Raw genomic sequence first — 56,548 nt, forward strand, 5'->3', positions numbered from 1 at the left:
GTCGTTGGTCAGGAAAGTCTAGAGATTGGACAATGATCAATGAAGTAAATTTGAATCCAGAGAAAAAAGAAGAAGTGCGGGCGGCATAAAATTTAACTTGATGCGACAACTAACTTGAAAAACTCCGATAACGTCCTATGAGGTGGAGGAGGTTTTAGCCGTTAGTTAGGCATTTTTTTATTATTTCAAAGTACCTTAACAGTATCTTCTATCCACCTCAATTTTCTCGAGTAAATAAATCTGTTTGGTATTAGGTAGACACTTGCTTATTAATCAAAACCCAAATTTAGTGCTTAGTTACGACTTTGAGTTACTTTTTTATCTAAGTTTTATGGATTTAGGTAATTGAAAATTTCACTCTCTTTTTAATCAAAATGGTGTGAGGGGTTTACAGCTGAGGTCAAAGGTTAAAGGAACAAGGTCAAAGATTTTTAGTTACGGTAAGTTGGGTAGAGTGTAACGAAACCCAACAAAGAAAGGCGGCTTTGCTCAATAGCAATGCGCTAAAGGCTCAACAGGTAATAAGTGAATCGTTTAATACTAAACATGGCTTGGAATTAGAGTCGTATTAAAAGAGTAGCATCCATGCCACTGCAAGTGCGATATTAATAAAAATTAAGAGCTTGGTTGCGAAGGTTGATACTTATTAACGAGAATGTGCTGCAAACTTTTAAGTGCCCGCTTTATCGCTTGCAGCATACTTCTTCCTTTTGTATTTACATTAATACTGGGTAGCCCAGGCAAAAGAATATTAATTTTGCATTGCTGCAAAGTGCCGTGGCGCTCACTCGAAAGATCATTTATTTGAATCTCTACTTTACGAATATTTAAAGCATGTTTTGCCAATTGGCTTTTTATCAACTTCAAAAGCGACATCTTTTCACTTGCGTTAATTATCTTATTTTTAACTGTAAGTTTTAGCTTCATGCAATTACACCTTTTAATAGTAACTATGTTGCAGGCATGACTGTAATCTACTAACTTAGTGGCAAAGGAAAAAGCTGATTATTTCTTACTTTAAAACAGGTATTTTCGAATGATTACCAACATTAACTACAATCACTTATATTATTTTTGGCAGGTAAGTAAGCACTGCAGTATTGCAGCGGCGAGTAAAATACTTAATTTAACGCCGCAAACGGTGAGCTCACAAATTACTAACCTAGAACAACGATTAGGAAAACCGCTATTTGTTCGCCAAGGCCGAGGCCTACAGTTAACGGAGTTTGGCCATGTAACTCAGCAGTACACCAATGATATGTTTGCCATAGCTCACGAATGGCTAGAAACTACGCAAGGCGATACCACGCAATACTCACGAACGTTAAAGGTGGGTATTTCAGATGTGTTGCCTAAATCACTGGTGTCGAAGTGGCTAGCGCCTTTAATTAATAACGACCGTATTACCAACTTACATTGTGTTGACGGCCAACAAGATGAACTGCTGGCGCAAATGGCGATTCATAAGCTCGACTTAGTGTTAGCTGATAAACCACTCGATACCACCTTGCCATTTAAGGCGTTTTGTCATGAAATAGGCAAAAGCCAAATCGCTCTTTTTGGTAACGAAACATGGCATTCGCAGTTACATAAGCAGTTTCTGCAGTCTTTAAACAACAAGCCTTTAGTGCTCCCCGCAAAAGAAAGCCCCGTCGCGCGTGCTATTTATTATTGGCTGCAAGAGCAAGATATTGAAATGACAATAGCTGGCCATGTTGACGACAGCGCATTAATGAAGTCGTTAGGTGAACAAGGGTTTGGGATATTCCCTGCGCCTATTTTGGTAAGAGCCGAAGTAGAGCGCCATTACGGCGTTAATTACATTGGTACAATTGATAATGTTTATCAGCATTATTATGCCTTTACACCCGACAGGCTCATTAAAGACAGTATTTATGATGAATTTATAAAGCATGCGCAAATGACGTAGATTTTAGTTAATCGCTTTAAGATTGACGGGCGTCGGGGTGCGGGTTACGGATCTAAAACCTTACAGTTCAAATAAATATATTAAAAATATCAACAAAGCGATAAAGAATACCGGAGTGAGCAAATAAAATATGATATTGGCTACTATTTTATTGTTATCTCTAAACTTTAATACTTTTTGGCGTGCGGCAATTAAGGCTGGGAATGTAATAAACCCTTGGATACCGATAGCTAAAGTAATAGTAAGTTGCATGATAATAATTTGCCAGTATTGCTCAGGGTCATCAATTAACGATGCTTGTTGATAGTCGCTGCCCGTCGTTCCAAGCTGATGAGCAGTTCCTGTAATTAACCCTATGATAGGTGATATCAAAAAGAACAAAGCAACACTTAAGATTGTTTTATCAACTTTATCCCTTAATTTAACTATTTTCATAGCATCCTTGCCTTAAAATTTTTTATTTCAAAATATATTCGCAAGCAAGCCTGCGAACTTTAACCTTATCGAGTAAACATATTGATTGCCATTACAATTAGCAATCCGGCAAATATTTTTTTAATGGTTGAGACCGGTAAATAATGGGTAGCTTTAGCGCCTAGTGGTGCGGTAAACCATGAGGTGCATACAATACCCAATAAAGCGGGCAAATACACAAAGCCCGCAAATCCTTCTTTTAGGCTAAATAGTTGGGTGCCTGAGCTGATATAACCCATTGAACCAAACAACGCTATCACAATGCCTGAGGCCGATGCGCAGCCTATGGCTTTTTTCATATCAACAGAAAAAAACGTCAGTAACGGCACTAATACTGCCCCGCCGCCAATACCTATCATGGCAGACAAGCCACCGGTTATGGTCGTATAAACACTGAGTAGCCCTTTGCTTGGCAACGGGCGCGCTATTGCTGAATCACTTTTACCTGAAAAAATCATTTTTAGTGCAATTAGCACCACACTTACTGCAAATACCAAACGCACTACATGCTCAGGTAACAGCGCAGCCATAAAGCCACTAATAAGCGCACCAAAGGCAACGCCTGCCATAACCCAAGGTGCAATATCCCAGGGTACATTGCCATTTTTATGATGCGCAATAGCCGACGAGGTCGAGGTAAATAAAATAGAGGCCAGCGAGGTCGCAATGGCAACCACCACTACTTGTTCAGGTGGCAAAGCATTAAAGTGCAGTAATATCATGCTGAGTATGGGTACAATAACCAGCCCGCCCCCTACTCCTAATAAGCCTGCTAAAAAACCAACACCGCTACCTAATATGGCGCAGTATATAATTAACACTATTAAATCACTCATTCCTTTTGTCTCTTCTTATGTTGTGGAAAGTTCTGCGACGGCGAGCTGCTTAATAAAGTGCTTAAGCTCACCCAAGTTTATTCGAGTATATCAACAACCGTTTATGCAAATTGGACTTTAAGTACTTATGAGCATTGAATAATACTCACGTTTTGTATGAATAAATCACAACAACCGTAAAGGCATCTAGAAATCTAGACTTCTAAATTGGGTTTTGTCTGAGTGGGAGCGTCTACTAGCCTAATTTATCCATTCAACTTTGTTAAAGAATGAATCTGGCTCATGTTTTACCTGAAATAATACCGTTTTTCTTCATGCCACATAGCGCGTATAAATTTATTAACTCTGCAAAGCACCATTACAGTTATCCCGTTAGTTTGGTTTTAACAGCAAGTAATGTGTCATTGATAAAAGCAGTAACAACTCAAATTGAAAGGATACGGCTATGAGCACTGATCTTACATTTACTATTAAAAGCACTAACTTGGATGAAAACTACCATCCATCAAATAACACACGTATTACGACCAATTTCGCTAATTTAGCAAGGGGTGAAAGCCGCCAACAAAACCTGCGTAATACCCTAAAAATGATCAACAATCGTTTTAATGCACTGGCCAGTTGGGATAACCCACAAGGGGATCGTTACGAGGTTGAGCTCAAGATCATTTCGGTTGATTTAGACATTGCAGGCAGTGGCCAGGCATTTCCGTCAATTGAGGTATTAAAAACCAATATTATTGACCGTCAAACCAACGAGCGAATTGAGGGCATGGTGGGTAATAACTTTTCATCGTATGTACGCGACTACGACTTTAGCGTGTTACTACTTGAGCATAACAAAAGCAAACCGCAATTTAGCATTCCCGATAACTTTGGTGACTTACACGGCAAGTTGTTTAAATGCTTTGTAAACTCAAATACCTATAAACAGCACTTTAAAAAGCCACCGGTTATTTGTTTAAGCGTGTCTGATAACAAAACCTATCAGCAAACCGAAAACTTACACCCCATTTTAGGCGTAGAGTATCAGCCTAATGCGTCGTCGTTAACAGAGCAATATTTTAAAAAAATGGGCTTACAAGTGCGCTACTTTATGCCACCAAACAGCGTTGCACCATTAGCGTTTTACTTTTTTGGTGACCTACTTAACGACTACAGCAACCTTGAACTAATTAGCACTATTAGCACCATGGAAACGTTTCAAAAAATTTATCGTCCAGAAATTTATAACGCCAACGCCGCCGCAGGTAGCCGTTATAAACCGAATTTAAAAAATGACGACCATTCGTTAACGCAAATTGTGTATGACCGCGCAGAACGAGGTCAATTAGCGGTTGAGCAAGGCAAATTTACTGAGCAGCACTTTATTAAGCCTTATCAGTCAGTGCTGCAGCAGTTCTCGGCAAGTATCGCTTAATCACACAACAAAATTAAAGGCAGCATTTATTATGAAAAAACTATTACTCACATCATCAGCAGGCAGCTTGCCAAAACCGTCATGGCTTGCTGAGCCCGAAACCTTATGGTCACCGTGGAAATTACAAGGCAGTGAGCTGGTAGATGGCAAACACGACGCCCTGCGTATTTCCCTACACGAGCAACAAACCGCAGGCGTAGATATAGTCAGCGACGGCGAACAAACCCGCCAACACTTTGTAACCACCTTTATTGAACATTTAAATGGCGTTGATTTTGAAAACCGTAAAACAGTTAAAATTCGCGACCGTTACGACGCCAGCGTACCCACAGTGGTTGGCCCTGTGTCTCGCACTAAATCGGTATTTGTTGAAGACGCCAAGTTTTTACGCCAGCAAACCAGCCAACCAATTAAATGGGCATTACCAGGGCCCATGACCATGATCGACACCCTGTATGACAATCATTATAAAAGCCGTGAAAAACTAGCATGGGAATTTGCTAAAATACTCAACCAAGAAGCCAAAGAGCTAGAAGCCGCAGGGGTCGACATAATTCAATTTGATGAACCCGCTTTTAACGTGTTTTTTGACGAGGTAAACGACTGGGGCATAGCCTGCCTAGAGCGAGCCATAGAAGGGTTAAAATGCGAAACTGCCGTGCATATTTGCTACGGCTACGGCATTAAAGCCAACACCGATTGGAAGAAAACCCTCGGCACCGAGTGGCGACAATACGAAGAAGTATTCCCTAAGCTGCAAAAATCGAATATTGATATTATTTCGCTCGAATGCCAAAACTCACATGTACCCATAGAGCTACTAGAACTGGTACGCGGTAAAAAAATAATGGTAGGCGCAATCGATGTAGCCACCAATACCATAGAAACCCCTGAAGAGGTGGCAAAAACCCTACGCGAAGCGCTTAAATATGTAGATGCCGACAAACTATACCCCTGCACCAACTGCGGCATGGCCCCCCTGCCGCGCGACATCGCAAACGGCAAACTCAACGCTCTTAGCAAAGGCGCAGAGCTAGTTCGTAACGAACTGTTAGCAGCGAATGTCGCTTAACTTTAATTACAGCTGCTGCAAAAAAGCCACACCTAAACATAAGTTAAAGTGTGGCTTTTTTAATCAAAATGTCATGGGGGTTTACAGTTAAATTATAAGGTTAAAGGCAAAAGGTGTTAGGTTAAAGGTTTTAAGTTAGTTGAAGGTAATCCTCCCTAAAAATAATAGATGCCAAATGTAGAATTTTCTCTTATTGTAAACACAGGAGAAAATTATGAAAAAAGCACATTTTACAGACAGTCAGATCCTTGCCATTTTAAAACAAGCAGAGGTTATGGACTTATAATAATGAACGCCCTAACATGGGCATAGGTGGGATAACACCCATACAAAAACTGGAAAAGTTAAACAACGGAAATTCTACAGATAGCCTCCATTAAAAATGGGGGGATTACCGAATATTGGTTGGGTAGAGTGCAACAAACCTAGTCAAAATAATTAAACCTAACTTAACCGCTTGGTATTATTGATTTGAAAGTACCACATTTACAGAGAACGGCAACGCCCCGCTCAGGGGCAATAACACGTGGGCTAATAAAGTTTGGAGCGAAGCGACTGATATTGTCCCAGGGAGCTTGCGACCGACTACAGCGGTTTGTTATAGCCCATTTTTTAATAGAGCTTTGATCTCTTTTGGGGTAAAAGGTTTTTCTCTTGTATGAGCAACCCTATGACATGTTGGACATAAACAAACTAAGTCTTTCAAAGTTACTATACCCTCACCTTTAATGTGAAGAGGTGTTTTATGATGACACTCGATTACGAATTTTTTTCCAACTTTTAATATGAAACCACAAGCTTGGCATGTATGTTTATCCCTTATTTTGCATTGCTCTATAATTTTTTTATTGCGAGACAACGACGCCCATTTTTTATCGATTCTATAGCCTTCAAAGGCTTCACTGTCATCAAAGTTGTAATCTGGTTTAAGCGACTTCCTCTTCCGTTTTTTATGACTAAGTGAACAATCCGGGTTTCGTGATAAATGTTCAAAATGAGCGGATTCGCCACCATGCGGGTTAACCGGCTCCTGGCATTCAATACAACCGAAAGACCAGTGATTTTGCGTGGCTTTAATCTTTAAAGCTTTCGCGACGGTGATTTTTTCACCTTCGAATAAGCATAAAATTGCAGTTGGCATTAATCAATTCCTTGTGTCCTTTGAATTGGCTTGTTAGCACTATTTAAAACGGTTCCTCAACAATCTCTTCGAGGTGCTCTTGCGTATATTCATTGTTATAAGGCTTATCACCAGCAACCTGTTTTAAGAAATTCACAATGCTTTTTTCCTCATCACTAATATCTAGAGTTTGGGCAAACTCATATGCTGACAAAGGTTTTCCCTTATCGGGATCGTGAGAATAATCATGACTATGCTCAAAATTTCTGACTGACACATAGCGCTTAACAGATGATCCATTTGATTTTGCTGCTTCCATAGCATCCCAAATCTTAGCATTTAATGTCCAAGCACTATTAGCTTTGGGATCTCCATCTTTTTTCAACCTCCGCTGTCCTTCGGTGTAAAGATACCTTTCATCAGAATCATGTATTACGTGTTGGTTTATTTTAAAATGGCTTAATACTTCTATGAAAAATGGAATGTTATTCTTTGTCCCTGTGTTTAGTACAAATAAATCACTATTTGGGTAATGCTCATATATTAATCCACGCAAAACTATTGCTTCTGTATCACCTTCAACCAAAATCACTTCATCAGAAAAAAATGTTTCACAGATGTGAGGGTTAAAACGATTAAGCATTAGAACTCGATCTTTCGTTTCCTCATCTTTTGAGAAAACATTATCGCCTGCTTGATAAATAATTGTTTCGCCATTCTCTTTCTTCACAAACCGAGCTAAAGAGGTATGCTCTCTGCTCATATCAATTAATTGAGGGTCATGAGACACACAAATTATTTGATAATCATCTTGTTCTGCTATTTGGTATAGAGTATTCCTGAACTTCCTTTTATTACTTGGATGCAAGTACAACTCTGGCTCTTCAAACAAAATAATGTGTTTTTCACCATCTTTGGTATCTTTAAACAAAGACAATATATTAATTATTGCCTGTCTAATTAACCCATGACCATGCAGATCAAATTTACGATCTATTTTAGAAACGTTTTCATCGCCACCTAATAGCTCTTCAGCGGCTTCAACAGCTTCGGCAAGTTTAATTTCTTCATCTTTCTTATCGCCGATAGTGACACTGAAATCTTTTTCAAAAGCCTTGCTTAAATCAGCTTCCTTATAAGGCGTTGATTGTATATTTAACTGAAGCTCGGGAAATGTTTCACTAAAGTAACGATTAGCTTTCTGGCTTATTTCTCCAAGATAACCTTCATTCTCAACCTTTTCTTGCAACGACTTGATAGCCGTAAGAGCACTACTATATTCAGCTTGATGATTATCTTTTAATTTTTTCAGTAACTTATTTTTTATTTCTTTTTCTAACCAATCAGTTAATGATTTGACACTCGGCATAGCCTCAATAAAAATGATATTCGGCGTAGCGTTTGTCAGAATAGGTTCTAATCCTCCAAACCCACCGGCAACAAAATCACTTTCCTCAATGCTATAAGTCATTTTAGTTGCAGCTTTATCAACTTCGCTCCACACTTTTCTAAACTTGACTAAACCATTAGCATCCACCCATTTATCCAAACCCTTTTCATTGAAATTATCAATATCACTATCTTCTTTAAGAAAAGTAGCTTCTATTACGATTCCCTTGGTTGTACCTTGTTCATAAAAATCTGTAATCAAGGCTTTTTGAGAAGGTGATGTAAAGTACTTGTAGGCATGTAAGACGCTAGATTTCCCAATATTATTTTTTCCGAAAAGAAAAACAATATTATTATCTTTGAATTCAATTACATTCCCTTCGCCATTAATGGCGCGAAAGTTATTCATTTTTAGAGATACAAGCTTCATTCATTATCCTTATGCCAGAAATTGACGAAAAATTTGAGAGAGTGCTAACGCTGTTTTAAGCGGCAAATTGCAGTTGGCTAAAATAAGTGAGGCACGAACAAAAAGCCAACTGTAATTTGTCCGACTTGAAAACCCTTGTTAGAGGCGACTCACTCCAAACATAACAACCAGAATTGTTGCAAAAATAGCCCCATGAAATAATAAAAGAGTTCTAGATAGACATGCAGCTGACATACAAGCTCTTTTACTTGTAAAATTATGCGGTTTTATCTCAAACTTTGAAATTAAACCTTGGCTAGCTTGGTTGTACATTTCTACGAACCTACGCTCCATACCAAGAAAGTATCCATCTAGTAGCCAAAACATAATAGAAGGGAAGTAAGCAACTAGAACAAATGCAGGATTTGTATCTTTAGCTGCTAGTGCAAAAATAGCAGATACTAAAGTCACCCCCCAACCTTTAATTAAAAATGAGGTTGTAGCAAGCCTCCCAATATTGGTTTGAATTAAGGTTAAATGAATTTCATTAACTTCTTGGAGATCTGCCATTTAACCAGTCCTTTATGTTACAAAAACCAGATTTAACATCGTTAACCCATATTGTTGAGCCAGCAACATCAATATAAGGATATAGCCCTAAATATTCCTGTCCTTTAAATGATTCTTCATCTGTCGTAGATATTGGTAATATTGCAATCTTTCCATTCATACCGTCAAAGTAACCACATTCCCAAGGCATCCATTTACTTGTAGATGAATTTGAGGATGTAGCAAACAATAAAGATTCGCATTGCTTCATTCTTGTTCTTAGAGTTTCGGCTGTTTCTTCATTCACGGAGTCTCGTTCTAGCTGACTATCATCGATCCAATCAATATAAACGGATAAACCATTCTCTTCTAAATAACCTTTCAGACCTAAAACAATATTTTGATCTAAGTAACTATGAGATAAAAATATATCAAACTTTTCACTACTGTAACTTTCACCACTATAACTTTCATTACTTGCTAAACTTTTAGCTTTGTATGTTCTAAGGTCTGACTCTTTCAATAATGCCATTACAACTCCTTGATGATAACTCTAAACTGGCACCGGTGACCCGAAGCCTCTAACAATTTAATAGTGCGCTCATCGCGCATATTTCTGCCGACGCCACGCTCATTTTTCTACTTTATATAGTTTTAGCAAATAACCTAAGGTATTACTATCATTAAGTTTTCTAAAAATTTAAAGTAAAGTTAAATAGAACAAGATGTGCTCTTTGCTCATTTTTAAAAATATGTGAGCAAAGAGCTGTTTGATGAATTGATTAGCTATTATATTTATCCAATCTCAATGATCGTTTTTTGTACACACCTGACTGCTCACAAGCCTACCCCGAAAAGATAGGCTAATAAACTCTACTTTTAGCTATTACTTAGTTAGATTTCTAAATTGCATTTATAAACTCAAAAATCTTCCGCCTACTCTAAAACAAAGCGAGTATTCTGTATTAGAAAGCGATACTGATTAATTACTTGAGCAAATACCATCTCGCCATGCGGTATTTTTAACCAAACCGTAACGGGGGTTTACAGTATTCAACTGAATGCAAAGCTGTTCGTTAGCAAAAGGTTACTATTGCCATTGCTTTGTGTAAAAGCATTGCGGTTAAGGATTATTTTTTGGTTTTTTAATTTATATTCAATGTGGTCGCTATATTGTTTTGAAGTGCTATTCTGATATATCAATTTGTAATTAATGCCGTTTTAATTAAGGATACTAGTCGTTGTTTTTTATTAAACCTAAGTTTATTTACAGCTCTTGTTCTATTTACAAACCTAAAATATCGTTTTCATTATTTTTTGTGCTGCTGTGTTTGCCATTTTTTGCAAATGCTCAATTTGTCATTGGCATAGTAGGAAAAACTAAAAACGATAGCTTTTATATTCAGGCGTACAAAGGGTGTACCGAGTTTGCAAAGTCAAAGCCTGACGTTACCTGTAAATATGATGGGCCTGATGATTATCAAGATATTCGAACCCAAGCTTTAATTATTAATGACATGATGAAAAGTGGGATTGATGGTTTATTAGTTTCAATATCAGATTCTGATTATTTGGTAGGAAAAGACCAAAGGGGTCAAAAAGACCAAAGGGGTCAAATCTAAAAGACCAAAGGGGTCAAAAGACCAAAGACCAAAGGGGTCAAGACCAAAGGACCAAAGGGGTCAGACCAAAGGGGTCAGACCAAAGGGGTCAGACCAAAGGGGTCAGACCAAAGGGGTCAGACCAAAGGGGTCGGTCAGACCAAAGCAGACCAAAGGGGTCAGACCAAAGCAGACCAAAGGACCAAAGGGGTCGGACCAAAGCAGACCAAAGGACCAAAGGACCAAAGGGGTCGGACCAAAGGGGTCAAATCTTGACTTCAGACATCAAATTTATTGACTGACCCGTTATCCTTATTTTGCCTATTAGATAAAGTCTAAAGCAATAAGATAAACCAGTAACCCCCTACTTCTAGCTATTACTTAATTAGATCTATTATTTATATATAGCCTTTCTGTGACCAACTTTTACCACTAATATGATCATTTCAGGGTCGTGTATCTCATAAATTATACGGTAATCAGCTACCCTTACCCTATACTCATTGAGCCTGCCTTTTAGTTTTTTAACACCAATAGGCATAGGGTTTGAAGCTTAACTCTTTAACAGCTTTTATTATTTTTTACTGATAAGGAGGAGATACTTTTTTTAATTCTTTTGTGCTTTATTTGCTATCTTTACTGTGAATGCCATTTGAAATTCCTTCTTTAAGTAAAAATTCGTCAAAATCCATGACGTTTTCATTATTAGTTATTTGTACTTTTGCATTAACAGCATCAGTAACATCCTGCATTTCTTCACTATTATTTGTATAATCAATATCGTGTTCATAATTAATAGGTATTATAAATCCTCATCCTTTAAGAAATCATCAAGAGTTTGAGCAGAATCCAACTCATTTTTACTATCAAAGTTATTTAAAAACTCTAAGTCTTCCTTATCTTCATCTTCTTCTACTTTTTTTAGAAAATAAGAATATGCTTTAGGAGTAATAACAACTTCTTTTAATTCTCCTTTTTCACCTAAGATACCTATATCTTCATATATAGGATTTTCTTCCGTTATTAATTTCACAACTTCATTAGGAAGTACATTCAATTGTATTTTTCTCATAGACAACTCCATGGTTAGAAGATTTATGCGACACGCAGTTTGTGTTGCATAATCGCTTATTGGACTGAGTCGCTTCCTGCTCGGTGTGTCAGAGTTGGTTATGCTATGGACTTTCATATAAAAGAAAGGCTTTTTAGAGGTTCTAGCTAAGTCCGCTAATTTAATAAGCTTACCTGCATTGCTCAGCGTTTATTATGTCCTTATTAAACCTAATTAATGTTTAACCGTTAAGCAAGGATGTTATTTGCTCGCACAGCAGCTATTAGCCTAAGTAATTAAGTGGGTTAAATTATTGATTTTATGAAAAAGCTAGGCGCTAACTCGTTCGGACTATTTCATTCGTCGCAATATCTGAGGTTATCACTCCGACACAAAGTGAAAAGGGTCTACAAAGGAGTCCAATCTTGACTTCAGATATCAATGTGCCGTTTTAGGAGTGTACCGAGCATGTGCTTAATTATGCCTGTTTGTTGCACTATACCCCCAAAACTTGGCAATATCTATTGAGAGTCGATATTGTTACGAGAGCACTATCATGCTGTTTGAAAGTCATAGTCGAATACACAATAAAGATACAGAGTATATACCCTATACCTTTGAGCGTTTATTCCCATCTTTTTAAGTCGTACTTACCCGCATCGTTCTCGTCTGCATATAAATTCTCTTCATATTCAAAGGTTAACGGGTCGGCATCGACAACCTTATACACTTCCCAATAAACATGCTTTGCATCTTTTGAGAAACGATCGGCTATTACTGTGAAAGTGTTTGGATCTGCACCCTCAACTACGGCATTATAATAAAAAATTTGAGAGCCTATACGGACAAACGTTTTTCCATCATCAAGAATAACCACATCTTCAGGTTTAACACCGAGCAGCTTATTATTTCTGCTATACACTTCGTTATTGTAAGCATAAAAATTATTTGTAATGTCTTTAACATCATCAGTAGGGACCAAAATCACCCGCGTTGGGCTTAAGTGAAGAGAGTTCCATTTCCACATCTTCTCAAGCTCGCTGGCATCAGATCGACTCACTTCTTCCACCGTTCTATTGTCAACAATATAACCTCTGTAATAAACATGCTTAATATCTTTGGCAACAGAATCATTTAATACTTTAAATGTAGATGGATCACTTTCTGGTATGGGTGTATTAAAGTAGTACGCTTGGTTTTTATCTTTTCTGTAGTAAGGCGTAATCACCGTAAAGCCATCGGCTACCATGCCTTCAACAATCTCACCATGTGAATAAACATGCTGTCCGTCTACGGCATACTCATCATTTATAATTTTAAAACGACTGGCTTCGTTACTAATTATTTTTCCCTGATAAATTACCTGCTCACCATGACGAAGATAACGCTCGTTCGCATTTTTAATCGCTTCTGGCATTGTTTTACGTGGAAATTTAACATCGATGTAGTAATATAAATATTCTTTATCCATGGCGTATGAGCCAAGCAAATAAGAAAACGAAGCGGCGTCTGCATCTTCTATCACTTGCCCATAACAAAAAACTTTGCCACCACTAATAAGATAGCCAGATTCATATTTACTCGTATTAATACCCGATGTTACCAACTGAATTGAGCTAGGATCTGCACCCTCAACTCGTCTTCCGTCGTAATAAACACTATTATTATCTTTAGCGTAAGACTGACTAATCACACTGAATGTATCAGGGTCAGCTCCTTCTATTGGGGAGCCTCCAATTTGGAAAAAATTGCCATCTAAAACATAAACAACTTTACCGTCTCGTAGGTAATATTGATTGCTAATTTTACTATCAAAAGCAGTCGCGTTATGTGTGCTAGGGCTATTAACATATAAGCCAATAATAAGAGCAATTAAGGCACCAACAAGGGGGATGGCTAAAAATATAATTCCAATCCATATGAGTATTTTCATTTATCTTTCCATAGCTATTAAATATATCAGCGGATAAAGTAACATATTTATAGCGCCATGTTTAACGGGCTGCTAATGATTACCATAAGATGAAGAGGGTGTTCAGAATTCTGTGCCACTGTAATAGCAGGCAAAAAAGATCATTTCGAAAGAATGAATAACCTCTAATTGCTTAGTGTGAATTTACATGAGATTACTTTATATTTTTATCATTTCTTTTTGTTATTACATCCCAGCCTATAATAAGAATAATAAGTTGAAAAAATAGTGCTGTATAAAGAAAAACCCTTCCTGCTGCATAAATATCATGATTATGCAATGATGCTAAAGCAACTAGTAATGATAAGGGGAGGTATATAACTTCCTGTTGTAATATAAATTTAAATTTATCTTTATTCGTCAATTTTAATCTCGTTATGAATTTTTAATATTTTATAGAAAAGTTAGCTGAAACTGAGTCTTATTTTATATTTAATAGCCATGACTTATGTAAACCGAATAACTTTTTTATATACATTACCCCGAAGCAAAGGGGATAATCGCCGAAATGAGTTAGCCAAGTCTAGGGCCAAATCTTGACTTCAGACATAAATGCTTTGGCTGACCAATTACCAATATTTTGCTTATCAGTAAAATCCAGACTCCCTGCTTTTTTAGCTATTACTTAGTTTGACTTGCAACTAGCATTTATTAATTCAACAACCTTCCTATCCATCAAAAACAAAGCGTGCATCTCGGAGTTAAAAGCGCTGCTGATTTGTTACTTGATCGAAAAACCAATTTACCATGCGTTATTTTTAACCAAACCGTAAAAGCGGTTTTTAGTTAAATTACAAAGTTGAAAGTGCTAGAAAAAGGCTTTAGGTTGGTTGAGTGTTATTTGGGATAATGAAACCCCAGCACTATTAGTTAAGTTTAATTGAGCCGCTTGGTATTATCGATTGAAAGGGAACTACCAAGAGGGAGTCGATGCAACATAATCTCTCGTTATATTTCATACGTTGCATCAATATCGATATTACAACCTAGTTCATAAGCCCCATTTTCATGGTACTTTTTCATAAGATGCATATCCATTACTTGTTGAATTTTCACAGGTCGAAGTTCAAGCTTTGGAGCATGTCCTCCAATGTTTGTATTCCAAGCATAAATAAGCCCCGTTTTGTTACTGCGCTTCAAACTAAACGAACTCATTCCACATTCAAGGGCTAATTCTACGAAAGGTGAATAGTCTAGTTGATATTCAGGCATATCGAGTAAGTTTTGATAACTCCCGTACCGACTCTTAGTATAGTCTCCTTTGAATGATTCATATGCTGGCTGAGACTCATCAAACAACAAAACTAGTTCATCATGGTTTGAAAAAATAAAACGATTTTCTTTCATAAGTAAATTTCACCTAGAATTCATAGAGAAATATAATGCCCCAATAATGGGCTAAAAGCAGCTGGCTGATATAAGCAACGAGAGGGTAATAATCTAGTGTTTTTACCCTCATTATATGCATTAAAGCTGATCAAAATAGTCGCCAGCTCTTTGTCTGAAAAATACATTGCAATACTTTAACTCAACTTGTAATGGATCTTTTTTTAAGACCTTAACATATGGATTCAGCTCCAATGTAACTGTAATAGTTTTGGACAGCAATAGCTCATTGTATAGGGCTCGTTTACGTTTTTCGGAGCCCGAGTGCGGCATACGAATTATGATATCCTTTTTGCAACTTGGAGCGGCGATTGGAAAGCGTTCCTTAGGAACAAATACTTCAAATTGACCACCTTTAGAAAATCCATATTCAGAGTTTACAGAATAATTGCCTGAAGTAAGTTCGTATTTCATGTGATAATAATCGGAATACTTTCCGGTATTAACTTTGATCTCTTGAGCATTAAGTTGAAATGAGATTAATAACACCAAGCTATTTAATAGGTACTTCATACTATCCTTATACACGTGGCAGTTTACAAAGCATCATTTTGGTGGTTTATAACGCAGCAAAATGGCGGTTAATATTGCCACTGGTTAAATTAGAAGCCAACTCATCACAACATAACTAAAAAGAGTTAGCCAAGCCATTATATGATTTAGGGTTACGATAATGAACAGATATTTTATGGGAAGTTTCTTATTTTTAGTTGCTGTTTTATTGGCCGTGGGGACGGAAGTTTACTTAACCCTCACATTTAGTGAGTTTATTTTAGCCGGTAAAGGTATTGGCGTTTATGGAGTATTATTAATTTTGTTGTGATGATAGTTAGTTTCTTTTTATGGCTACTGTCTTACCGTATTAGTAAAAGCCGAGCTCAAGCTGCTATATTTTGGCTTTTAGCATTAGCCCTCACTCCTGTCGTTATATTTCAGCCTACATGGTGGTCTGCTTCACTTATTAATTAGCTCTCAAATTTAGCTCGTAATACATAGGTTGTTTAGAGAAGTGCAATATCACACTCTCAACTGCGGTATTTTCAACCAAACCGTAATGGGGGTTTACAAAATTACAGTGTAATTATTGCAGGCTCTTTATATAAAAGCATACCACCTCTAAAATTCTAAACAGCTTGTATATTTTTTATGCCACAATCAGCATAGTTAAACTCACTTTAAGTTAGCCGCTCGCTTAGTCACTTTGTTAAGCCAAGCTTGTCTGTTGTCACTTTTAGAGTTAATAACCGGAGCAAAGTATGTTGAACACGTATTTTTAATTCCAGAGAAGTTTAAAATACAGTGCTTTAACTGTTTATGTATGGTATTACCTTGGATATATTTATACCAAAATACAGGAGTATCAAGGGTAAAAATGAGTTCAGAAGTGCGCCCTTTTAATAGCTTTTCAGGAATTGATTTACCCTTTACATATTTAAATGCAAACCCAGGTAAGAACGTTCTATCAATAACACCTTTGAATTTTGCTGGCATTGCTCCCCACCAAACAGGGCTTACAATAACTAGATGATCTGCCCATCGGATTTTATTTTGCAAGTCGACTAAATCAGCTTCTAAGTTAGTGACTCGATCATACCCTTCGTCTAAACTTATTTTGAAATTTAGCTCACTTATATTGATTTTCTCAACGTTATGTTTATTTTTAGCTGCTAATGCGTATTGTTCTGCTAAAGACCTACACAAACTTGTCGACTTAGGGTTTGCATTGATAATTAAAATTTTTTTCATAAACTTATATATCCTTGTTGAGTAGGATATGCAGTTTAAACTCTTACCTAAAGGTTAGAGTCAAGCTCCTGAATACAAATATCAATCGAAATTTTGTATTCTTTAATACGCTGCTTTTGTAATTCCAATTCTTTGATTTTTTCTTCAACCTGCCATTGTTTTTCAATCAAGTAGCTACTCACTAATTTCCAATCAAAATCTTCCTGACTACCTCTTAAAGTAACCATATCGGCAAGTGTAATACCTAGAACTTGGGCTTCTTTAATCATTTTGATTTGGCTTATATTATCTTGGTTATAAATACGGTATTTTCCTGTTCTAGAGACTTTCATTAACCCAAGCTCTTCATATAACCTAATTGCTCTTTGAGTTGCACCAGATAGTTTAGATGCCTGATTAATAAACATTACATTTCCTTATTTTGCAGATGAGATTATGTGACACAGGTATAAAATAGGCAGCCAACTTACTCCACGATTGAGATAGACAATTACACTTTTAAAAGCTAAATAGCCAGCATCAAAATAACTATACCGTAGCTATAGGTTGTAAAACTGACTAAATAAATAAAACTTACACAGAGGCAATATTACTTTATGGATGAAAATTCAACGATTTAAAAACACCATATAGTGTGCTAACTTCAAGAATCAATTGAATAAATGGACTAATTAGTATGAAGTGCAGGAATGTTTATCAGCTTATTGCGGCTTTTATTTTTGCGTCATTGTTTGCAGCTCCCGTTGTTGCTGTGCAAGTAACAAATACGAGTAATGGCTATGAGCAACATACCCAAGTATTAGCCTCTAAAGCACTTGCACAAGAGCGAACTGTAACGATTCAACTCCCTAAAAGTTACCATAAAAATCCTGATAAAAAATACCCCGTAATTTATCGACTCGATGGTAAAGAAAACCTTGCTTATATGACGCCAGTTTTAGCGCATTTACATACCGCTTTTACTAAGGCCGCGCCTGAAGTGATTATTGTGGCAATTGAAAATACGGATAGGTTAAGAGACTTGTACCCAACTAAAAATGAGGAACCAGCAGGCCCCGTTGGTTTGGGCGGCGGCGCGGCAAGGTTTCTTGAATTTATTGAAACTGAGCTTATTCCATTGGTTAATGAGAAGTACCGTACTCATGATTTTAAAGTAATTTCAGGTGCGTCTGCTGCTGGCGTATTTGTACTTTATGCCCTTCAAACGAACCCAGATTTATTTCAAGCTCACATAGCTTATAGCCCAGCAGTGTGGTGGAATTACGGCGCTACGGCAAAAAGCACCAAAGCATTTTTTGCTAATAGCAAAACATTGCCTAATTATTTGTATATGAATATAGGTCAAGAGAGCGGCATAATGCGAGAACGCTACGACGATATGAATATGTTTTTAAAGGCGAATACTCCAAAGGCGCTTACTTTTATTAGTGAATCGTTTGATAACGTGCCTCATGGCCTTACATTTGCAGCGGGAGCATTTGATGCCTATCAAAAGCTGTTTTTACCGCTACAAATGCCAGTTAGTGCATACACAGGCGAAACTCATTCAATTGCTACATATTATCAGCGTTTATCTGCTCAACATGGTGAGAAAATTGCCCCTCAGGAATCAATGATCAGAGAGCTCGGCTATCATTTTGTAAATATAGGTGAATTAGATCAAGCCATAAAGATTTTTAAGTATGGGATCTCTCTTTATCCAAATACAGCAGATGCTTACAATGGCTTAGCATATGGTTATGAAAGTAGCGGAATGTACCAAGAGTCTCTTGAGCAAGTAAAAAAAGCATTAGCTCTTGTTGATAAAAATTACCTTGGTTACGATGTTTACCTAGCTCGTAAAAACAGACTTATTGCGCTGTTACAACAATAAATGGTTGCTAATGGTATACCAGTATAGTTTATAAATGTTCGCTTTTTGATGACGTGAGCATTTATAAATATGATTAACTCACCTTATTTGAGCGTTTGTTCAAAATAAGTTAAGCTGCGGGTATATAAGCTAAATCTAACTTAATTTATTGCGGAGCAAACATGGCAACTACACTGGCATTTGACGTATACGGTACGCTAATAAATACTCATGGCGTACTTACGTTACTCGACGACATGATAGGCAACAACGCCCAAGTATTTTCAAATACGTGGCGCGAAAAGCAATTAGAGTATTCATTTAGACGTGGCTTAATGCAAAATTATATTCCCTTTTCGCTATGTACAAAACACGCCCTCGATTATGCCTGCCTAGCGCATAAAACTGAGCTGAGTGAGGAACAAAAAGTACAGCTACTAGAGCGTTATAAAACCCTCCCCGCATTCGACGATGTAAAAGCGGGCCTTGAGAGCTTAAAAGCACAAGGCTATCGCTTATTTGCGTTTTCTAATGGTGCTGCCAGTGCGGTTCATACTTTGTTAGAAACAGCCGATATTAGTGATCTTTTTGAAGGCGTTATCAGCGCCGATGATATTAAAACCTTTAAACCAAACCCTGGTGTGTATAGCCATTTTTTACGTGAAGCAAATTCAACGGGTGCTAATACTTGGCTTATATCAAGCAACCCGTTTGATGTAACTGGCGCAATATCGCATGGTATGCGCGCCGCGTGGATTAAGCGCTCTGACGGGGCTATTTTTGATCCATGGGAAATACAACCGACCACTATTGCAACCGACTTACTCGACTTAAAAGAAAAGCTAAAAAGCGTTAACTAACGGTAATTAGCATAAATATTTGAACTAATTTAACTCGTAAAATAAGCCCTCTGATTTAATAGATAAATAAGATTCTAGGGCGTGTTGACCTTTGTGGATTGAAATTTGTTCAATCTAGGGACGATTTAATCGCGGCGCGAGGTTTGTAACCTAGTGGGCTAAGTAAAAATCGAGCAACAAAGAGTTAATCGTCTCTAGAAAGAACCCAAAGGGCAGCGCATGTTTGGCATTTATGCTGCGTTATCGCCTATTTATGGGGAATAACCACACGACACAGGCTCTGCCTTGCCTAAATACCAAACAGTCTGCTGCAAAATAAATCACGAAAGGTCAACTCGCCCTAGTAATAACCTTTACACTTATTGTGCACGCACGATAGGTGTAAAGGGGGTTTACATACTAAACCTTCAGCAACCCCAAATAACCTCGTATATTTAATCCTAGAAAGCTATCAATGCCATTAAAATTTAAGTTTTAGTGGTTTTTTGACAGGATTCAGACTGTTTTTTATTTTAAATAAGAGCATCAAATCATTTAAAAATAATTTTTATTTTATTTAGTTATATTTTTCATCCTCTTTATTTTTTACAAGTCACTGTTAAAAATAGATTTTATTGAAAGAGTTTAATATTTTTTAGAATATAAAAATACAGTAACTCATCCATTTTAACTATTGCAAATGAAAATCGTTACCATTAAGATCGCCGCACCCAAAATGAGTACCTTTAAGGAGCGAACGTGTCCCAGTCACAAAGCTTGCAACTAAATGCAGTCGAGAACCAACCCCTTTTTGAGCAAAACGAATTACCCCCTCAGTTTAATTTAGAGCAGTTTATTAATTACCAAATAGCATCACTACAAGGGTTATCTGCAGTGCAGCAGGCTATGGCCAAAGCACAAAAGCCGTTTTCTGGAGTGTCGGTAAGTACATTGGCTAAAACACTTAACGATGTTGATTTGTCAAAACCACTTGCCGATTTTCCGGCAGTGCTTGACGAGCTAAAAAGTGTTTATTTAGATCATGCTGTGTACTTTCACCACCCTCGCTATATGGCACATTTAAATTGCCCTGTTACTTATCCTGCAGTTGTGGCTGAGCATATTATTGCTGCTATTAATACCTCGGTAGATACGTGGGATCAAAGTGCAGGGGCAACGCTGATAGAGCAAAAGCTAATAGATTGGACTTGTCAAAAAGCAGATTTTCCTAGTACCGCTGATGGTGTATTTACCAGTGGTGGCACACAATCGAATTTAATGGCAATGCTTGTTGCACGTGAGGTAGCCGTTGAACGCTATGCGCCAGGGCATGAAGTAAAGCTGCAAGGGTTACCAGCAATTGCATCTCGCTTTCGTATTTATTGCTCTGAGGTGGCGCACTTTAGTATTCAAAAAGCCGCTGCGTTATTAGGGCTCGGTTACGACGCGGTTGTACCCGTTGCAACCAACAGTAAAATGCAAATGGATTTAGATGCACTTAAAACAGCGGTTTCAACTAGCAAGGCGCAAGGTGAATTACCTATTGCAGTGGTGATCACCGCTGGTACTACTGATTTTGGCTCTATAGATCCCATAAACGACATTGCACTTTTGGCTAAGCAAGAGCAGCTATGGTGTCATGTAGATGGAGCGTATGGTGGCGGATTATTAGTTAGCGAAAACCACCGAAATGCTTTAAATGGCATTGAAAAGGTCGATTCAATCACAATCGATTATCATAAATCATTTATGCAGCCAGTTAGTTGCAGTGCATTTTTATTAAGCAATAAGCGCTACTTTAGCCATATTACATTATATGCCGATTACTTAAACCCGTTGGCTGAGGCTGGTAACGGCGTGCCTAATTTGGTTGATAAAAGCTTACAAACCACCCGCCGATTTGACGCATTAAAATTATGGCTTACGCTACGAACAATAGGCGAAGCGCCTCTTGGGTATGCGTTTGATAAAGTTATCGGGCTTGCGCGCCAAACGCATATTGTATTGAACGATCATCCCGATTTTGAAGTTATTAATTATCCTGAACTTAGCGCCTTGGTATTTCGCTTTGCCCCCGCTGATTTACAAACTGACCCAGACTTACTCGATGCGTTAAATTTACACGTACGCAGCACTTTTTTAAAAACCGGCGAAGCCATGATTGCTCGCACTAAAGTTGGCGGGCGTCACTACCTTAAATTTACGTTACTTAACGCTTTATGCCAGCTTAGTGATATACGTGCCGTTATTGATCAAATAAGTGATATTGCTTGGCAGGCTTATAAACAGGAGCAAGTGTAATGAATACTGAACCTTACGATTTTATTGCTATTGGCTTGGGTCCATTTAACTTATCGCTAGCTTGTTTAAGCGAACCTCTGGGTGAAGTTAAGAGTTTGTTTTTAGAACAACGCAGTCTATTTGATTGGCACCCAGGTATGATGCTTGAAGGGGTTACATTGCAAACGCCATTTATGTCGGATTTGGTGACGCTTGCCGATCCAACGAGCAAATATAGCTTTTTAAATTACGCTAAACTTAATAATCGCCTTTACCCGTTTTATATTCGTGAGAGCTTTTTTTTATTAAGACGTGAGTACAATTTATATTGCCAATGGGTGTGTTCTCAACTTTCAAATGTGGCTTTTGAACAAACGGTTACACAAGTACAATTTTGTGAGCAAAGTAAATGTTATACGGTAACTTGCAACACACTAAATGGCGTGCAAAGTTATGTTACTCGTCACTTGGTGCTAGGAACTGGCCCTGCGCCATATATTCCAGAGTGCGCAACGGCAAGTAACTCGGCTAATGTAATGCACAGTAGTGATTTTTGTCATCGCCTTGACGAATTAAAGCAAGCAAAGCGCGTAACAGTTGTGGGTGCAGGGCAAAGTGCCGCTGAAATTTATCAAACATTATTACAGCAAGCTGTACCCAATGGATTGCAGCTAGATTGGATTGCGCGTTCACCGCGTTACTTTCCGCTTGAATACACTAAACTGACGCTGGAAATGACCTCTCCTGAGTATGTAGATTATTTTTATAATTTAAAAACCGAGCAACGTGATTGGCTCAATCAAAGCCAAAAAAATCTGTTTAAGGGCATTAACGGCGATTTAATTAACAACATTTTTGACACGCTCTACGAGCAAAGCCTAGATGGCCCAATTACAACCACCTTTAAAACTAACAGCAAGCTCAGCGGCGTGAAAAAAATAGGTGAGCGATTACTTACAGATTTTTATCATCATGAGCTTGATCAACACTTTGAAATAGAAACCGATTATTTACTTTGTGCTACTGGGTTTAAATATTCTCGACCTGCGTTTTTAAATGGTATTTCTGAGCAGCTACCAAAAGATGCGCACGGGCGCTACATTGTGAGTCGTGAGTATGCGGTTGATAAAGCGCAAAAGCAGATTTTTGTACAAAACGCAGAGCAACATACGCATGGTTTTGTAACGCCAGACTTAGGCATGGCGTGTTATCGAAACAGCATTATTTTACGTGAGATTTTGGGTTATGCGCCATACCAAGTAGAACAAAAAATTGCGTTTCAGTGCTTTGATTTAAGTGATGTTGATACTATTGAACAGCAAAAGAGTAATGCCGCATGAGTTTACGCATTGCCCTTATTTTGCTGACGCTTATTTCGGTTGTATGCGATACCTTGCTACTGCCGTTTTACCCGCAATTTTTTGCCAGCGAATTTGCTATACAAGACCCTTCCCTGATTGGTTTATTTGTAGCTAACTGCTGCGTAACAGTCATGCTTGCTTTACCTCTTTGGGCTAAAGTAGCTAAAAAATACCATGAGCTGGCCTTATGGCTAGTAACACAAGTTATTGCTGCCCTGCTTGGCGTGCTTTGCTATTTTGCAAACACGGCTTGGGAGTTTTGGCTTTACTACCAGTTAATGCTTGTTTTTAAAGCCAGTTATTTACTCATTTACCCTTTTGCACTGCGACTAGCGCAGCAGCGTCAGCATTTATCGATTATAGGTTTGTTTTCGGTTCTTATGCACTTTGGCGCTATTGGTGGCGCGTTAATTGGCGGCTATTTTTTAGGGTTAGGTGAGCCACGTTATGCGTTATTGCTAAGTGGTGCAGGCGATTTAATACAAGTACTTTTATGTGCCTATTTAATGGTTTCGTTAAAAATAGGTATACACCAACAGGCAATCGAATCTGAAAAACCGCGTACACGTACTCCTTACTTTATTTGGCAGTTTTGCTTTTTAAGTGTGGTGGTTTACTTTAGCGCATTTTTAATTCGGCCATTTTTTACAACCCATTGGCAAACATTAAGCGTGCAAAGTAGCCCATTTGAAAGCGCACTTGTTTATGCCATTCCTGCTTTTGCTGCGCTTTCTATGCTTATTTTTAATCACTTTAGACACCGTTTGCTATGGCCGACAATGAGCCGCAATTCTACGCTGTTGTGTGCAATGGCATTTGCAGCGCTTGGGCTTTACTTTCAGGCTCAGCAACAAGTGATGTTAGTTATTTTGGCTCGGGTTTTATATGGCATTGCGTTATTTCAAGTCATGGTGCTTTTAGAAGTAATGCTGTTTGCAAAAAGTGAGCCCGCGCATTATGGCAGTGACTTTTCTAAAGTACACATAGCGCAAAATGTTGGGGTTATTTTTGCCTCATTACTTGTGGGTGTAAGCGTAGAGCAGTTTTCTAGCACAGTGCCCTTTTACCTTGCAGCCATTGGCTTTACTGGGCTTGCATTACTTTTATTGTGGCGAGTTAAGTTTGCAGGTCGCACTGCACGTATTGCGTCTTAATTTTTCGGAGATTTTATGTATTTTTCATCATTTTCAACCACGCTTGAGCATACCGGCAAGGTAACCATACGTTTATTACAGCCAACTGATATGTCAATTATTTGTACTTGGCTTAAGCAACCTTATGCGCACTTTTGGGGTATGAATAACCAAACAGAACAGCAAATGCGTAACGCCTATCAAGACATTATTAGTAATGCTCATCATCATGCATATGCTATAGAGCAAAATAATGAGTTATTAGCGCTTGTTGAGCTATACGATCCAGCGCAAGATAGTTTAATGACAGCGGCTTACAAAGCGCAAAAACACGATGTGGGTATGCATATTTTACTCTCGCCAAATACTTCACCAAAACGCCATTTTAGTTTTGAAATGATGCAGTGCGTGCTACAGAGTATTTTTGCTAACAACGCAGCAGCGCGAGTGGTCGTAGAACCCGATATAGCGAATAATAAAATTCATACCCTAAATAAACGCTTAGGATTTGTGCATACGCAGCACATTCAGCTTGGCAAAAAGCAAGCTTATTTAGGTTTTTGCGAGAAGGCTGCTTTTGACAGGCACACCCAGTTATTTTCGCAAATGCTAATACCGTTAAATACTGATTATGTTAAGCATTCACATTGGCAGTGGGCTAATCGGCATTTACAAAGCAAGGCATTAACAGAGCTTGTACACGAGCGCCTTTTAATAGCTGAGCAAATAAATCAAACGTGGCAAGTAAATGTTGAGGGAGGGTATTTTACCTTTAGTGGCCGCGCTATGGTGCTTAACCACATAGACATAGATGAACCAAGCTTATGTTTTTACAACTCAAGTAACGAGCAAAAGCCACTCGATGTACTTCGCTTTTTTAGTATGCAAGGGCCTTTACTTGGCTTAACGGGCGAGCGTTTGGCAACGTATCTTGAGGAATTGAATGCCACACTTGCCAGTGCATGCTTTAAACGTGAAAATAATACAACCAGTGCAGAGCAATTAGCGCAACAAGGTTTACAACAAATAGAATCAGCAATGAGCGAAGGGCACCCTGCTTTTATCGCTAATAATGGTCGTATTGGGTTTAGCAAAAGCGATTTTTTACGCTATGCACCAGAGGTTGGTAAGCACTTTAAAGTAATTTGGTTAGCAGCGCACAAAAGTGTGTGTACATTTGCGCATAGTAAATATTTTGCTGATTACGAGAGTCATATAAACGGTGAACTTGATTTAACTACTCGCGATCATTTTAGTGCCGCTTTAAAAAATAAAAACCTAAATTTAGACGACTATCTATTAATGCCTGCACACCCTTGGCAATGGCAAAATAAGCTAAGTGTTGTATTTGCCAACGAGTTGGCCAGTGAGCGATTAGTGTATTTAGGCCAAGGTGATGACTTGTATCAAGCGCAGCAATCTATTCGTACTTTATATAATAGCTCGCACCCGCACAAACCTTATTTAAAAGTGGCATTATCAATTTTAAATATGGGCTTTATGCGAGGGCTTTCTCGTGCGTACATGGCAGTAACGCCTCTTATTAACGATTGGGTGTTTGATAAAGTAAGTCAAGATACACAACTGAAGGCGACTAACTTTGTCGCCCTTAGAGAGTACGCTACGCTAGGCTACGCACACCACACGTTTGAGCAAAGCGCATTGGGTGATACCGCGTATCGAAAAATGTTTGCATGCCTTTGGCGTGAAAACCCAAATCATAACCTCAACAGTGATGAACAATTAACGACTATGGCAGCCTTATTACACTTAGATAATAACGGCCAAAGTATGGTCGGGGCATGGCTAGAACAAAGTGGTTTGAGTACAAACAATTGGTTACAAGCTTACTTTAATGTGTACCTTATTCCTTTAGTTCATTGTTTTTACGCACATAAATTAGTGTTTATGCCGCATGGCGAAAACCTTATATTAAAGCTTAAAAACTCAGTGCCGGTAGGTGCTTACATGAAAGACATTGGCGAAGAAGTAGCACTGCTCAACAGTGATGAACAACTTCCTGAAGGCGTAAAACGTATTCATATTACTATGCCTAAAGAGCATGAGTTATTGAGTATTTTTACTGATGTGTTTGGCTGCTTTTTTAGATATTTAGTGGCTATTTTAGTACGTGAAAAACGCATTACGGAGCATGAATTTTGGCAATGTGTATCGCAAAGTGTTAAAGCGTATCAGCATGCAACCCCTGCGCTAAATGAGCGATTTAAAGAGTATGACTTTTTTAGTGACGAGTTTGCTCATTCATGTTTAAACCGTTTACAGCTTGGCAATAACAAGCAAATGGTTGATTTAGCAGACCCTGCCGGTAGCTTGCAGTTTGCAGGAAGTTTAAATAACCCTGTGGCGTCTTCGCTTTATGGCTAAACACGGTACACTAGCGCACTTTTTGTTTAGTAGTAATGAGCCTGAAAATGGCCTTGTTCCTAGCTTAACATTGGTGCGTTTATTAGCTCAACGTTGTAAGGAGCACTACCCAAGTGCTCCTGATCAATTTGTAAGTCGACATTTATTTTTGCAGCTATGCTGGCAAAGTATTTACGCTTACACCTATTGGTTAACAAAAAAGCAAAGTCCCGTTATGCCCACACACACCTTAGTGCATTTACATGGCGCGTATTGTCGGGGTTTAAGTTTTAGCCATGCATCAACTGCGAATAAAAAGATGCAATTTGCTGCGCTTATCCGCTTTTTCACGCAGGTAGGGCAATGGATTAATACCGACCTAGCGCTTAGTCAAAAAGAGCAAGGGCGATTATTGCTCGACACATTAAATAACGCTATACAGCGCGCAAATAGCTTAGCTATAGCACACACCACACATATTACTTACTGCCATAAGCAATTACATTCACTTATTTGCCAAGGATTTGATCTCACTATTTTATTTGAGCCTTTACCTTTGCGTTTAACGTGTTGTCGTTATTATTTGGCTGGATATGACAAGTGCCAAACCTGTCCAAAAAAGGATTCTAGAAATAATGAACCAACGTCTTAAAACCATCGATCTTGCCCGTGGTGCGAGCGTTTTTATAATGATCATCGTGCATACCTTGTGGATGTTCGCAACACCAGATCTGCAAGGTAGCAGTCTATTTGGTACTGTTATTCACATATTAGGAAAAGGCACGGCGTCTTTTTTAGTCGCAATGGGGATCTCAATGGCGCTTTCGCGCAGACAAGCGCCATGGCTTTTAGCAAAGCGCGGCGTTCAATTATTGTTACTTGGGTATATTATGAACGCGGCTAAATTTTGGCTGCCTATTGAGGTGTTTAACACTATGCCTGAGTCATTTATTAATGCTTACGGATGGCAAAGCCCTTTAAATTCAGAGCAACTAAAATTTATGTTACTAACGGGTGATATTTTACAGCTTGCCGGTGTTAGTTTACTCCTGTTTGCAGTGCTTAATATTGCGCGCTGGAAAACACATTGGATTGCCACTTTAGCTGTTGCGATTGCATTAAGTAGTGAGTTTGTTAGAGGGTCTCAATTTGCGCTTTTACCCTATGTAAGTGATGTGTTTTTTGCTAATAATTATCAAGTATACTTTCCGGTATTTCCATGGATAAGCGCCATATTAACGGGCTATGTTCTAGGGCGAATATATCAGCAAAAGCAAAAGGATGAGCAATACTTATACAAAGTATGTACTTGGCTTGGTGGAGCTTTACTTATTGTTGGTGCTGCTTGGCTAGCCGTTGATTTTAAAGGTCAGTTTGGGAATTTCTTTCATTTAAACGGTGGGGGCATTAGTTATTTAATCGGTTTAAATTTATGTGCACTTGCGTTATTACAATACCTATTTGCCAATAAAAGTAGTGGACCTATTACACGTGCTCTTTTATATGCGAGCAAACATGTAACGGCTCTTTATGTTATTCAATGGGTACTTATTTGCTGGCTGATGGGAGTATTTGGTTACCATACTCTTACGCTTTGGCCAACGTTGTACTTAATGGTGCTTGTGAGTTTACTTACCTTTGCAGTACATAAACTCTATTTGCAAAGCAAACGCACTACTATAGGCGTTATGCAAAAAACTAAACGCACTGCTTAAAACTGTAAAGGGGCTTTACGGGCGCGACTTTAAGCGCCCTAGGGCGTGTTGACCTTTGTGGATTGAAATTTGTTCAATCTAGGGGCGATTTAATCGTGGCGCGAGGTTTGTAACCTAGTGGGCTAAGTAAAAACCGAGCAACAAAGAGTTAATCGTCCCTATAAAGAACCCAAAGGGCAGCGCATGTTTGGCATTTATGCTGCGTTATCGCCTATTTATGGGGAACAACCACACATCACAGGCTCTGCCTTGCTTAAATACCAAACACACTGCTGCAAATTCAACCACTAAAGGTCAACACGCCCTAGTTTGTTTTTATCGATTCGATAACTGTGTGCATGCGCTTTGCCATTGGCCTATTGCGATGATGGCACACATAAATATTCTCGCTAATTGGGTTGGCTAAATGGTGCGTTTTTATAAGCGCAGGTTTATTAAATGCACTAACTGCATGAGCAGGTAAAACGGTAAAGCCTAGCCCTAAACTTACAGGTTCCAATATTAAACTTATTTGGTTAGAAAACCCCGTCTGCTTTATTTGATCAACATGTTCAAATTCACTGTAGTTTTCGCTAAGTAAAAGCTGTGCATGGTGTTTTGCATCGGGGTGGCCAATAAAGCCAAGCTCGCATAAAACCTCCCACGTTGGGTTTTCAATATTTGCGGGGGTCACTAATAATAAAGCTTCTTCGCCTATTTTGTGGCTGGTAACTTCACTAAGCGTCGGCATTTGGGTTAAAAAACCTATATCGGCGCTATAGTTTGCCACGGCTTGCTCTACACTTGTGTTTGGTGCAAAGCGGTAATCAATAGTTAGCTTTGGGTGCGTAGCTTGTAGCGCTAATAACTGGCTGTAAAATTGTAGCCCACAACTCCCCGGTGATTGTATTTTTACCAGCCCGCTGTAAGGCAAATCATCTTTTAATTGTTGTTCTAAAAATTGCCATTCTTTTAATAACAAACTGCCTTGCTGATATAAGTTTTGTCCATGCACGGTGAGCGAAAACTGCTTACCGTGGCGCTCAAGTAAAGCGCAGTTAACTTGTTGCTCTAGCTTTTTAATATGCTGGCTTACGCCAGACTGCGTCATAAATAAGCGTTCAGCCGTTTGAGTAAAGTGATTTACCTCAACCAAGGTGCAAAATGTGTTTAACCATGTCGGATTTATCATTACAAAACGTACTCAAAATGATGATTAATGATAATTTTACTTAATGTTGTTCAGTTCGTAAACTAACTCCATCAACTAGTCACAAGATAAGTTAAAGAGGAAGCATTATGAGTCATACATACCCACGTAGTTTTTCGCACATTGGTATTTCGGTCCCCGACGTTGAAAAAGCCGTTGAGTTTTACACTAAGGTTATGGGTTGGTACACAATAATGGAACCCACTTTAATAACCGAAGACAAAAGCCCCATTGGCGAAATGTGTACCGAAGTATTTGGTGAAAAATGGGAAAAATTCAAAATAGCGCACCTTTCAACAGGCGATCGTATTGGTGTAGAAATTTTTGAATTTAAAAACCAAGAAAACCCAAAAGATAACTTTGAATACTGGAAAACAGGCATCTTCCATTTCTGTGTTCAAGACCCTGATGTAGAAGGCTTAGCTGAGCGTATTGTAGAAGCTGGCGGTAAAAAACGTATGCAAGCCCCGCGCTATTACTACCCTGGCGAAAAGCCATACCGCATGATCTACATGGAAGACCCGTTTGGCAACATCCTTGAAATTTACAGCCACAGCTACGAGCTTATATACAGCGCAGGCGCTTATTAAAAGCATTTAGCTAAAAACAAAGGCCGCCGTATTTATTACTGCGGCCTTTTTTTCAGTTATAGCGCTTTTATTTTTACTAATCGTGAGGGTATACGGTGCCGTTTTTATTTATGATCGCGCTCCACTGCTCTATTATTTCATTTGCACTGGCAAGTTCACTTTCGCTAAGTTGCGGATACTGTCGCTGCTCAAACCACGCATAGCGATTATAAATATCATTATTATTGGTGATTTCCATAATTAATCGGTTTAGCGCGTAAGACTTTGCAAAACTTTTTTCACCAAGTTGCTGTGAATAATACACATTAGATAAAGCGATTAATGCTTTTTCACTACCATGTTGAGCAGCGTATTCTAAAAATACTATTTTTTGTTTATTAAAATTATCCCTTTTTTGAATGAACTCAGCGCGTTTTAGTGTCGAAAAACCTTGCGACTTCATAAAAAACTCAGCCGTTAGATTAACAAATGACTCTTGTGCGGCGACAAACCCATTTTTCGCTGCATCTTCTAAATACGCATAAAATTGGTGACGCTCAATACTATTAATGCCCTTACAATAATCAAACTTTTCTATTTTACTATCAGCAGCTTCGCCGACATCACTGTACTGAGAGATTTGTTCTAACTCAGCTTGTAGAGCGTTGTCATCAATTGGTGCCGACAAACAATACCTTAAGTTTGTAGCGATGATATATTTTGCTTCGTTATCACCATCGTTTGCTGCCGCTTGTAAGCGTTTAAAGTGCTCCCTAAACTCCCCTTGAAGTTTCCATTGCGGTCTGGTCATAATAACTCGCTGATACTTACCTTCGCTTGATGAAAGGGCACTGTTAGTCACCTTTTTGTTGGTCAGTAAGTCAGTATTGACTGCTTTTTTAGGAGTTTTTTGAGGTAATACAGTTAAATAATTAGAGGTTTGCTCTGCTGAAGTCGGTGGATCCGACGCTTTATTGTAAAAATAACCGAGAGTACATAACAGTAGAGAGGCTATTAAAAATATAGATAGATAAACCCACCCTAGCTTATGCATGTTATTGTTTTTCAAACCACTTACCTTAGCAAGATGAATGTAATTCTGGTAATGAAGATGTGTGTCTTACTTATACTTTAATACTTCAAAAATTTAATTATATAAATAAAACTAGCTTAGGAAGAAAAGTAACTACGCCTGTATTAAACTCACGGTATTTAGGGGGCATTGATAAATTTTTTCGCTTTGAAAAGTAAGTGAGCACCGCTGTTAAAATTTGCGGTGGAAAGTGAGCTTTAGCGCTTGCTGTCCACCTCAGGGCGTGTTGTTATGCACTCCACCTCTATAAAAGGTCAGTCACCTAACTCATTTATTATTTGAATTTTAACGGATTTTAACTCCTCTGAAAGACTTCCCATTGGATACCCTTCTTTTTTCATCCTTATTACCTCAGTTATATTGTGATCAAAATAAGATACAGCATCTGAGTAACTAATATATCTATAATCAACGCTTTTCTTTTGTGATATAGGGTAGAGATTTTTCACATCTTTCAGTGGGATCTCACGGTAAATTATAACATTAATATCGTATTCTCTAGGTCTAGATTCTCCATGAGGAAGCCACTGAAACCACTCAACTCCTATGAGGGTCCCGCTCATTGTTGGTGGTCCAAAAGCAGAATATGGCAAAACTAATGATTGCTTTCGATCTTCGGCATAAGTAGAGCAGCCATTAAGAATGAATACTAAACTTAGACAAATATTAACTATATATTTCATCTTTAGGCACCTAAAGCACATTTTAATTTAGCCAGGTTAAGATTTGCGCCAATATCATTTGGTACAAATATGGCGCTTGAAAGCCAAGGGAAGTCTCTTAATGCTGTTTTCTCATACAAACCAGAGCCTATAGAGTCCCAGTGAACTTCATACACAAAACCTTCCACAAATATCCAACAATGCATCCCTCCCCGAGAAAGGCCAAAACCGAAAGGGATCTTCTCTAGTACTTTATAGTCAATTTCATTAAGCGTAGAAACTCCAAAATTAGGATACAAAGATTGAAATTTAGGATCGTTTTTAGACGTTGGTTTATAGTTTACTACTCGATGTTTTAAAGGAACTTTATCAGGGCTAAATGTACAGTTTCTTTTAGCCATAACTGCAGCAAATGTATGTTCTTTATCACCATCGGTTGGATGAATACTATCAGGAGAAACATATATTCCAGTCCAATTTTTATTATTAACTAAGCGTTTTGCTAGAATGGTTCCTTTAAAGTCGGCTTGCCTATTTTCTTTCCCCATAAACCAAATGTCTTTTGCCATTTGATTATTCCCAACTTCCTTATAGGCATACGAGAGGACATTTAGGACATAAGTAATACAATCTGTAGATTCATATTTTTCATATTGCTTTGGGTATTTTTTTTTAAGTTCAGAGCCAACCTCATTTTGATGATTGAGATATAAATCGAGTGCTTTTTTTCTTGCTACAATAGAAATGGTAGACATTACTAATCCTTTAGTTAATTTTAAGTAGTGGGTAGTCTGATTTAACTAGAGCCAAATTTAATTTAAAACGAGCTCTTTTAGTTAACTCTAAGCTTTTTAAAGCATTTAGTAATGCATTTGAAACCCATAAAACAAGCTGTTTGCCTTACAAAGAGAAATTCTACAGTCCTAACGAGTCTGCCGATTAACTCATTTTCATTAATGGTTTAACCATAACTGAGTTCCTATTCTGGTTCAATCGATTACTGTACTTTTACGCAGAATATAAAAAGAGTTTGATATTGTTTTAATTGATATCTTAGAAGGTATAATTACTAAACCAGACAACCACGCTAGTTGAAGGAACAGTACAGCCCCCTGATTAAAAAGTGCAAAATTTAGCATGGGTGTATTGTTTATTGGTCTTTCATTACAGGAGGCGAACCGCTCATTACACTTCCTGCTAATAAAAAGCGCATGACGGGTGTTATGTGGGCTGGAGGTTAGAGCCCTCCAGCTACTCGGTTAGCAGTAAATTTTCATGGGTATATCTTTAATACCTGATTTTTCTCTTACTTCACCGGTAGGTGTGAAACCTAACTTAAGATATACATTCTTAGCATTTAAGGCCGAATTAACAGTAAAAACACCTTCATTGCCATTTTGATGACAAATATTTTTTGCGTGCAACCAAAGCTTTTTAGATAATCCTCTGCCTTGGTGAGAGTCTGAAACAAATAAATGATAAAGGTGGCAATTATTCTTGATACCTATTACTCCGATGACTCTGCTATCATATTCAACAACATGGTATTGATAGCCATCATTAATATACTGTTTGATAGAATCCGGTGCCATTGAAGCAAGCAATAATTTACCACCTTCATTCGAACAACTAGGCAAAATATACTTTTCAGCTAGTGTTGAAATTAGTAAACTAATTTGACTTGCATCGTTCTGAATAGCCTCTCTAATGGTCATGTAATTCCCTATGCTGCTAACAATTTATCGCGTTCGTGCATATTTCTGCCGATGTAACGCTCACTTTTCTACTTTATATAGTTTTAATAAATCACCTAAGATATTGCTATTACTGAGTTTTTAATTATTTTTAGGCAAAGCTAAATGGAACAAGATGTGTCCCTTGCTCATTTCCCTAAATATGTAAGCACACAACCGTTTGTTTATCCAATTAATTATTGCATTTAGTTAGGAGCAATGTCGGCTTATCGCTTTAGCATGAAGACGTTATATAAATACCACCAAAAATCATAGTGCTGGGTAGCTCAACACGATCGTATTTTTTTTATTAAGTAACGATTACTCTAAAACATTTACGACGAGTTACTTTTGCCTGCGCTATGAGTTTAGCCACGACAAACTTAGGTTATTACTGAGTTCCCTTGTTGCGCGCCGCTATTATTAAACACGGCGAATTTGCTTTTAAAGGTTTTTATTGAGTGGTTTTTATACTAGCGGGCATGTTTACATCACGTTAGTATGGAGCTCTATTAAGTTACAAAACGATAATTACATGACTTTAAAAACAAACGCATTAATTTATTTTTTAGCCTTTTGCAGTGGTTTTTGCATTATGGGGATTGAGCTTTTAGGAGGGCGAATACTTGCGCCTTTTTTTGGGAGCAGTGTACATATTTGGGGCAGCATAATAACGGTGTTTATGCTCAGTTTATCATTTGGCTATTTACTTGGCGGTAAGTTAAGTACTAAAAATGCATCGCTTACTAAATATGGTTTAATATTTTTAGTCGCCAGTATTATGGTGGTGCCTATTACGTTATTTTCGCAGCCAATAATGGAGTTTATATTCACGCATATTGAAGATAGCCGCTATGGTTCGCTGTTAGCTTCAACGGCATTATTTTTTATTCCAACCGTTATTTTAGGCATGATTTCGCCCTACTCTGTACGCTTACTGGTAACCGATAGTGATAAAAGTGGTCAAGTAGCGGGCCGTTTATACTTTGTAAGTACGCTTGGCAGTGCGCTGGGTACTATTATCACTTCTTTTTACTTTGTACTCGCGTTTGACGTAAATACCATTATTGGCGCTTTTGCTTTGACACTAGGGTCGTTAGGTTTGGTGGCTATGGTTATTAATACCTTGGCGAGTAATAAGGAACTTGCCCATGCTTAAATATTTTTTACTGCCGTTAATCGTGTTTTCGGGATCGACGTTTAGCAAAGTTATTCATGAAGAGCGCTCGCTTTACCGTAATATTATTGTTGAAGAAACTCGGGACCTACGTTGTCTTAAATTTAATACTAAAAGCAGTCAAACAAGCCAAAGCTGCATGTACAAAAATGACCCCGACAAACTTGTTTTTAACTACACTAAACTTACTTTTTCCAGTCTTTTAGTAGCCGATAATCCTAAAAATGTACTTATTATAGGGTTAGGTGGCGGTACGCTTTCTAATGTTATTCATGAACTATATCCAGAGGCAAAAATTCATAATGTAGAAATAGACCCCGCAGTGACTAAAGTTGCCCGCGACTACTTTAACTTTATAGAAAATGATTTGGTGACATCAAGCGTTCAAGATGGTCGTATTTTTATAAAGCGCGCTGCAATAAAAAAACAACAATACGATTGGATTATTTTAGATGCCTTTAATGGCGACTATATTCCAGAGCATTTACTCACTAAAGAGTTTTTTGAAGAAGTACAAAGTGTATTGGCCGACGGCGGTATAATTGCTGCTAATACGTTTTCTAGCAGTAAACTATACGAGCATGAATCGGCAACTTACCACGCTGTATTTGGCGATTTTATAAATGTAAGCCGTGAAAATCGCAGTAATCGTATTATTTTAGCGGGACTTAAAGCGCCGCCTACTAACGAGCAAATAAAGGCACGGGTTAAAATACTTGAGCTTCGTTTGGCAAAATACGGCATTGATATAAAAGCAATTAGCGAATTTATGTATTTTACAAAAGACGGTCAAGATTGGCCTGCTGATACCAAAGTACTCACCGATCAATACTCGCCAGCCAACCTACTTAATTTTTAAGATGCTTTATAAAGCTGTAAATAATAAATTAGTTACTTGAGCGCGATGTAAAATAGCACCGACAAGTATGGCGTTTATTTTTATTTAGGTGAGGTTTTATACCTCGCTTATATTTCTTACTACACATCTTTAATTCATTTTTAACTAATATATTTACGTTGTTTATTAAGTAGTGATATTATAGTTAGCCTGCTAACTAATTAAGCGCGCTATGGTTAAAAACATTCCATTTTATGAAACTCTTGATTTAACACTTTGCGGCAATATGGGCCGTGTGCACCGCTTATGCCGTGAGGCGATAACTATTGCTGTTGAGCCTTTAGGGTTAACGCAGTCGCGCTGGACAGCCCTAATGCATATAAATATGCTCAAAGAAGGCATTACTCAGTTAGCACTGGCACAGAGTTTAGGCATAGAGATGCCGTCGCTTACCCGCACACTTAAACAGTTAGAAGAGCAATCGCTGATTGTGCGCCGTGTAGATGAGCACGATAAACGCAGTAAAAAACTTTATTTTACCGAGCAAGGTCGCAGTATTTTATACACCTTAAATGAGCGAATAACAGATATTAAAGCACAATTATATAGCGGTTTTAGCCATGCACAGTTAGATGCGATGGCATACGGTTTGGTAAAAATGGAAGAAAACGCTCTAAATTGCATTAACTCTCAAGCAAAGGCTAAAAATGACACCTGATCAAAAATTTGCCCGCTATGTAAGACTCTCCCTCATTGGGTTTGCTTTAGTGTTTATTTATTATTTAATGGCTGATATTTTTTTACCTGTAACACCTCAAGCGCGCGTATATCATCCTGTTGTGCAAATATCACCACAAATAAGTGGTCGAGTAACCAATGTGTTAGTAAGTAACAACCAACCTGTAAAGTCTGGTGATGTATTGTTTGACATTGACCCAGGTCCTTATAATTTAGCGTACGAACAGGCTCAGCTGGCGCTTGACGATGCTAAATTACAAAACAAGCGACTCGATACAAATGTTAAAGCACTTGAAGCGCAAATAAGTGCAGCAAAAGCTAAACAACATGAGCAAAAATTACTAAAAAGTCGAGGCGAAAGACTCTACAAACAAAACTCTATATCAGAGCAAAAGCTTGAAAGCATTCGTGCTAATTATCAAGCAAGCAAAGCCAATGTAGCAGCGTATGAGGCGCAATTAGCAGAAGCTATTTTAGCCCGTGGTGAGTTGGGTGAGCAAAATTTAGCAATGCGCCATGCTGCAAATCAGTTAGCACAAGCCGAGTTAAATTTATCGTATACGCAAGTGCGTGCCTTGAGTGATGGCATAGTTGCTAACTTACAATTGCTTGATGGTGCATATGCCGTTGCAGGTAAACCGTTATTAGCGATTGTGGCTAAAAAAGCGGACTTAGTTGCCGATTTTAGAGAAAAGTCACTTCTGCACATGAAGCGCGGTAGCCTAGCCAAAGTCGTTTTTGATAGTCGCCCAGGAGAGGTTTACGATGCAACACTTGAAACATTTGAGGCCGGTGTCAGTAATGGTCAATTAAGTGCCAATGGCTTATTAAGTACTACTGAGACTAGTAACCGTTGGGTGCGTGATGCGCAGCGTCAACGTATTCATCTAACATTAGTTAACAATCAAAGTTTAATTGAAAATATGCCAAGTGGTGCACGTGCTACAGTGCAATTACTGCCAGAGTCAGCTATTGGGCAGTGGTTTGGCGCAGCGCAAATTAGGTTTATTAGTTGGTTGCACTACATTTATTAATGGAGAAGGTATGACTCAAGTTGTTAGCCAAGGCCCACAATTAGATTCTAATGGCCTTCGCCAAGCACTGCGTATTGCCGGCGGATGCACTATTGGTTTTGCTATTAGTAAATTGATGAATTGGCCAAACGGTATATTTTTTACTGTTTATCCTATGTTGTTACTCGGCATGGTACCTACCTTAAGCCGTGACGTTATTAACCAATTTATAGCGTCGGCGGCTTTTAGTGCATTTATAGTGCTTATAATACAGGGGCTATTTTCTCACTTGCCTGTCGTTATGACGCTACTTGTATTTGGCATATTTTGTTTTTTATTTCATAAAATGAGTCGCGGTAGCGCCTTTTTATTTGGTGCTTTAGGCGTGGTTAGCCTTTCAATTCAACTGCATTTTTCGAGCTATGTTGATCAAGGTAGTAGTATCTACCCGCTGATTTTAAGTAACGGTTTGGCTATTATTTTAACCGTAATTATTGCCGCGATAATGCATGGGGTGTTTCCAGATGTAACCGCACGCCCTGGGCGAGTAATGCCAGCTAAACCTAAAGAAAGCATCCGCCACGAAGTATTACTATGCGCCAGTGTGGCAACGCTTTCGTTTGTAGTTTTTCAGGTGCTTGATTTACAAGATTCAATTTCAGCACAAGCGGCCTCAGTACTTATTTTATTTTCATTGTGTTGGAAAGCAGCAGGTATGGCAGGCTGGCAACGTGCGACTGGTACATTGATTGGTTGTAATGCCGCGATGTTATCGCAGTTGTTTTTGTACAATCACACCGATTTTTTACTATTTCCGGCGGCTATATTGTGGATTTTATCGTTTGTATTTGCACGGTTTCATATTTTAGGCGGCGGTATACCTGGTATAGGATTTGGTGTATTAACCACATTTGGTATTTTATTTGGTCAGTCATTAGGCCCAGGGCAAGACTTAATTTACAGTGCGTTGTATCGATTTAGTTCGGTATCGGTGGCGATTATTTTAAGTTTATGTGCTGTATATGTTATGCATCATTTGCTTAATCGTTTTAGTGCAACGCGCCATCATACCTTTGATTAAATAAATTTTAATTATTAGGCCATTTTAAAAACTGCGTTTTTACACGCCAGCAAGCTGTGCGTCTACCAGTCAAAAAGGTTGCAAATTTTGTAGACGTAGAGCTTGCTCGCGTGAGAAGCAAAGCTTCTAATTATTGAGTTATTTTAAAAACTGCGTTTTTACACGGCAATAGGCTGCGTGTCTATCAGTCAGTAAATATGCAAATTTTGTAGACGTAGAGCTTACTCACGTAAGAAGCAAAGCTTCTAATTATTGAGTTATTTTAAAAACTACGTTTTTACACGCCAGCAAGCTATGCGTCTACCAGTCAAAAAGGTTGCACATTTGTAGACGTAGAGCTTGCTCACGTAAGAAGCAAGGCTTCTAATTATTGAGTTATTTTAAAAACTGCGTTTTTACACGCCAGCAAGCTATGCGTCTACCAGTCAGTAAATATGCACATTTGTAGACGTAGAGCTTGTTCACGTAAGAAGCAAGGCTTCTAATTATTGAGTTATTTAAAGGCTTCGCGTTTACATGTCAGCAAGTTGCACGTCTACCAGTTAATAAGGTTGCAAATTTTGTAGACGTAGAGCTTGCTCACGTGAGAAGCAAGGCTTCTAATTATTGAGTTATTTAAAGGCTTCGCGTTTACATGTTAAATTTTCACACTGCCACGCAATGCTTTATTTTGGCCGTGTTTGGTTTTTTTATCCATGCGTTTACGTTGAGAGTTTCGACTTGGCTTGGTGGCTCTTCGAGCCTTGTTTACTACTGTCGCGCTTAAAATAAGGTCTTTTAAACGTTTAAGTGCATCGTCTCGATTAAGCTCTTGTGTACGATGACTTTGCGCTTTAATGATTAACACGCCATCTTTAGTTATTCTAGAATCTTTTAAAGCGAGTAAGCGTTCTTTGTAAAAGTCAGGTAATTTAGAGCGGTTAATGTCAAAACGTAAATGTATAGCACTTGCTACCTTGTTAACATTTTGACCACCGGCACCCTGAGAGCGAATAGCGGTTAGCTCTAGCTCCCACTCATCAATTGTGACTGTATTTGAAATTGTTAACATTGTATTTAGCTCTCGTTGTTAAAAATGCATTATATCACCTGCACATAGACTTAGGGTGAATCAACTAAAATCCTAGTACTTTCGTTAACTTCCATGAATTGTACTGTAAAATTCGCTAATGTATTGTTTTGTGTTGGCACATGCAGGTATTTAGTTTCTAATTGAACTGCCCTATTTATTTAGGGCTTTATAAAATAGCCCCCGATAATAGGAAATACCCATATGAAAAAAATACTCGTATCACTTAGTTTGTTAGCAATGAGCTTCTCTGGTTTTGCAAAAGACATCACCGAAGGTGATTTACAAAGCTACATGAAAGCACTACCAGCGGTAACAAGCTGGGCGAGCGCTCAAGATTCTTTAAAAGGTATTGATTTAGGAAGCATGTTAGGTGCATCTGCTGATCAAACAACATCAGAGCAAAGTTCGTTAGCTAACAGTGCACTAAGTATGATTAAAGAGTACGACTTGTATAAAAGTTTTGAAGGTGTGACGAGTCGTTACGGTTTTACACCAGAGCAGCTAATTACTGTTGGTTCAGAAGTGTCTATGGCTTACATTGAAAACCTTAAGTCGGGTTTATCTGACGAAAACAAAGAAACCGCTAATAAATTAATGGGTGGTTTTCAAAGTATGAAAAGCGTTAAAGATAAAGGCGCTAGTTCGTTAATGGGGTCACTAGGCAATGCATCAAGTGCCGCTAAATCGAGTGAGCCAGTCGTTAGCGAAAGTAATCTTGAGCTTGTGAGTGAATACATGCCGCAACTTAAAAAGCTTTTCGCTCTTTTATAAGCTGTATTGCTTTATATAAAAAGGTGGCATTTGCCGCCTTTTTGGTTTCTACCTATATAATATCTTTTAATAACAGCAAGTGATTACAAAGTTTATGCTTTGCCTTACACCAAACTGCATAAATCTTTGATCAATTTAACGAATTAAATTGCACTATAACGTCGTTAAAAATTTTTTATTTAGAAAAACTAGATACAAAAATTTTTGCCTAGTTCTAGCGTAATTTTCTTAACGTTAAATAGACCCCATATATAAGCAGATTGGTATTAAGCGTTCTGCTCAGCCTAATTTAGCGAGTGCGTATCAGCTAGAAAATTATTTATAAATTAACGAACTAACTTGTTTGCATCTACACTTGTAACATGCTTATTTTTTTGGGTAATAACATGAAGCGATGGTATGTATTTATTAGTATATTATTGGTGAGTATCACGTATATTTCTTTATCTGCTTATGCAAAATCCAGCCAGACATTTAGTGCGGGGGTTATTGCTCAAGAGCAAATTTTTCCAATTAAAGAGTTACAACTTGGTTACTATGCTCGCTGTATTTTAGTTTCCGCACAAAAAGAAGATGCTTTTTATTCGGCTTGTTACTTAAAAAAACAGCCTCAATCCAATTGGCTTGCTGAATCGGCGGGTGCGCGTTGCGAAATAAAGTGCACAACGTATCTCGACAAAAATGGTCACTCACAAACGACATACTTTACAGCTCAATAATACTAATCTTATTTAAAGTATGCTTATTTCAAGCGCTAAATAGCACGCTCATTTAAGGCAATTTGTATAAGTCGTTCCAATGTTTTTTTATTGGTTTAGAGCTTTCGTTTATTTGCCGACTAGTTAAAGTGCTACATGCGCTCTGTGACTGTTGTATGTGTGGGCCTGAGAGTAATAAAAAATACTTTTTACCATTAGGGCGTGTTGACCTTTGTGGATTGAAATTTGTTCAATCTAGGGGCGATTTAATCGCGGCGCGAGGTTTGTAACCTAGTGGGCTCGGTAACTGCTCCTGCGTTACTCTAATGGCTTACATCCCTGTAAGAATAAGTAAAAACCGAGCAACAAAGAGTAAATTGCCCCTAGAAAGAACCCAAAGGGCAGCGCATGTTTGGTATCTATGCTGCGTTATCGCCTATTTATGGGGAACAACCACACACCACAGGCTCTGCCTTGCCTAAATACCAAACGTACTGCTGCAAAATTAATCACGAAAGGTCAACACGCCCTAATATTTCTGTTGATAGTGAACAATGGAAAATCAGCTTTTATCAATTGAGGTTTTATTGCTTTTTTAGAGGTGTACGCGGCGTATTGGCAAAAGTACAGCCCTTGCGTGTCCTTTTTTGCTCTCCCCATGCGCCTATCAGTTGCCAATCAGTGGATGCATATCGTCTAGCATCGACCATAAAACTGCCATGTAATGCAGGCGTTGAGTAGACATGGTTAATCGTTTTTTGCGCGTCTTGGGCGTTTGCATAAGGGCCTGTCACCAAGTAGTAACTGTCTCGGCTTTGATGTTTATATAATTTTAAAGGATGCGCTTGCCAGTCAACCTCTTTTGCTACTATTACTGCCGATTCAAACTTTTTAAATACACCAAGCTGAACAAAGTAAGATTTTTCTGATGGCTTATCAGCTAACTCTATTGAGTTTATTGTATTGTTTTTAGGTTGTAGAACGATATCTTTTAAAATAATAGTATCACCCGTTTTAGAGGTAATAACGCGCTCGGGTAAGTTTTTAGCAACGAGATTTTTTATATTTAATGTATTTGCTTCAACTTCAATTTTGTAACTTCCGTGGCTTACATCAGAAAAATAATAATATCCGTCGTATTCGGTAGTTGTTGTGTATTCTTTGTCGCCATTGGTCTGCTTTAAAAAAACGGTTACGCCTGAAACAGGTTTGCTTTTATCATTATTTGCAAAATAAACAGTCCCTTCTACTTCATTAAAAATAACCATTGGTACATTAACTTTAGTCTGACCCCCTCGGTGAGCGTAGGTTTTTATTTTTCCAAGTACAGGCTGCAAATATGGATTTGGTAAAGTGCGTAAATCGACCTCTAAAACTTGCCCGCCGTGACTGCTTGGCAGTAGTGTTTTGCCTGTATTGTTTGTGAATTTATTTCGCCATAAATAATTACCGGTAAAGCGTACGTCTTCTAATGCTTCATCACCTTGATCAAATATTCGATTTTCGTTCCAGTCAATAAAAGCAGATGCTTCAAGTTGTCCGCCGCTAAGAGCTCTTGGAGTGTCAAATACCATATCTAACTCAAGATGATCAAAGCTAAATGTGCCGTTTAAACCTAATGACACGCGCCAGTCTCCACGACTATCGTATTGACCTGAAACTTGAACATTAAAAATATCATAGCGGTAAGTATATTGATGGCTTAATTGCGTGGTCGCTGATGAGTTGGGGTTATACGACAATTGGGTTTGATTGAAGGAATCTTGTGTTTGCGGCCAACGTAAATTACTGCGCAGACTAATTAGGTCTCCCCCATTTATAGGCAGCCAATCAAGTGTATTTGTCCATTTCCAAGAAGCAATATCGATAGATGAATAAAGCTGATTGGTTAGCTTATCCTCTTGGTCATCATAAAAAAGGCGTCCAGCCCATGTGCCACCAATATGATTTTTATTGATACCAAATGAAAATGTATTTTTGTTTGATTTACTTTCACGGGTTTCGTTAAGCCATTTCATATTCCAATTTAAAGAGTCAAACGAATCAGAACGGTCATTTAAACTAACCGACAATCTATTTTTAAGTGCATTACTTTGTGGCAAAAACAATGCACTCGAAAAATCATCTAAGGCGGTATATTCTAAATTGACGTTGACATCGTTATAAAAATCGCTAGAGAATAACCCCCTGAAGCCTGCATAATAAGCATTGCCAGCATTAAGCTGTTTGGTAGATAAGAGTCGATAGCTGCCATGCTCGGTAAGTATATTTAACCCTGATGATATATAGCGAGTGTGCTCATCAGTACCTAGTTGAGTGATTTGCGCATCATAGGTTAAATTTTCACTGATCCCATATGAAACACTGGCTTTAAACGTGTCACTAAATTTATTTTGAGTGCTTTGCTTGTTATTAAATACGCTTTTATCTGTTTCAAGTAACTCAACTTGGTAGCTTATTTTTCCTGGTGCTAGAGCATCTTGCCCTATTGTATATTTTTGAGTGCGTGTGATTTGCTCACCTTGTGGGCCAAAGAGCTTTATTTCAAAAATATTATTGCCGTAAAATGTTTCTATATCGATAAACTTAACTAAGTTATCGTCATTTGCTTGTGTGGTCGCTAAAAATTGCCCATTGCGGTATAGCTCAGCTTGCCAGCCGGGTAAAGCGGGTTCTTCAATGGTGATTGATGAAAAATTTTGTGCTGAGCGTGGATCGGCATTTGAGATATAAATGCCCCGACCTTGGCTTGAAGCTGTTGTGAGTTGATCTGATTGAGATTGAATATCACCTAATTGGTAATGAATGCGTGCTAATGAATGATCTTCATCGGTTAAGCTAAAGTCTTTGCTAATTTTAAAAAACGTATTATCGCTGTTTTCATTTTTATTAAACCGAACCTCTGCTCGATGGTGAAATAAATCAAAATAGCTGTTGAGCCTAATTAAACCCTTATAACGTGCTTGCTTAGATGTGGCACTTGATGAAACCGTGTACTCAGAAATTGGGTATGTTAGTAAACGGTATTGATCTTCAATAAAGTGATCATATTGCGGGGCTATAGCCTGCTTATGTGTGACTGTTGTGCTTTTTTTATCATTTGTGGTGCTTAATAAATCACTCATAAAGGTGACTTGCATGAGCGAGTAATCAAATATTGAGTCGGTTTGTAAAAGCGTATTAATAACGGATAAGTCTACGTAGTAGTCGTAATCATCTTTAGCCCAAAAAAATGCTGTTGGTGTTACCGGTAGTTTTGTTAGCAAAGTTGAACTTAGCGTTAGCTCAGTTGCGTCAACTGTTGCAGTTAAGCTATTTTCGGTAACGCTAAAGTTAATGCCCATCGTTGATTTAAGAACACTTATTGGTAGCAACAGCTTATTTGATGGCGTGTAGTAAGCTTCTAAGTCGGATACAACCGATCGGCCATTTACTTTTACATTTACGATCACGAATGCCTCTTCATCAATAGGCCATTGATGAAGAGGCATTTGCTCATTAGCGAATAATGTTTGAGGCATAACAACACAGAGCAACAAACTAATTAACGCGCTATAACGCAAGGCGTTTAGCTTAAACACGTGCTATTGAATATTAACGGGTATTGCTAACTCAATATTGCCACCATATTGGGGGTTTTCTGTGTATTTAAGTGTCAGCGGACCGACAATAGGCTGTTGCAACGATATATAGACTTTACGACGCGATAAAGGCGTATAAACAGCTACGTTTGTTACTTCTCCGACAGGTAAGTTATTGCTATCTGTCAGTTCAAAGTTGCCATATAGCGAACGATTACCTGTTAGTGTTTGCCAAAACATAATAGTCGGTCGACCATTTTGGCTAATTAGCTGTGGGTTTATTAATTGTGAGTCAGCTTCTAACTGACCATGGCGAACAATAACCGGTACGCTGTAAGAAATTTTAGGGCGTATAGTTATACCTACGGCATTAGGATCGGGAGCTTCAGATGCAACTATTTTAAGTACTGCTCTGTATTCTCCTGCGGGTAATTCTGCTTTTTTTCGCACCGTCATTCTTATCGCTTGCATACCTTTTGGTGCAATAGAACCACGGCGTGGAGAAAATCGTAACATGCCAGCTGCAGATCGCCCTTCTACTTGCTTAGGCGTTGCATCGATTAGTGAGCCTTCTTCGGTCATATCTTTGTGCGTGAGACTAAGTTTGAAATCGAGATTTTTATCAGAAGTGTTTCTAATCATTAATGAATTATTTTTAGTACGTCCATCAAAATATAAACGATATTCAGATAAAGAAAGGTTTGCACTGCAAATTTGAGGCAATAGGAGGGTTAGGCAAAACGTTGCCCAACGAAAAAATTTAAAACTCATGAGACAACTCAACAACATGATAAAAAAAATGTGGAGCGTTATGCTCCACACAATTTATATTATTAATAACCGAGGGCTATAACAATATAATAAATAATATTACTGGAAAGATACATCAACCGTGTAATCTACAGCATAAAGATCGCCCGCTGTAAGATCGGCTGCTACAGTCATAGCGCCATAAACACCAATTACGATATCTGTTGCGCTTGCATCAGTAGTAAATGGAGAAGCAACAGTATTTGCAGTTGTTACAGATGTAGTACCATCAGTGGCAGTCGTTACTGGAGCAAAAGTAAGGTTTGCACTTGTGCTACCAGATACAGTGATGTTCATTGCTGAATTTGGAGCCAAACCAGAAACGGTTACGCCACCCAATTGAATGTTTGCATCTGAAGCGTCACAATCGCCTGTTACTGCACCGGCATTATCCATTGTACAAGTTGAACCCGTTGCTAAACGAATTTTACCAAAATGAACAGCGTTATCTTCTACAAAAGTTGGTTCGCTCCAGCCATTTACACTTGCTTGTAATGTTTCGCTAGATGCTAGTAAAGAAGTAGACGTCATTGCTAGTAAAGCAGTTGCTGCAAAAATTTTTTTATTCATAATTTATCCGTTTTTTAAATAATTATTATACTTACTACTACTTCCTTGTATTCCATATGCGGACTTAATTAGATAAGCGGCTGTAATCCATTAATGCTAACTTAACTTTAATGAATACAATATTCAATTTATTTGTTAACTAATTGTACTTATAGATCAGTTATTAATAGTAAAGTATTAACAAACGAATGTAAAAATGTTTCGTATCTATTTATTGACTCTGTTTTACGGAGTAATTTAAGGTTAGAAAGGAACTATTATTTTAACATTCTCGTGAACACTAAATAATGAGCTGCAAAAAAACATGCTTTGAATGAGGCATTTTGATTACTCAATATTATGCAGAACAATGAAAATGCACCTGTACTCAGCTTTTATTTAACAGTTTGAAATGCCCTATAGTGTAAGTATTGAGCTCACTCTTTCACTAATTTCTGGCAGCACCTCTTGTGCGAACCACGGGTTCTTTTTAAGCCAAATATTGTTGCGCGGACTTGGATGGGGGAGTACTAAATAGCTTGGCCAATACTCACGCCACGATTTTACTAACTGCGTTAATGGCTGTTTTTTAGTATGGGGTAAATGGTATGCCTGAGCATGCTTGCCAAGTATTATTGTTAGTTCAATATTTGGCAGTTGAGCTAATAATTTTTCGCGCCATGCGGATGCGCATTCTTTACGGGGCGGCAAGTCCCCCGACCTTCCTTTCCCTGGGTAGCAAAACCCCATAGGTAAAATTGCAATATTGTTTTCATTATAAAATTCATCATTTGTGAGGCCAAGCCATTCTCGTAGGCGATTTCCGCTTGCGTCGTTAAATGGAACCCCTGTTTCGTGAACTTTTATCCCTGGGGCTTGGCCTGCAATTAAAATACGTGCATTTGGGTTAAATTGTATTACAGGGCGAGCGCCTAAAGGCAAGTGAGGAGCACAGATCACGCATTTACTAACTTGTTCTAATAATTGGCGGGTATTCATGTTTATTTGGCCTTAAATGCTCAATATTTGTTCTAAATAGCCGTTTAGAACAAATGAGTTGGTAAAAAATCGGTTTATTTTAATTTAAACGGGCTTTAGTTAGTAAAATCGTGATCTTTAACCGCTACCAAGCTGTAAGCCTTTAAAAATCTATTGCTTATCAGCCCATACAGCAAATTCGTTGCCACTTGGCTCTGTAAAGTGAAAGCGGCAACCACCAGGAAACTCAAAAATGGGTTTTAAAATTTTACCTCCATGTAACTCTACTTTTTGATATGTGGCGTGAATGTCGTTACTATAAAAAACCAATAGTGCAGCGCCATTTTGAGTGAGCGATTTAAGCGGTGCGTAAAAAAAACCACCATCAAGCCCTTGGCCGCTAAACGCCGTATATTCAGGGCCGTAATCGGTAAATTGCCAATTAAATACACGGCTAAAAAAAGATTTAGTGGCTAATAAATCGCATGCAGGAAACTCAACATAATTTAGTTTTTCATTATTGTTCATCGTTATTAAAGCATTTATAAATTAATGGTAAACCACCTTAAACCTTAGTGGGCTGCTAATCAAATATCCCCTTTATATTTTAGATCAGTATTTTACTAAGTTTGAATCGTGAAAGCTTAAATGCTTCAAATGAGAATAACTATCTTTTGTATTTATAAGCTATATAATAGCGCCTAAATTTTTACTCTCTGTATTTAAGGGACTAACTCATTATGCAGGCACAATCGCTTAGTGCGCAGTTTTCACAAATTTTCAAACGTTCTTCTAGCTTTAACTACCAGTTTTTAGTGCTATCACGCTTTTTTATTGCCATTGTAGGCGGCTATTTTTTTACAGCAGCGAGCACGTCTTTGTTAAGTTTTTTATTACCACTGGCTAAATCGGATGCGGTGTTGCTATGTGTATCGTTAAGTATTTTGATTTATGCACTCGTTTTTATTTATGCATTTTATGTAAAATCTTTAAAAACAGTTTGGATCAGTATTTTACTAAGCACGGGGACACAAGTTAGTTTATTAGCTGCATTGAAGGACTGGCTATGAAGGACAGTTTTTTTCGGTCAATGACTTGGTTGCATACGTGGGTAGGGTTATTGGTATGTTGGTTACTCTATTTAATATTTTTTTCTGGAACACTTAGTTTTTTTAGAGACGAGATAAGCTTATGGAACCAACCAGCTATTCATAATGTGCAAACTCAGGCACAACGTATTGAAGCGCAACAACAGCAAATAATTACAGGGTTTGATTACTTAGCTACTCAAGGGGCTAATTCACAAAGCTGGCGTATTACGCTTCCAGAGTCGCGTATTCCTTATCTAGTATATGGCTATGCAAAACCAAAAGAGCCAGGCCAGCGCCGCAGTAAATTTGAAAACACCCAGTTAAACCCTAATACAATGCAAAAGCTTGAGCCATTTATAGAGACCAAAGGCGGTAACTTTTTTTATCGTCTACATTTTGATTTACATTACATTGATGTAATAACCGCGCGATGGCTTGTGTGCTTTGCAAGCTTATTTATGCTAATTGCGATTATATCGGGTGTAGTTATTCATAAACGTATTTTTAAAGATATGTTTAGTTTTAGACGCAATAAAGGCAGCCGCACATGGCTGGATGCTCATAATTTAAGTTCTGTGCTTGCCCTGCCTTTTCATTTAATGATTACCTACACTGGTATGATTACACTTATATTTATGTTGTTCCCCTACCCTGCGCAAACGACGTATGATAACGGCATGCGCGATTTTTTTAATGATGTAACGCCTCGCAATACCATTACAGATAAAGCCAAAGGCGGATCGGCAATGGTACCAATACAGCGTATTTTGGATCAGGTTTATACTAAGTGGCCAAATGCTGATATTACCCGTGTACAAGTGAGCAATCCTAATATGGCGTCATCAACAATCACAGTATTGGTCAGTTCAGGTAAAACACTCCGAGATCAAGCCCCACGTTTAATATTTAGTGGGGCCTCGGGAGAGCTCGTTGCTAAAACTGATGATGACTTAACAGCCAGTAAAGCACTTTACGAATCGTTGAACTCGCTTCATACCGGTCGTTTGGCCGATCCACTATTGCGGTGGCTCTATTTTTTAGGCGGTGTTGCTGGCTGCGTAATGATTGGCTCCGGTTGTATAATGTGGGCAAAGCGCATACGCGATCGTATGAAAGCCGATGCAAAACCGTCACTTGGTTTAAAGCTGGTTGAAGGATTAAACTTGGCTACATTAATGGGGTTACCATTGGCGACCTGCGCATTCTTTTTAGCTAACAGAATACTAAACCCAGAAATTACAGCACGTGCAGATAAAGAAGTTCTCGCATTTTTCTTAACGTGGTTAGCAGTTGCTGTTATTGCGTTATTAAAGCGTGGTAAAGGTCAGTGGCAAATTATGGCGGTTATAAATGGTATAGCGTGTTTAAGCGTACCTGTTGTGAATGCGCTTACCACCAACGACAATATAGTTAGTTATTTACTGCACAAACAGTGGGCTTTATTTACTTTTGATGCACTATTTTTACTATTTAGTATATTGTTTTTTATACAAACCGAAAAATTACGTACTCATAAACAACCTACAAAGCGAAGCAATCACATTGTAAATAAAAAGCGAAAGGATCAAAATATATGATTGATTTATTACTTTTTAGCCTTTGTTTGTTTGCTTTTAACTGTTTTGCATTGGCTAAATTCAATCATTTTAAAGATGTATTTAAAAAACGCCCCACTGAGTTACAGAGTAAAAAGCTGTTACTCATCGCTTGGATCAGTATTTTACTAAGTTTAGTGTTTTGTGTAGTAACGCAAGGAAGCTACGGGGCTTTGTTGTTTTGTGGATTCATGAGCTTGAGTGTATTGATTATAATGGTTTTTTATAATTTTTTAGTAGGCTACGTAAAGTTGTTTAGTGTTTTAAATAGCGTATTAGTTGTACTAAGCGGGTTGTATTTAGCGTTAAACTAGCCTTAGTTAGTAAAAACGTGATCCGTTATTTTTCCACATATTAGGCAAAAAAAATGGCAAGCTATATAGCTTGCCAACAATAGGGGATATTTAGTGTTTCCAATACTTGCTGTCTCACGGCAAGTACACAATATAACCATAATATATTTAAGTTACTTTACAGTTAGGTAACTCTTTTATTAATACTTTAAAAGCGTCTACAACTCACTGTAAACTCCCTTTACATAGTAGGGTCTGTTGACCTTTCAGGATTGAAATTCGTTCTATCTAGGGGGCGATTTAATTGCGGCGCGAGGTTTGTAACCTAGTGGGCTCGGTAACTGCTCCTGCGTTACTCTAATGGCTTACATCCTTGTAAGAATAAATAAAAACCGAGCAACAAAGAGTAAATTCCCCCTAGGCAGAACCCTTCGGGCTGAGGGATCCCCACTTTATCCAGCGGCCTCTTTTTGATAATTAGAAATAAAGTTTTTTAAACTTTTTTCTATATAGCTTTGTGTAATACGTCTCTTACATAGCTTTATGACTTGCTTGGCTAATGCATGTTTAAAGTACTTATGGCAAACTGATGTGTCAGGCATAGCAGTTGTGACTTATGTGGGTTGTGGTGATTTACATAAGATCATAAATTGCTGTGCCTGTCACGTTTTGGGGATTCGTCAGCCCTTCGGGCAGCGCATGTTTGGCATTTATGCTGCGTTATCGCCTATTTATGGGGAATACCACACTATATAGGCTCTGCCTTGCCTAAATACCAAGCAGTCTGCTGCAAATTCAGCCTCGAAAGATAAACAGACCCTAATGATTTACCCAAATTATTTTATCGGTAGCAAACCCTAGCTCTTTAGCTTTAGTTAAAAAGTGCTTTTTAAGTTTTTTGCTAACCGTTGGTGTACGCGACAAAAACCACAAGTAATCTTTGTTGTAACTGGTTATAAATGCATATTGATAATCGGGTTGGTCAAGCTCAAAAATCACGTAAGCGCCATAAAATGGACCAAAAAACGAGACTTTAAAATGTCCAGTGTCAGTGCCCTCAACAAACTTGGCTAAGCCTTCAGCGTCATCCCATTTTTTATCATCCGTTAAATACCCTTTGTTAAGGACCTTTACTGTGCCGTCGTCGTTAATTGAATAAGTCGCGGTAACTTGCTCCATACCTTCTTCGAATGAGTGATTAAGACGCGCTATTTCAAACCATTTGCCTTTATATTTTTGTATATCAAAGTTTTTAACGGGTGTTATTCCCTCAGGAGGGCTGGTGCAGGCACTAAGAAAAAACAACCCCGTAATAAGTAAACCGTATTTTATAGCCTTCATGTAAGCTCCTTTTTTAATTACATAAATCGTACGTATTATCTAAATATAGATGGATATAAAGTTTGCTAGCCGATTAAAAAAATTTGCTATAGGATCATATTAATTCTAAAGCAATAAAAATGACCATAGCATGAAAATTTGGGTAGATGCAGACGCGTGTCCTGTTGTTATAAAAGAAATACTTTTTAGAGCTGCAGAGCGTATGAAAATCGAGACTATTTTAGTGGCTAATCACGCAATGCGTATTCCGCCGTCAAAATACATAAGCCGCGTTCAAGTATCGTCGGGATTTGATGTAGCCGACGACGAAATAGTAAAACGTGTTGAAAAAGGTGATTTAGTTATTACAGGCGATATTCCGCTAGCAAGTGAAGTAATTTATAACGGCGGGCAAGCGCTTAATCCACGTGGCGAGCTTTATACCACTGAGAATATCCGCTCAATACTTAACGTGCGCGACTTTATGGATACCATGCGCTCAAGTGGCGTAGAAATGAGTGGTGGGCCGCCGCCACTTAGCCAAACCGACCGTCAAAACTTTGCAAATAACCTCGACCGTATTTTAGCGCAAAACAAGGCTAACTAACTTGAACACACAATTAGTTGGCTTAGGTGATACGCAATTTAGCGTGGCTGTATACATAGCAAAAGCGCCGCCAATGCCGTTTTTTGAAACCCTTAAATGCCTTGAGCCGGTCCAAAATGAACAAATAGATACCATAAACCAGCACTGTGGTAATGGTTGGCGCAAGGTATTTAACGTCTACGCCAAAGTGTTGTTCGCTCTGCCAAGTGAGCATTACTCATTTGCCAAACAAGCATCTACTTGGCAACAATATCGCGATGAGTATTTACTACAAAAAAACAGTAAAACCGCCCTGCTATTTAGCGCGCCGAACATTACTAGTACTTGTGCAGATAAAGCTCCTAGTAATAAAAATCAGCTACACATAATTGCCGGTCGTACGCACGCTAAAAACTTATTACAACAAGGTAAGTTACATGCACACTTTGATTGGCTTGACGATGAGTTTGCAATAGACACCAGTAACAACATTATTGTGTGCCCGTATTTTGATTACAGGCAACTAAGTAATATAAAAATAGCGAGATTAAGCGAGCTAGTCGCGCAGCTAAAAGTCACTAAATAATATATTGTAGGGAACGACCATGGCCGGAATTTTAGAGTTAAACGAATTATTAAAATCAATGCAGCCAGCGCTTAAGCAAGGCGAGTATATTTTTTGTTGCTTAGTAGGAAAATTGGCTGATTATGTTCACTTAGAGCCACTGGCCACTTACGTTGAAGAAGAAGGGCTAACCCTTATTTTGAAAGCTGAAACCGCCGATAAAGCAGGTATTACTTACGAGGGTAAATATAATTTAATTACCCTTAACGTACATTCAAGCTTAGAGGCCGTTGGGTTAACGGCTGCGGTATCTGCAAAGCTAACTGAGCATGGCATTAGCGCTAATGTGGTAGCTGCGTTTTATCACGACCATATTTTTGTGCAAACAGATAAAGCACAAGCTGCGTTGGATGCGCTAAAAGAGATTAGGCCGTGTTGACCTTTCATGATTTATTTTGCAGCAGACTGTTTGGCATTAATGCTACGTTATCGTCTATTTATGGGGAATAACTACATCCTAATGAAGAGACAACTAAGTAATTGAATCAATAAATAAACTCGGATATGGTTTAGCTATAAGAAAAATAGTTTTAAAATTAGTTAAGTTTAAAAGGCTCTTTAATGTTTATAAGAAAAGTTTGCTCAATGGATCTATATTCCATTAGAACTGTATGTACTGATGCATTTATGAGCTCTGTGGCACCTACACTTCAAGCTGAAGGTATTAAGACGTTTCAAAGCATTATATCTTTAGAAAATTTAGAAGCTCGTATGGCGGCAGACAATGAAATGTGTGTTTACGAAAGTAATAGCAAGGTAGTTGGGTTTATAGAGCTCAAAGCTGGTCGTCACATTGCGATGCTTTTTGTTGCACCTAGTTGTCAAAAAAAGGGGATCGGTAAATCGTTGATTTTAAGAGTGCTTGCACATGCTAGAAGTGACACAATAACAGTAAGTGCCTCTTTAACTTCGGTACAAGCTTATCTTAATTATGGGTTCGAGTGTGTAGGTAATATTTCTGAATCTGCGGGACTAATATATCAGCCTATGCAAATAAAGCTTAATAAATTAAACCGCATGAAATAGTAAAGTAATATGCAGTGCTCAGTACTGGAGGGCGTTCAAGATTCAATCTCTCACTAGGTTGTATTTTAAGTGCTTAATGGATTACTGAGCTCTTAGTAACCTTAAATAAAATGGCTAATACTATTATATACCAGCCGTTTTATTGATGATTAGGTTTGGTGTACAATATTTATTGTCTACAGGTTCAAGCGTTATTTTTTTGCCTGCGTTTATGACTACACATTGCGTACTGTTATCGAGTTTTTGTTTTTGAATAACAGTAAACTCCCCTTCTTTAGCTGCATATAATTTATATTCGTATGCTGTGTTACCGCCTTCAAATAGAGCAGTAAACAAACCTCCAACTAGGCCACCGATGATTGCACCACCCACCATGTCTTCAGTGTTACCATCTAAGCCATCAACAAAACCAAACCCTGCCCCAGCAGCAATACCAGTTCCTACCTCTGATGAAAGAGTTACTTTTTGGACTGATTGCAGTGATGCATAGTAGCGCTTAACGATATGATTTTGATTGTTGCGGTCAACACCTTGTGAAGCACAACCGGTTAGCAGTAATACAGCGATTAAATATTTTTTCATGTTGAGTTCCTTTTGATCATTTTAATAGGGAAATAATAAGCATTAGAGCATAAAAAATATGTGGGAACTTTGTTTGTAGCTGTCAGAAACTGTAAAAGTATGTAGTGAAATTAAACATACTCTTTTTTACTCAACAACTAGCTTTGATACCACCCATTTATGAAGCGGATTTTTACTGTAACGCGGGTGCCATGCGGCTATTACGTCAAACGGGGCTGGTAACTGTTGCAAATCAATTTTTACCAGCTCTGAGCTTACTGCGCGTGTGGGTAAGAATGCGATGGAGTCTGTAGTTTCTAGATACATCGGCACGATAGAAAAACATGGTGCCGATATAACAACATTGCGTGTTAAATCAAAGCTTTTAAACCAATCGTCAATAGAGCCTTTAAAATTTGGACGCGAAGGTGAGGCAATAATGCTTGGATAGCTGGCTATTTGTGCAAGGGTTGGCCTAGTCCCTGCTATTGATGAATTCGGCGAGGTAACGCAAATATGTTGTTCTTCAAATAGCTTAACAATGGGGTAAGTACTTGGAATGTAGTCAGGGAAAGCTATTGCTAAATCGACTTTACCGTTTTCCATTAAATCGTGCAGACTGTCGAGTTCAAAGTCTCTTATTATTAGCTTTAAATTGGGCGCTTGTTCTCTTAGCTCTTTTACAAGTGCAGGCAAAACAACTTGTTGTGCGTAATCAGTAGCGGCTATTACAAACGCACCGTTAACCGTTTTTGAGTCAAATATTTTAGGTGCCAATAATGCCTGAAAGTCGTTTAGCAGCTTGTCTATATCTACTGATAGCTCCTCAGCATAGGGCGTAGGCACAAAACCAGTTGTTTTTCTTAAAAACAACTGGTCGTTAAACACATCACGTAGCTTTTTAAGTTGCTCACTCACTGCTTGCTGGGTTAAGCCCAACTTACTCGCCGCTTTTGATGCGTTTTTTTCGCGAATGAGCGCTTGGAAAATACGCAGCTGTTTTATATCTAGCCTGTCTAACTTACTCATGGTAATGCCCTTGTTGTTTAAGCATGATTAACGTATTACATTACCAATTATTTTTGTACCACTTACATGAAATGGTTGTTTTTAGTTGTTGAGATACCCCCTTACTATGCCCCTACACAATGAATCGAATGATTGGATAAAACAATGAAAACAGTAATTTTAATAGGCACACAAGGCAAAATGGGTCAAGCGGCATTAACTGGTTTATCTAAGCACAAAGTAATTACCGCAGGTCGCTCTGGCGATGTAGATCATATTGTTGATATTACCAGTGAGCAGTCAATTGCTGAACTGTATAAAAAGGTAGGCTATTTTGATGCCGTAGTTAATACAGTGGGTTTATGTGAGTACGAAACGTTTGCAGATATGAGCGAAGCCCAGTGGATGAGCACTATTATGAGTAAAATGATGGGGCAAATTAACCTTGTACGCATAGGCCAAAAGTACATTGCTGATGGCGGTTCATTTACGTTAATTAGCGGTATTTTAAACGTTAAGCCTATTCCGTTTGCGATTGCTGATGCAACAACTAGCGGTGCAATAGATACCTTTGTTAGATGTGTATCACTAGAAATGTCTCGTGGCACACGTATTAACGTGGTTAACCCTACCGTACTAGAAGAAGCATGGGGCGTTTACGGTGAAATGATGCCAGGTTTTCAGCCAGTACCAGGTAAACTTGTAGGTAAAGCGTTTGAGCGTTCGGTTGATGGCTTTATCTCTGGTGAAGTTATTTTTGTAGACGCATAACGGCCCATACCTAAAGTCTAATTAGTAGTCTGTTATTGAGAGAAATCTAATGAAAAGTCATGTACTGATATTAATACTAACTACTATCGCTCTTTCTGGCTGCAGTAGCGTGCCAGTAAGTAGTGTAAATAGTACTGTTGAAAGCCCTGCTGGTACAAAAAAAACGTGTAAAAGGGTACCTAGGCATAAAACACATATTAAGCTTTGTAGGCCAGAAACCAAGCTTAATTGATATATGTTACAGGCCGAATAGTTTGTTATTCGGCCATATTATTTTAAGCTATGTAATGTAATTAGATTTAATTAAACAACCATAATAAGTTAAAGTTTGAACTGGCTGCAAATTTTAATCAGTAAAACTTATTTTTGTAAGAAATTTGAGTGTTAATGATTAAATCACTCATAACTGAGGTTGTGAACTTAGCTCAGCCACTGAGTGATTTTTTTGATAATTAAAATTGATTAAACAATCGATTCAACAATTTTTAATGCTTTAAGCTCGTTTTCATCGGTAATGCCATCAGCTTCAATCACTTGTTTGAGAAGTTCTAATACAAATACCCTCATTGGTTGATCAATAATATGTGTCATCCGATGTTGAATAAATGAATCTATTTCACC

Annotated in this window: 59 protein-coding genes (1 of these 59 cut by a window edge); 29 read left to right on the top strand and 30 right to left on the bottom strand. The window is 38.2% G+C overall.

What is annotated here, in order from left to right; genetic code table 11:
* Positions 1-615: 615 nt before the first annotated feature.
* A complete protein-coding gene (locus tag ACJJVZ_RS00045) occupies positions 616-927 on the bottom strand; it encodes a hypothetical protein (RefSeq protein ID WP_008110823.1) in 312 nt (103 codons plus the stop codon).
* Between the two features lie 109 nt (positions 928-1,036).
* On the opposite strand from ACJJVZ_RS00045, the gene nhaR reads away from it, so the two are divergent.
* On the top strand, positions 1,037-1,930 hold the full coding sequence (nhaR, locus tag ACJJVZ_RS00050; RefSeq protein ID WP_405596956.1) for a transcriptional activator NhaR: 894 nt from the start codon (positions 1,037-1,039) through the stop codon (positions 1,928-1,930).
* Between the two features lie 60 nt (positions 1,931-1,990).
* Here nhaR and ACJJVZ_RS00055 read toward each other — a convergent pair whose 3' ends face one another.
* Positions 1,991-2,365, bottom strand: coding sequence for a hypothetical protein (locus ACJJVZ_RS00055; protein ID WP_109875006.1), 375 nt, complete (start codon positions 2,363-2,365; stop codon positions 1,991-1,993).
* Positions 2,366-2,430: 65 nt separating this feature from the next.
* Positions 2,431-3,240 carry a sulfite exporter TauE/SafE family protein gene (locus ACJJVZ_RS00060; RefSeq protein WP_405596954.1) on the bottom strand — a complete coding sequence of 270 codons (810 nt, stop codon included), beginning with the start codon at positions 3,238-3,240 and terminating at the stop codon, positions 2,431-2,433.
* A gap of 445 nt (positions 3,241-3,685) precedes the next feature.
* Between ACJJVZ_RS00060 and ACJJVZ_RS00065 the strand changes: the two genes are divergently transcribed.
* Both ACJJVZ_RS00065 and ACJJVZ_RS00070 read left to right on the top strand, forming a co-directional pair.
* Positions 3,686-4,660 carry a DUF1852 domain-containing protein gene (locus ACJJVZ_RS00065; RefSeq protein ID WP_405596952.1) on the top strand — a complete coding sequence of 325 codons (975 nt, stop codon included), beginning with the start codon at positions 3,686-3,688 and terminating at the stop codon, positions 4,658-4,660.
* Positions 4,661-4,691: 31 nt separating this feature from the next.
* Complete coding sequence (locus tag ACJJVZ_RS00070) at positions 4,692-5,732, top strand: methionine synthase (protein ID WP_405596950.1); 1,041 nt, start codon at positions 4,692-4,694, stop codon at positions 5,730-5,732.
* 598 nt (positions 5,733-6,330) lie between these two features.
* Here the strand turns inward: ACJJVZ_RS00070 and ACJJVZ_RS00075 are convergent.
* From ACJJVZ_RS00075 to ACJJVZ_RS00090, 4 genes are all read right to left on the bottom strand, one after another.
* Entirely contained in the window at positions 6,331-6,873 is a 543-nt protein-coding gene (locus ACJJVZ_RS00075) for an HNH endonuclease (RefSeq protein WP_090495011.1), read from the bottom strand.
* 43 nt (positions 6,874-6,916) lie between these two features.
* Positions 6,917-8,671 carry an ATP-dependent nuclease gene (locus ACJJVZ_RS00080; protein WP_405597042.1) on the bottom strand — a complete coding sequence of 585 codons (1,755 nt, stop codon included), beginning with the start codon at positions 8,669-8,671 and terminating at the stop codon, positions 6,917-6,919.
* A 138-nt stretch (positions 8,672-8,809) separates the two neighbouring features.
* Positions 8,810-9,220, bottom strand: coding sequence for a hypothetical protein (locus tag ACJJVZ_RS00085; protein WP_405597044.1), 411 nt, complete (start codon positions 9,218-9,220; stop codon positions 8,810-8,812).
* On the bottom strand, positions 9,198-9,731 hold the full coding sequence (locus ACJJVZ_RS00090; protein WP_405597046.1) for a toll/interleukin-1 receptor domain-containing protein: 534 nt from the start codon (positions 9,729-9,731) through the stop codon (positions 9,198-9,200). Before ACJJVZ_RS00090 ends, ACJJVZ_RS00085 begins: the two co-directional genes overlap by 23 nt.
* Before the next feature lie 709 nt (positions 9,732-10,440).
* Here ACJJVZ_RS00090 and ACJJVZ_RS00095 point away from each other — a divergent pair.
* Complete coding sequence (locus tag ACJJVZ_RS00095) at positions 10,441-10,821, top strand: substrate-binding domain-containing protein (protein WP_405597048.1); 381 nt, start codon at positions 10,441-10,443, stop codon at positions 10,819-10,821.
* 373 nt (positions 10,822-11,194) lie between these two features.
* Here ACJJVZ_RS00095 and ACJJVZ_RS00100 read toward each other — a convergent pair whose 3' ends face one another.
* From ACJJVZ_RS00100 to ACJJVZ_RS00125, 6 genes are all read right to left on the bottom strand, one after another.
* The gene (locus tag ACJJVZ_RS00100; protein ID WP_405597050.1) at positions 11,195-11,341 is read right to left on the bottom strand and encodes a type II toxin-antitoxin system RelE/ParE family toxin; all 147 of its coding nucleotides are present in this window, start codon (positions 11,339-11,341) and stop codon (positions 11,195-11,197) included.
* Between the two features lie 82 nt (positions 11,342-11,423).
* Positions 11,424-11,552 carry a hypothetical protein gene (locus tag ACJJVZ_RS00105; protein WP_405597052.1) on the bottom strand — a complete coding sequence of 43 codons (129 nt, stop codon included), beginning with the start codon at positions 11,550-11,552 and terminating at the stop codon, positions 11,424-11,426.
* 50 nt (positions 11,553-11,602) lie between these two features.
* Positions 11,603-11,872: a hypothetical protein gene (locus ACJJVZ_RS00110; protein WP_405597055.1), complete on the bottom strand. Its 270-nt coding sequence runs from the start codon at positions 11,870-11,872 to the stop codon at positions 11,603-11,605.
* 604 nt (positions 11,873-12,476) lie between these two features.
* Positions 12,477-13,784, bottom strand: a complete 1,308-nt coding sequence (locus ACJJVZ_RS00115; RefSeq protein ID WP_405597057.1) for a DKNYY domain-containing protein — start codon at positions 13,782-13,784, stop codon at positions 12,477-12,479.
* A 987-nt stretch (positions 13,785-14,771) separates the two neighbouring features.
* Positions 14,772-15,170 (bottom strand): hypothetical protein, encoded by a 399-nt coding sequence (locus ACJJVZ_RS00120; RefSeq protein WP_405597060.1) that lies wholly within the window; start codon positions 15,168-15,170, stop codon positions 14,772-14,774.
* 120 nt (positions 15,171-15,290) lie between these two features.
* Entirely contained in the window at positions 15,291-15,722 is a 432-nt protein-coding gene (locus tag ACJJVZ_RS00125) for a hypothetical protein (protein WP_290171494.1), read from the bottom strand.
* 160 nt (positions 15,723-15,882) lie between these two features.
* On the opposite strand from ACJJVZ_RS00125, the gene ACJJVZ_RS00130 reads away from it, so the two are divergent.
* Positions 15,883-16,032, top strand: coding sequence for a hypothetical protein (locus tag ACJJVZ_RS00130; protein WP_405597063.1), 150 nt, complete (start codon positions 15,883-15,885; stop codon positions 16,030-16,032).
* A gap of 347 nt (positions 16,033-16,379) precedes the next feature.
* Here the strand turns inward: ACJJVZ_RS00130 and ACJJVZ_RS00135 are convergent, their stop codons facing one another.
* The gene (locus ACJJVZ_RS00135; protein ID WP_405597065.1) at positions 16,380-16,955 is read right to left on the bottom strand and encodes an NAD(P)H-dependent oxidoreductase; all 576 of its coding nucleotides are present in this window, start codon (positions 16,953-16,955) and stop codon (positions 16,380-16,382) included.
* A gap of 47 nt (positions 16,956-17,002) precedes the next feature.
* Entirely contained in the window at positions 17,003-17,362 is a 360-nt protein-coding gene (locus ACJJVZ_RS00140; RefSeq protein ID WP_405597067.1) for a MerR family transcriptional regulator, read from the bottom strand.
* Between the two features lie 269 nt (positions 17,363-17,631).
* Here ACJJVZ_RS00140 and ACJJVZ_RS00145 point away from each other — a divergent pair, with 269 nt between their 5' ends.
* The 8 genes from ACJJVZ_RS00145 (at position 17,632) to ACJJVZ_RS00180 (ending at position 28,499) form a co-directional block, all read left to right on the top strand.
* Positions 17,632-18,828: an alpha/beta hydrolase-fold protein gene (locus ACJJVZ_RS00145; protein WP_405597070.1), complete on the top strand. Its 1,197-nt coding sequence runs from the start codon at positions 17,632-17,634 to the stop codon at positions 18,826-18,828.
* Between the two features lie 161 nt (positions 18,829-18,989).
* Positions 18,990-19,667 (top strand): haloacid dehalogenase type II, encoded by a 678-nt coding sequence (locus ACJJVZ_RS00150; protein WP_405597072.1) that lies wholly within the window; start codon positions 18,990-18,992, stop codon positions 19,665-19,667.
* Positions 19,668-20,405: 738 nt separating this feature from the next.
* Positions 20,406-21,947 carry an aspartate aminotransferase family protein gene (locus tag ACJJVZ_RS00155; RefSeq protein WP_138584643.1) on the top strand — a complete coding sequence of 514 codons (1,542 nt, stop codon included), beginning with the start codon at positions 20,406-20,408 and terminating at the stop codon, positions 21,945-21,947.
* Positions 21,947-23,266: a lysine N(6)-hydroxylase/L-ornithine N(5)-oxygenase family protein gene (locus tag ACJJVZ_RS00160; protein WP_405597074.1), complete on the top strand. Its 1,320-nt coding sequence runs from the start codon at positions 21,947-21,949 to the stop codon at positions 23,264-23,266. The genes ACJJVZ_RS00155 and ACJJVZ_RS00160 overlap by 1 nt, the downstream gene beginning before the upstream one ends.
* The gene (locus ACJJVZ_RS00165; protein WP_138584645.1) at positions 23,263-24,441 is read left to right on the top strand and encodes an MFS transporter; all 1,179 of its coding nucleotides are present in this window, start codon (positions 23,263-23,265) and stop codon (positions 24,439-24,441) included. Before ACJJVZ_RS00160 ends, ACJJVZ_RS00165 begins: the two co-directional genes overlap by 4 nt.
* A 15-nt stretch (positions 24,442-24,456) precedes the next feature.
* Positions 24,457-26,805, top strand: coding sequence for a GNAT family N-acetyltransferase (locus ACJJVZ_RS00170; RefSeq protein WP_405597077.1), 2,349 nt, complete (start codon positions 24,457-24,459; stop codon positions 26,803-26,805).
* Complete coding sequence (locus ACJJVZ_RS00175; RefSeq protein ID WP_405597079.1) at positions 26,798-27,436, top strand: hypothetical protein; 639 nt, start codon at positions 26,798-26,800, stop codon at positions 27,434-27,436. The genes ACJJVZ_RS00170 and ACJJVZ_RS00175 overlap by 8 nt, the downstream gene beginning before the upstream one ends.
* Positions 27,420-28,499 (top strand): heparan-alpha-glucosaminide N-acetyltransferase domain-containing protein, encoded by a 1,080-nt coding sequence (locus tag ACJJVZ_RS00180; RefSeq protein WP_405597081.1) that lies wholly within the window; start codon positions 27,420-27,422, stop codon positions 28,497-28,499. Before ACJJVZ_RS00175 ends, ACJJVZ_RS00180 begins: the two co-directional genes overlap by 17 nt.
* A 304-nt stretch (positions 28,500-28,803) precedes the next feature.
* Here ACJJVZ_RS00180 and ACJJVZ_RS00185 read toward each other — a convergent pair whose 3' ends face one another.
* Positions 28,804-29,670 carry a LysR family transcriptional regulator gene (locus ACJJVZ_RS00185; protein WP_273049133.1) on the bottom strand — a complete coding sequence of 289 codons (867 nt, stop codon included), beginning with the start codon at positions 29,668-29,670 and terminating at the stop codon, positions 28,804-28,806.
* A 107-nt stretch (positions 29,671-29,777) separates the two neighbouring features.
* Between ACJJVZ_RS00185 and ACJJVZ_RS00190 the strand changes: the two genes are divergently transcribed.
* The gene (locus ACJJVZ_RS00190; RefSeq protein ID WP_007583656.1) at positions 29,778-30,278 is read left to right on the top strand and encodes a lactoylglutathione lyase family protein; all 501 of its coding nucleotides are present in this window, start codon (positions 29,778-29,780) and stop codon (positions 30,276-30,278) included.
* Positions 30,279-30,354: 76 nt separating this feature from the next.
* On the opposite strand, the gene ACJJVZ_RS00195 is transcribed toward ACJJVZ_RS00190, so the two are convergent.
* The 4 genes from ACJJVZ_RS00195 to ACJJVZ_RS00210 all read right to left on the bottom strand — a co-directional run bounded on the left by ACJJVZ_RS00195 (position 30,355) and on the right by ACJJVZ_RS00210 (position 33,727).
* Positions 30,355-31,326 (bottom strand): hypothetical protein, encoded by a 972-nt coding sequence (locus ACJJVZ_RS00195; RefSeq protein ID WP_405597083.1) that lies wholly within the window; start codon positions 31,324-31,326, stop codon positions 30,355-30,357.
* Between the two features lie 278 nt (positions 31,327-31,604).
* Positions 31,605-32,033, bottom strand: coding sequence for a hypothetical protein (locus ACJJVZ_RS00200; protein ID WP_405597085.1), 429 nt, complete (start codon positions 32,031-32,033; stop codon positions 31,605-31,607).
* Between the two features lie 2 nt (positions 32,034-32,035).
* The gene (locus tag ACJJVZ_RS00205; RefSeq protein ID WP_405597087.1) at positions 32,036-32,767 is read right to left on the bottom strand and encodes a hypothetical protein; all 732 of its coding nucleotides are present in this window, start codon (positions 32,765-32,767) and stop codon (positions 32,036-32,038) included.
* A gap of 504 nt (positions 32,768-33,271) precedes the next feature.
* Positions 33,272-33,727, bottom strand: a complete 456-nt coding sequence (locus ACJJVZ_RS00210; protein ID WP_077535380.1) for a GNAT family N-acetyltransferase — start codon at positions 33,725-33,727, stop codon at positions 33,272-33,274.
* Between the two features lie 553 nt (positions 33,728-34,280).
* On the opposite strand from ACJJVZ_RS00210, the gene ACJJVZ_RS00215 reads away from it, so the two are divergent.
* From ACJJVZ_RS00215 to ACJJVZ_RS00235, 5 genes are all read left to right on the top strand, one after another.
* Positions 34,281-34,904, top strand: coding sequence for a fused MFS/spermidine synthase (locus ACJJVZ_RS00215; RefSeq protein ID WP_077538782.1), 624 nt, complete (start codon positions 34,281-34,283; stop codon positions 34,902-34,904).
* Positions 34,897-35,781, top strand: coding sequence for a spermidine synthase (locus ACJJVZ_RS00220; RefSeq protein ID WP_193156769.1), 885 nt, complete (start codon positions 34,897-34,899; stop codon positions 35,779-35,781). The genes ACJJVZ_RS00215 and ACJJVZ_RS00220 overlap by 8 nt, the downstream gene beginning before the upstream one ends.
* Positions 35,782-35,992: 211 nt before the next feature.
* Positions 35,993-36,478 (top strand): MarR family transcriptional regulator, encoded by a 486-nt coding sequence (locus ACJJVZ_RS00225; RefSeq protein WP_182703018.1) that lies wholly within the window; start codon positions 35,993-35,995, stop codon positions 36,476-36,478.
* A complete protein-coding gene (locus tag ACJJVZ_RS00230) occupies positions 36,468-37,532 on the top strand; it encodes an HlyD family secretion protein (RefSeq protein WP_405597090.1) in 1,065 nt (354 codons plus the stop codon). Before ACJJVZ_RS00225 ends, ACJJVZ_RS00230 begins: the two co-directional genes overlap by 11 nt.
* Positions 37,533-37,542: 10 nt before the next feature.
* On the top strand, positions 37,543-38,592 hold the full coding sequence (locus ACJJVZ_RS00235) for a DUF2955 domain-containing protein (protein ID WP_405597092.1): 1,050 nt from the start codon (positions 37,543-37,545) through the stop codon (positions 38,590-38,592).
* A 637-nt stretch (positions 38,593-39,229) separates the two neighbouring features.
* Here the strand turns inward: ACJJVZ_RS00235 and arfB are convergent.
* Entirely contained in the window at positions 39,230-39,643 is a 414-nt protein-coding gene (gene arfB, locus ACJJVZ_RS00240; protein WP_007376712.1) for an alternative ribosome rescue aminoacyl-tRNA hydrolase ArfB, read from the bottom strand.
* Between the two features lie 222 nt (positions 39,644-39,865).
* Here arfB and ACJJVZ_RS00245 point away from each other — a divergent pair, with 222 nt between their 5' ends.
* The gene (locus ACJJVZ_RS00245; protein ID WP_138585912.1) at positions 39,866-40,435 is read left to right on the top strand and encodes a short-chain dehydrogenase; all 570 of its coding nucleotides are present in this window, start codon (positions 39,866-39,868) and stop codon (positions 40,433-40,435) included.
* Positions 40,436-40,821: 386 nt separating this feature from the next.
* A complete protein-coding gene (locus ACJJVZ_RS00250; protein ID WP_077538786.1) occupies positions 40,822-41,154 on the top strand; it encodes a hypothetical protein in 333 nt (110 codons plus the stop codon).
* 563 nt (positions 41,155-41,717) lie between these two features.
* On the opposite strand, the gene ACJJVZ_RS00255 is transcribed toward ACJJVZ_RS00250, so the two are convergent.
* From ACJJVZ_RS00255 to ACJJVZ_RS00275, 5 genes are all read right to left on the bottom strand, one after another.
* The gene (locus ACJJVZ_RS00255) at positions 41,718-44,654 is read right to left on the bottom strand and encodes an SdrD B-like domain-containing protein (RefSeq protein ID WP_405597095.1); all 2,937 of its coding nucleotides are present in this window, start codon (positions 44,652-44,654) and stop codon (positions 41,718-41,720) included.
* 63 nt (positions 44,655-44,717) lie between these two features.
* Positions 44,718-45,485 carry a hypothetical protein gene (locus ACJJVZ_RS00260; RefSeq protein ID WP_405597097.1) on the bottom strand — a complete coding sequence of 256 codons (768 nt, stop codon included), beginning with the start codon at positions 45,483-45,485 and terminating at the stop codon, positions 44,718-44,720.
* 99 nt (positions 45,486-45,584) lie between these two features.
* Positions 45,585-46,094, bottom strand: a complete 510-nt coding sequence (locus ACJJVZ_RS00265) for a hypothetical protein (RefSeq protein WP_077535386.1) — start codon at positions 46,092-46,094, stop codon at positions 45,585-45,587.
* A gap of 396 nt (positions 46,095-46,490) precedes the next feature.
* A complete protein-coding gene (locus ACJJVZ_RS00270) occupies positions 46,491-47,072 on the bottom strand; it encodes a uracil-DNA glycosylase family protein (RefSeq protein ID WP_405597100.1) in 582 nt (193 codons plus the stop codon).
* A gap of 150 nt (positions 47,073-47,222) precedes the next feature.
* Positions 47,223-47,579: a VOC family protein gene (locus tag ACJJVZ_RS00275; protein ID WP_405597103.1), complete on the bottom strand. Its 357-nt coding sequence runs from the start codon at positions 47,577-47,579 to the stop codon at positions 47,223-47,225.
* 212 nt (positions 47,580-47,791) lie between these two features.
* Here ACJJVZ_RS00275 and ACJJVZ_RS00280 point away from each other — a divergent pair, with 212 nt between their 5' ends.
* From ACJJVZ_RS00280 to ACJJVZ_RS00290, 3 genes are read left to right on the top strand one after another with little or no spacing between them, the layout of a single operon-like run.
* On the top strand, positions 47,792-48,121 hold the full coding sequence (locus ACJJVZ_RS00280; RefSeq protein ID WP_405597105.1) for a hypothetical protein: 330 nt from the start codon (positions 47,792-47,794) through the stop codon (positions 48,119-48,121).
* On the top strand, positions 48,118-49,719 hold the full coding sequence (locus ACJJVZ_RS00285) for a PepSY-associated TM helix domain-containing protein (RefSeq protein WP_405597107.1): 1,602 nt from the start codon (positions 48,118-48,120) through the stop codon (positions 49,717-49,719). Before ACJJVZ_RS00280 ends, ACJJVZ_RS00285 begins: the two co-directional genes overlap by 4 nt.
* Positions 49,716-50,051: a DUF3325 domain-containing protein gene (locus tag ACJJVZ_RS00290; protein ID WP_273050420.1), complete on the top strand. Its 336-nt coding sequence runs from the start codon at positions 49,716-49,718 to the stop codon at positions 50,049-50,051. Before ACJJVZ_RS00285 ends, ACJJVZ_RS00290 begins: the two co-directional genes overlap by 4 nt.
* Before the next feature lie 798 nt (positions 50,052-50,849).
* On the opposite strand, the gene ACJJVZ_RS00295 is transcribed toward ACJJVZ_RS00290, so the two are convergent.
* Positions 50,850-51,371 carry a lipocalin family protein gene (locus ACJJVZ_RS00295; RefSeq protein WP_282131365.1) on the bottom strand — a complete coding sequence of 174 codons (522 nt, stop codon included), beginning with the start codon at positions 51,369-51,371 and terminating at the stop codon, positions 50,850-50,852.
* Between the two features lie 130 nt (positions 51,372-51,501).
* Between ACJJVZ_RS00295 and ACJJVZ_RS00300 the strand changes: the two genes are divergently transcribed.
* The 4 genes from ACJJVZ_RS00300 to ACJJVZ_RS00315 all read left to right on the top strand — a co-directional run bounded on the left by ACJJVZ_RS00300 (position 51,502) and on the right by ACJJVZ_RS00315 (position 53,587).
* On the top strand, positions 51,502-51,957 hold the full coding sequence (locus ACJJVZ_RS00300; protein WP_405597110.1) for a YaiI/YqxD family protein: 456 nt from the start codon (positions 51,502-51,504) through the stop codon (positions 51,955-51,957).
* 1 nt (position 51,958) lies between these two features.
* Positions 51,959-52,522 carry a DUF6942 family protein gene (locus ACJJVZ_RS00305; RefSeq protein ID WP_405597112.1) on the top strand — a complete coding sequence of 188 codons (564 nt, stop codon included), beginning with the start codon at positions 51,959-51,961 and terminating at the stop codon, positions 52,520-52,522.
* Between the two features lie 19 nt (positions 52,523-52,541).
* Positions 52,542-52,940 carry an ACT domain-containing protein gene (locus tag ACJJVZ_RS00310; RefSeq protein WP_405597114.1) on the top strand — a complete coding sequence of 133 codons (399 nt, stop codon included), beginning with the start codon at positions 52,542-52,544 and terminating at the stop codon, positions 52,938-52,940.
* A 206-nt stretch (positions 52,941-53,146) separates the two neighbouring features.
* Entirely contained in the window at positions 53,147-53,587 is a 441-nt protein-coding gene (locus ACJJVZ_RS00315) for a GNAT family N-acetyltransferase (protein WP_226894574.1), read from the top strand.
* A 123-nt stretch (positions 53,588-53,710) separates the two neighbouring features.
* Here the strand turns inward: ACJJVZ_RS00315 and ACJJVZ_RS00320 are convergent, their stop codons facing one another.
* The gene (locus tag ACJJVZ_RS00320; protein WP_193156784.1) at positions 53,711-54,169 is read right to left on the bottom strand and encodes a hypothetical protein; all 459 of its coding nucleotides are present in this window, start codon (positions 54,167-54,169) and stop codon (positions 53,711-53,713) included.
* A gap of 126 nt (positions 54,170-54,295) precedes the next feature.
* Positions 54,296-55,177, bottom strand: coding sequence for a LysR family transcriptional regulator (locus tag ACJJVZ_RS00325; RefSeq protein WP_193156785.1), 882 nt, complete (start codon positions 55,175-55,177; stop codon positions 54,296-54,298).
* Between the two features lie 144 nt (positions 55,178-55,321).
* Between ACJJVZ_RS00325 and ACJJVZ_RS00330 the strand changes: the two genes are divergently transcribed.
* Positions 55,322-55,927 (top strand): short chain dehydrogenase, encoded by a 606-nt coding sequence (locus ACJJVZ_RS00330; RefSeq protein WP_405597117.1) that lies wholly within the window; start codon positions 55,322-55,324, stop codon positions 55,925-55,927.
* Between the two features lie 462 nt (positions 55,928-56,389).
* Here ACJJVZ_RS00330 and ACJJVZ_RS00335 read toward each other — a convergent pair whose 3' ends face one another.
* Positions 56,390-56,548, bottom strand: partial view of a hypothetical protein gene (locus ACJJVZ_RS00335; protein ID WP_193156787.1) — the 3' end only. Its footprint extends 234 nt past the window's final position; only the last 159 of its 393 coding nucleotides appear in the window; its start codon lies beyond the right edge, outside the window — the gene reads right to left on this strand; it ends in the stop codon at positions 56,390-56,392.

Source organism: Pseudoalteromonas sp. Ld19 (assembly GCF_045064135.1).
GTDB classification, from domain to species: Bacteria; Pseudomonadota; Gammaproteobacteria; order Enterobacterales; family Alteromonadaceae; genus Pseudoalteromonas; species Pseudoalteromonas aliena.

What these genes read in the sequence shown, in the direction of transcription:
- ACJJVZ_RS00105 (WP_405597052.1), bottom strand. Translation starts at nt 11,552, where the DNA reads ATGCAGGATGTTACTGATGCTGTTAATGCAAAAGTACAAATAACTAAT.
- ACJJVZ_RS00070 (WP_405596950.1), top strand. Translation starts at nt 4,692, where the DNA reads ATGAAAAAACTATTACTCACATCATCAGCAGGCAGCTTGCCAAAACCG.
- arfB (WP_007376712.1), bottom strand. Translation starts at nt 39,643, where the DNA reads ATGTTAACAATTTCAAATACAGTCACAATTGATGAGTGGGAGCTAGAG.
- ACJJVZ_RS00275 (WP_405597103.1), bottom strand. Translation starts at nt 47,579, where the DNA reads ATGAACAATAATGAAAAACTAAATTATGTTGAGTTTCCTGCATGCGAT.
- ACJJVZ_RS00255 (WP_405597095.1), bottom strand. Translation starts at nt 44,654, where the DNA reads ATGCCTCAAACATTATTCGCTAATGAGCAAATGCCTCTTCATCAATGG.
- ACJJVZ_RS00145 (WP_405597070.1), top strand. Translation starts at nt 17,632, where the DNA reads ATGAAGTGCAGGAATGTTTATCAGCTTATTGCGGCTTTTATTTTTGCG.
- ACJJVZ_RS00080 (WP_405597042.1), bottom strand. Translation starts at nt 8,671, where the DNA reads ATGAAGCTTGTATCTCTAAAAATGAATAACTTTCGCGCCATTAATGGC.
- ACJJVZ_RS00175 (WP_405597079.1), top strand. Translation starts at nt 26,798, where the DNA reads ATGGCTAAACACGGTACACTAGCGCACTTTTTGTTTAGTAGTAATGAG.
- ACJJVZ_RS00320 (WP_193156784.1), bottom strand. Translation starts at nt 54,169, where the DNA reads ATGAAAAAATATTTAATCGCTGTATTACTGCTAACCGGTTGTGCTTCA.
- ACJJVZ_RS00075 (WP_090495011.1), bottom strand. Translation starts at nt 6,873, where the DNA reads ATGCCAACTGCAATTTTATGCTTATTCGAAGGTGAAAAAATCACCGTC.
- ACJJVZ_RS00125 (WP_290171494.1), bottom strand. Translation starts at nt 15,722, where the DNA reads ATGAAGTACCTATTAAATAGCTTGGTGTTATTAATCTCATTTCAACTT.
- ACJJVZ_RS00055 (WP_109875006.1), bottom strand. Translation starts at nt 2,365, where the DNA reads ATGAAAATAGTTAAATTAAGGGATAAAGTTGATAAAACAATCTTAAGT.
- ACJJVZ_RS00295 (WP_282131365.1), bottom strand. Translation starts at nt 51,371, where the DNA reads ATGAAGGCTATAAAATACGGTTTACTTATTACGGGGTTGTTTTTTCTT.
- ACJJVZ_RS00100 (WP_405597050.1), bottom strand. Translation starts at nt 11,341, where the DNA reads ATGCCTATTGGTGTTAAAAAACTAAAAGGCAGGCTCAATGAGTATAGG.
- ACJJVZ_RS00060 (WP_405596954.1), bottom strand. Translation starts at nt 3,240, where the DNA reads ATGAGTGATTTAATAGTGTTAATTATATACTGCGCCATATTAGGTAGC.
- ACJJVZ_RS00215 (WP_077538782.1), top strand. Translation starts at nt 34,281, where the DNA reads ATGACTTTAAAAACAAACGCATTAATTTATTTTTTAGCCTTTTGCAGT.
- ACJJVZ_RS00290 (WP_273050420.1), top strand. Translation starts at nt 49,716, where the DNA reads ATGATTGATTTATTACTTTTTAGCCTTTGTTTGTTTGCTTTTAACTGT.
- ACJJVZ_RS00245 (WP_138585912.1), top strand. Translation starts at nt 39,866, where the DNA reads ATGAAAAAAATACTCGTATCACTTAGTTTGTTAGCAATGAGCTTCTCT.
- ACJJVZ_RS00115 (WP_405597057.1), bottom strand. Translation starts at nt 13,784, where the DNA reads ATGAAAATACTCATATGGATTGGAATTATATTTTTAGCCATCCCCCTT.
- ACJJVZ_RS00130 (WP_405597063.1), top strand. Translation starts at nt 15,883, where the DNA reads ATGAACAGATATTTTATGGGAAGTTTCTTATTTTTAGTTGCTGTTTTA.
- ACJJVZ_RS00330 (WP_405597117.1), top strand. Translation starts at nt 55,322, where the DNA reads ATGAAAACAGTAATTTTAATAGGCACACAAGGCAAAATGGGTCAAGCG.
- ACJJVZ_RS00090 (WP_405597046.1), bottom strand. Translation starts at nt 9,731, where the DNA reads ATGGCATTATTGAAAGAGTCAGACCTTAGAACATACAAAGCTAAAAGT.
- ACJJVZ_RS00185 (WP_273049133.1), bottom strand. Translation starts at nt 29,670, where the DNA reads ATGATAAATCCGACATGGTTAAACACATTTTGCACCTTGGTTGAGGTA.
- ACJJVZ_RS00065 (WP_405596952.1), top strand. Translation starts at nt 3,686, where the DNA reads ATGAGCACTGATCTTACATTTACTATTAAAAGCACTAACTTGGATGAA.
- ACJJVZ_RS00180 (WP_405597081.1), top strand. Translation starts at nt 27,420, where the DNA reads ATGAACCAACGTCTTAAAACCATCGATCTTGCCCGTGGTGCGAGCGTT.
- ACJJVZ_RS00085 (WP_405597044.1), bottom strand. Translation starts at nt 9,220, where the DNA reads ATGGCAGATCTCCAAGAAGTTAATGAAATTCATTTAACCTTAATTCAA.
- ACJJVZ_RS00260 (WP_405597097.1), bottom strand. Translation starts at nt 45,485, where the DNA reads ATGAGTTTTAAATTTTTTCGTTGGGCAACGTTTTGCCTAACCCTCCTA.
- ACJJVZ_RS00110 (WP_405597055.1), bottom strand. Translation starts at nt 11,872, where the DNA reads ATGAGAAAAATACAATTGAATGTACTTCCTAATGAAGTTGTGAAATTA.
- ACJJVZ_RS00220 (WP_193156769.1), top strand. Translation starts at nt 34,897, where the DNA reads ATGCTTAAATATTTTTTACTGCCGTTAATCGTGTTTTCGGGATCGACG.
- ACJJVZ_RS00235 (WP_405597092.1), top strand. Translation starts at nt 37,543, where the DNA reads ATGACTCAAGTTGTTAGCCAAGGCCCACAATTAGATTCTAATGGCCTT.
- ACJJVZ_RS00205 (WP_405597087.1), bottom strand. Translation starts at nt 32,767, where the DNA reads ATGTCTACCATTTCTATTGTAGCAAGAAAAAAAGCACTCGATTTATAT.
- ACJJVZ_RS00225 (WP_182703018.1), top strand. Translation starts at nt 35,993, where the DNA reads ATGGTTAAAAACATTCCATTTTATGAAACTCTTGATTTAACACTTTGC.
- ACJJVZ_RS00250 (WP_077538786.1), top strand. Translation starts at nt 40,822, where the DNA reads ATGAAGCGATGGTATGTATTTATTAGTATATTATTGGTGAGTATCACG.
- ACJJVZ_RS00265 (WP_077535386.1), bottom strand. Translation starts at nt 46,094, where the DNA reads ATGAATAAAAAAATTTTTGCAGCAACTGCTTTACTAGCAATGACGTCT.
- ACJJVZ_RS00280 (WP_405597105.1), top strand. Translation starts at nt 47,792, where the DNA reads ATGCAGGCACAATCGCTTAGTGCGCAGTTTTCACAAATTTTCAAACGT.
- ACJJVZ_RS00200 (WP_405597085.1), bottom strand. Translation starts at nt 32,033, where the DNA reads ATGAAATATATAGTTAATATTTGTCTAAGTTTAGTATTCATTCTTAAT.
- ACJJVZ_RS00285 (WP_405597107.1), top strand. Translation starts at nt 48,118, where the DNA reads ATGAAGGACAGTTTTTTTCGGTCAATGACTTGGTTGCATACGTGGGTA.
- nhaR (WP_405596956.1), top strand. Translation starts at nt 1,037, where the DNA reads ATGATTACCAACATTAACTACAATCACTTATATTATTTTTGGCAGGTA.
- ACJJVZ_RS00135 (WP_405597065.1), bottom strand. Translation starts at nt 16,955, where the DNA reads ATGAAAAAAATTTTAATTATCAATGCAAACCCTAAGTCGACAAGTTTG.
- ACJJVZ_RS00270 (WP_405597100.1), bottom strand. Translation starts at nt 47,072, where the DNA reads ATGAATACCCGCCAATTATTAGAACAAGTTAGTAAATGCGTGATCTGT.
- ACJJVZ_RS00160 (WP_405597074.1), top strand. Translation starts at nt 21,947, where the DNA reads ATGAATACTGAACCTTACGATTTTATTGCTATTGGCTTGGGTCCATTT.
- ACJJVZ_RS00045 (WP_008110823.1), bottom strand. Translation starts at nt 927, where the DNA reads ATGAAGCTAAAACTTACAGTTAAAAATAAGATAATTAACGCAAGTGAA.
- ACJJVZ_RS00315 (WP_226894574.1), top strand. Translation starts at nt 53,147, where the DNA reads ATGGATCTATATTCCATTAGAACTGTATGTACTGATGCATTTATGAGC.
- ACJJVZ_RS00230 (WP_405597090.1), top strand. Translation starts at nt 36,468, where the DNA reads ATGACACCTGATCAAAAATTTGCCCGCTATGTAAGACTCTCCCTCATT.
- ACJJVZ_RS00325 (WP_193156785.1), bottom strand. Translation starts at nt 55,177, where the DNA reads ATGAGTAAGTTAGACAGGCTAGATATAAAACAGCTGCGTATTTTCCAA.
- ACJJVZ_RS00310 (WP_405597114.1), top strand. Translation starts at nt 52,542, where the DNA reads ATGGCCGGAATTTTAGAGTTAAACGAATTATTAAAATCAATGCAGCCA.
- ACJJVZ_RS00150 (WP_405597072.1), top strand. Translation starts at nt 18,990, where the DNA reads ATGGCAACTACACTGGCATTTGACGTATACGGTACGCTAATAAATACT.
- ACJJVZ_RS00190 (WP_007583656.1), top strand. Translation starts at nt 29,778, where the DNA reads ATGAGTCATACATACCCACGTAGTTTTTCGCACATTGGTATTTCGGTC.
- ACJJVZ_RS00210 (WP_077535380.1), bottom strand. Translation starts at nt 33,727, where the DNA reads ATGACCATTAGAGAGGCTATTCAGAACGATGCAAGTCAAATTAGTTTA.
- ACJJVZ_RS00165 (WP_138584645.1), top strand. Translation starts at nt 23,263, where the DNA reads ATGAGTTTACGCATTGCCCTTATTTTGCTGACGCTTATTTCGGTTGTA.
- ACJJVZ_RS00140 (WP_405597067.1), bottom strand. Translation starts at nt 17,362, where the DNA reads ATGTTTATTAATCAGGCATCTAAACTATCTGGTGCAACTCAAAGAGCA.
- ACJJVZ_RS00300 (WP_405597110.1), top strand. Translation starts at nt 51,502, where the DNA reads ATGAAAATTTGGGTAGATGCAGACGCGTGTCCTGTTGTTATAAAAGAA.
- ACJJVZ_RS00120 (WP_405597060.1), bottom strand. Translation starts at nt 15,170, where the DNA reads ATGAAAGAAAATCGTTTTATTTTTTCAAACCATGATGAACTAGTTTTG.
- ACJJVZ_RS00170 (WP_405597077.1), top strand. Translation starts at nt 24,457, where the DNA reads ATGTATTTTTCATCATTTTCAACCACGCTTGAGCATACCGGCAAGGTA.